The sequence below is a fragment of the Pseudomonas sp. GNP013 genome (assembly GCF_054343995.1).
In genome coordinates this window covers 2695694-2752458 of the sequence record NZ_JBTGUT010000001.1, presented here as the reverse complement: position 1 = coordinate 2752458, position 56765 = coordinate 2695694, and the positions used below count along the sequence as shown (strand labels likewise).

The following is a 56765-nucleotide window of genomic DNA, read 5'->3' as shown; positions in this document are numbered from 1 at the left end:
ACGACAACCCCTTGATCCGCCACACGCTGATCTACGACGGGCAATGCGCACAGCCCTCGATGATATCGGTGTCGGTGAGCCAGACCCTTCACCTCGCCCTGTCGCAATCGCCGGACTTCAACTCGCTGCGCTGTTGCATGGAGATTGTCGACCCGACGCACAGCCTGCCGCTTGTCGAGCGGCCAACCTTGCGCGCGGTTGACACACGGCCGAGCCCACCTGCTGCTTTGCCGCGCACACCGTTCAAGGGCGATGCTGCGGTGGTGGCGTGCGCGGTGGGGTTATCGCCCAAGGGCTGAGGGCAGCTATTTCAGGTAACCGCACTGTTGGGGGCCGCTATCCAGACCGTCACACGGTTGTGGCGAGCGGGCTTGCCCCGCGTTGGGGTGCGAAGCAGCCCCATTCAACGAGCATGCGGTACACCTGACACTGCACAGTGCCTGGTTTTTGGGGCTGCTTCGCACCCCAACGCGGGGCAAGCCCGCTCGCCACGACAAGCCCGCTTGCCACAACAAGCGGGCTTGCCACGACAGGTGTGGCGGCGCCTGGCGGGATTGATAGGCTTCGAAAGCGCTACTTGTCCTTGCGCGCGTCCATGGTCTTGCGATGCTCCGCCAGGAACGGCTGCTCGGCCGGGTCAAAGCGATCGATCCCGGCGGTGAAGCGGTGCCAGTACGGATACAACGGCTGGCGCCGCGTGACGGCCTCGATGCGCGATGACTGTTCCTCGGTGAGTTTCAGCTCGGTGGCGGCCAGGTTGTCGCGCAGGTGCTCCTCGGTGCGGGCGCCGATGATCAGCGAGGTGATCCCCGGACGGTCCTTGAGCCAGGCCAGGCAGGTGCGTGCCACCGATACGCCGTGCTCGTCACCGACGGCGGCGAGGGTCTCGATGATGTCCAGCGCGCGTTCCTGGTCATGCACGTAGGGTTCCGGCCAGTCGCTGCCCTGGCGGGTGTTGGCCGGCGGCTTATGCCCGCGTCGGGTGGAACCGGTCAGCAGGCCTTCGCCCATCGGGCCCCATACCAGGGTGCCGATGTTCTGGTCCAGCGCCAGCGGCAGCAGTTCGTACTCGGCCTCGCGGGATTCCGGGGTGTAGTAGATCTGCTGGGTGATGGGCTTGAGCATGCCATGCAACTCGGCCTTGCCCAGGGCTTTCATCATTTGCCAGGCGGTGAAGTTGCTGGTGCCGAAGTAGCGGATCTTGCCCGAACCCACCAGCAGGCGCAGGGCTTCGAGGGTTTCCTCGATCGGCGTCAGGCCGTCCCAGTTGTGCAGTTGATACAGGTCGATGTGGTCGGTGCCCAGGCGCTTGAGGCTGGCTTCGCAGGCGCGAATCAGGTGGTAGCGCGAGGAGCCGGAGTTGTTCTGGTTGTCGTCCACGGGGCTGCGGCCCTTGGTGGCCAGCAGGATGTCGTGGCGCTTGTCGCCCAGGGCCTTGCCGACCACTTCCTCGGCCAGGCCGTGGGAATACAGGTCGGCGGTGTCGACCATGTTCACGCCCGCTTCGAACGCGATATCAAACATGCGCCTGGCCTGGGGCACATCCACCGCGCCGCATTTTTCGAACTCGGCGCGCCCGCCGAAGGGCACGGTGCCCAGGACGATTTCGGATACCAGCAAGCCCGAATGGCCCAGTTGTCGATACTGCATGTCGCCTCCTGTTTCACATTGAACGTAGGGTTGTGAACGACACAGGGCGCGATAGTTTGAATTTTTTACCTGGAAAAAACGCCGAGCTGTTGCTGGCTAGAACACCGCCTTGACCTGCAGCCCCAGCAGCAGGGCATTGTCGATGTGTTCGCCGGTAAACGCGCCTGGCTCGATGATGTATTGCACATCCGGGCGCAGGCTCAGCCACGGCGTGGCCTGGTAGCCGTAGCTGAGTTCGATCAGTTGTTCGGCGCTGTCCAGACCATCAAAGCCGGCGCCGACCCGACTGCGCGGGTTCGGCACGGCGCGCCCGTAACCGAGGGCGAGGGTATCGCGCGGCCTGCCGGTGAACGGCTGGTACAGCACCACACCGGTGCCGTACCACTTGCTGAACGGCGAGGCCGCTTCGCTGGCCGCCGAGTACTGACCGAACACATGCAGGCTGCGGCCCTTGCTCACGTCGCTGGCCCACACCGCCTGATCCATCAACAGGTAGTGACCGCTGCGGCCGCTGACCTGCCGGTCGCTGCCGATGCGTTTCACCTCGGAGCTGTCGTGGTAGTAACCGAGCTTGTATTCGCCGGGCAGGGCGCCTGCGTGTTTGTACACCAGCTCGACCGGCACGACGGTGCCGGTGGTGCGTTTGGGCCCCAGGTGCCAGGCGCGGCTGGCGTTGCCGTTGCTGTCCGGGTCGACGTTGAACGCCGCCACCCGCAGTTGCCAGGCCGGGGAAAAGTCGTATTTGAGCCGCACGCCCAGACGCGCATTCGGGTAGTTGGTCCAGCCACTGCCGCCGGACATGTTCAGCGGGTGGCCGCAGAGTCCGGCGTTCATGAAGTTGCACAGGATGCCGCTGTCCAGGCCGCCGAGGTCGTTGCCCATGGCCATGTAGCCGAGCTTGACGTTCAGCGCCTGGGTGAACAGCGTGCGTTCGTAACTCAATTCGGTGAGCCGGGTGTAGAGGCCGCCGTAGTTTTCCTGGATCGGCAGGCGGTTGCCCACCAGGTCCTCGGAGGCGCTGTTGCCACGGCGGTCATTGACGGTCAGTTGAATACGGTCGTTGTTGCTCAGACCGTAGAGCTTGCCGAGATCGAACTGCACGCCGAGCTTGAGGTTTTGCGAGTAGCGCGCCGAACGGTGCGTGCCGCCCTTGGCGTTGTAGGCGGTCTCGCCGCTGTAGTCGCCGGTGAAGCGGATACCTTGCGCTTCCAGTTCACGGCGCAGGCCGCCCCAGTCGCCGGTGAGGGTGGTGTTGTCGGCGTATGCGGGCAGTGCGGTGGCAAATGTCAGGCCCAGCAGCAGGCCGCCGAGTCGGGGGTCGGAAAAAAATGCAGTCATGGGGGCTTCCAGACAGAAGGCGCGGTGCCGCGAGGGGCACCGCGCGCGCAGGGTTATGGCAGGGCGTAGGCGATCACGTAGTCGCCACGGTCGGTGGACTGGCGAGCGCCGCCAGCGGTGACCACGATGTACTGCTTGCCGGTTTTGGGCGAGACGTAGGTCATCGGGCCGCCCTGGCTGCCCACGGGCAGGCGGGCTTTCCACACTTCGTCACCGTTGCCGCTGTTGAAGGCGCGCAGGTAGAAGTCCTGGGTGCCGGCGATGAAGATCAGGCCGCCCTGGGTCGACAGGGTGCCGCCCAGGGTGGGCAGGCCGATCTTGATCGGCAGGTGCATGCGGATGCCCAGAGGGCCGGTGTCTTCCACCGTGCCGACCGGCACTTGCCAGGCGATTTTTTGCGTCTTCATGTCGATCGCGGTGAGGGTGCCGAACGGCGGCGCCTGGCACGGAATGCCGGCAACCGACAGGAAGCGGTTCTTGTTCACCGCATACGGCGTGCCCTTGAGCGGCACGGCGCCCATGCCGGTGTTCAGTGCTTCACCACCGGAGGCGGCCAGGGCCTTGTTCTGCGACGGCACCATCTGGATCCACAGGCCTAGGCGCATGTCGTTGACGAAGATAAAGCCGTGCACCGGGTCGGTGGAGAGACTGCCCCAGTTCATGCCGCCGAGCGAACCCGGGAAGCTCAGGGATTTGTCGGTGCCCGGTGCGGTGTAGAGGCCGTCGTAGCGCATGCCCTTGAAGTCGATGCGGCACAGCAACTGGTCGTACGGCGTGGCGCCCCACATGTCCGATTCGCTGAGGGTTTGCGCGCCGATCTGCGGCATGCCGACGGATTTAGGCTGGGTTTTCGCGTAGGGCTCGTTGGGAATGTTGGCGGCCTTGACCGGCACTTCCTGCACATCGGTGAGCGGCTTGCCGGTGGCGCGGTCAAGCACGTAGATCTGCCCGGCCTTGGTGCCGATCACGACTGCCGGCACGGCTTTGTCGCTGCCCGGTGGGGTGAAGTCGATCAGGCTCGGCTGCATTGGCAGGTCGAAGTCCCACAGATCGTTATGGACGGTCTGGTACACCCATTTTTCCGCGCCGGTGGAGGCGTCCAGCGCCAGCACCGAGGCGCCGTACTTGTGATTGAGCGCAGTGCGCTCCACGCCGTAGATGTCGGTGGACGAGCTGCCCATGGGCAGGAAGACCGTGTTCATCAGCGGGTCGTAGGACATCGGCGCCCAGCTGTTGGGCGTGCTGCGCACGTAGGTGCTGCCAGCAGCCGGCGCCTGCTTGTCTTCGGGGTTGCCCGGGTCGAAGGCCCAGCGCATCTGGCCGCTGATCACATCAAAACCACGGATCACGCCGCCCGGCATGTCGGTCTGCACGTTGTCCGCCACGCGGCCGCCCACCACCACGGTGGTGCCAGCGATCAACGGCGCCGAGGACAGTTGGTAGTAGCTGTCCGGCACATTGCCCAGGCCCGCCTTGAGGTCCACCTGGCCATGGGTGCCGAAGTCTTCGCAGAACTGGCCGGTGTCGGCGTCCACGGCAATCAGGCGTGCGTCGATGGTGTTGGTCAGCAGACGGCGCTGGCACTGCGCACCGGCGGGTACGCTGGCGGCGATGACCGGCGAGCTGCCCGGTTGGGTGGGCTGCTTGAGCGGCGCGGTGGCGTCGAAATACGCCATGCCACGGCAACGCTGCCACACCGCCGACTGGGCGTTGACCTCGTTCTTCCACAATTCCTTGCCGGTGTCGGCATCCAGTGCGATCAGGTTGTTGTGCGGCGTGCAGATGAACACCTTGTTGCCGATCTGCAGCGGCGTGAGCTGGTCTTCGGCGCCGTTACCGTCGCTGATGGCCACGTCACCGGTGCGGTAGGTCCAGGCCACTTTGAGCTTGTCGACGCTGTTACGGTTGATCTGGTCCAGCGCGGCGAAGCGGCTGCCGCCTTCGGTGTTGCCGTAGTGGGCCCAGTCTTTCTGCGCATCGGCTGCAGTCACCGGCGTGACGCCAGGACCGGCGCCGGTAGGGGCAACGCTCGGATGGGCGACAAACATATTGCCCGCCGCCACAGCCACGCCCACCGCCAGCACAGCCGCCACGCCATACGCGCCACGCGCAGGCCGGCCGACCAGCAGCGGGTACACCAGCGCCACCACCAGGCCAATGGCTGCAAACATGAACAGCCGCGAGAACAGTGGCCAGAACACCAGGCCCACGTCCGCCACCGCCCAGATCGCCGTGCCGACGAGGAACGCGCCGAACAGCCACGCGCCCGCCGCTTTGCGTTTGGCGATCAACAGCCCGGCAATCGCCATGGCCACGCCGCCGATCAGGAAGTACCAGGAGCCACCCAGGCTGACCAGTTTGGCGCCGCCGACGGCAAGCGCAAGGCCGAGCAGGGCGATGATCACGCCCAGGCCCAGCAGGAAGAATCTAGAGACGCCAGCGGCGCGCGGTGCTCGTTTCATGTCGAAAGGACTCGATTTAGAGAGGGCAAAGACCGGATTTTAGCAACATAAGTAACTGGTTAGTACATTACAGTCTCGCAATAGACTGTTACCGAGACTGCCACAGTCAATTGAGAGGGGGTGGTGAGGCCATCACTGTGGCAAGCCCTAATGCCAGTCAGTTAAGCGCAGCTCCCCTGTGGGAGCGGTGGTGCGACGATTTTCCTGGCCTTTGCCGGCAGCGCCTCGCGGCTGAGCCGCATCATTGTGCTGGGCACCGTGGTGTGTGCGGTGTCGCTGTGCGCGATGGCGGCCAACCCGCCGCTGGGGTTCACCCTGGCGGCACTCGCCGGGCTGGGGTTCGGCATCACGGTGAGCAATGTCAGCAGCAATATGACCCTGCAAGGCGCCGCGCCGGAAGCGCTGCGGGGCAGGGTCATTGCGTTTTATATCGCCATGCGTTTCGGCTTTGACGCGATTGGCGGTTTGCTGGCCGGCCTGCTGGCGGCAGCCCTGAACGTGCAATGGACCCTGTTGGTGGCGGGGGTGTTGCTCGGGGCCTACCAGATATGCAGTGGGTTGCTGCACAAAAGGGCCGAGAAAGGGCGGCGCTAAAACGCTTGCCGCCGCCCTGGCTGGCTAGAACTTGAAGCGCCCCACCAGCCCCTTGAGCTGCGCGGAAATATCCGTCAAGCGCCCCGAACCGGTCTGCGCCGAATGCGCGAAGCCTTCGACCAACTGCGCATCGGCATGGATCTGCGCGATATGGCGGTTGATCTCCTCGGCCACCTGGTGCTGTTCCTCGGCGGCGGTGGCGATCTGGGTGTTCTGGTCGCGGATCGAATCCACCGAGCCACGGATCTTGTCGAAGCTGTCGCGGGCCTGCTGGATGCGCTCCACGCTGGTGTGTGACACCTGCAGGCTGCCCTGCATCTGCTGGGTCACTTCCTGGGTGCGGCGGGCGAGGTTGCCGAGCAGGCTGTCGATTTCGCCGGTGGAGTCGGCCGTGCGGCGCGCGAGGGCGCGGACTTCGTCGGCGACCACCGCAAAGCCACGGCCCTGGTCACCGGCGCGCGCGGCTTCGATGGCGGCGTTGAGCGCCAGCAGGTTGGTCTGTTCGGCAATCGAGCGGATGGTGTCGAGGATGGTGTTGATGTTGTGGCTGTCCTGCTCCAGCAACTGCATGGTATGGGTCGACTTCTGCAGGTCTTCGCTGAGCTTGAGCACGCTGCCGGTGGCTTCGCCGATATGCTGCTCGCCGGTGTGCACGTCGCGGTAGCCCTGGTCGGCGCTCGCGGCGGCGGCGCTGCAGGAGCGTGCGACTTCGTTGGCGGTGGCCACCATTTCGTTGAACGCGGTGCTCACCAGTTCCACCGCTTCACGCTGGCGACCGGCGGCCTGGTTCAGGTTGTTGGCCACATCGCTGGTGTCGGCGGCGGCGGTTTGCAGGTCGGCGGACGCATTGCCGATGCGCTGCACCAACTGCGCGATCATGCCCAGGAACTGGTTGAACCAGCCGGCGAGAATGGCGGTTTCGTCCTTGCCCTGGACCTTGAGCTGGCGCGTGAGGTCGCCTTCACCTTCGGCAATTTCCTGCAGGCCATCGGCCACGCCGCGAATCGGGCGCACGATCACCCGGGCGAAACTGGCGCCGACGATGGCGAAGACAATCGCGAGGGCGGCAGCAATGGCGGCGATCAACCAGGTGAGACGGGTGGCGTCGGCCATCACCTCGTCACGTTTGATCAGGCCGATAAAGCGCCAGCCCAGGTCTTTGGAGCTGACCACGTTGGCCATGTAGGGCACGCCGTCGATCTCGACCTGAGTCACGCCGTCGCCGCGCTTGGACAGCTGCGCGTAGTTGGGGCCCAGTTCGGCCAGGGGCTTGAAGTTGTGCTTGGCATCGCTGGGGTCGACCAGCACGTTGCCATTGGCTTCCACCAGCATCAGGTAGCCGCTGTCGCCCAGCTTGATGTTGCGCACCAGTTCGGTGAGCTGCTTGAGCGACACATCCAGGCCAACCACGCCGACGATCTTGCCGGCGGCATCGGCGACGGTGTGCACGGTGCCGATCAGCGTCACATCGTCGGCCGCCCAGTAATAGGCGCCCGTGCGCACGGTGGTGCCTGGCGCGGCGACGGCGGCCTGGTACCAGGGGCGCAGGCGCGGGTCGTAGTTGCTGATCTTGGGGTCATCCGGCCAACTGGCGTAGCCGCCGTCGCTCAAGCCCAGAGACAGGTAGGCGGTGCTGGCATGGCTTTTGGCGAACTGGTCGAAAATCGCCAGCAGTTCCTGATTGGTCGGGGTCAGCGGGATTTTCGCCGCGTCGGCGCCCACGTAGCTCTTGAGATCCTTGGCCGCGACCATGCGTGGGTCCTTGGCCAGGTAGTCGACGTTCTGACTGATGCCGTCGAAAAACTGCTTCATGCCATTGTCGATCTGACGGATTTCGCGACCGCTGCTGTCGAGGAAATTGGCCTTGGCCCCCTCGCGCACATTGAGCACGACCAACACCGCGACGAGGATCACCGGCACGCACGCGATAGCCGCGAACGCCCAGGTCAGCTTCTGCTTGATATTCATGACTTCACCCGCGGATATTTATAGTTTTGGCAAGGGGAAACGCTAGCGCTGAATGTCGCATGGTTTGTTTTGAGGGGAGATTGCCATGCGTACCCCCGGTTTATCGACCGAGGGAGCATTCACTTGAGGAGAGTGGGGTATCAGCCGGGGGTGGAGTCGGCGAGGGTGTCACGGCGCATCGATTGCAGGTTTTTCTCGATGGTTTCGCAGATGGCTTCCATCTGGATCTGGTGTTCGCTGGAGCGGAACGGGCTTTGCAGGTCGGTGCCGATGCGCTCGATGGCCAGCAGCATGAAGCCCACCACGGTGGACGCCAGCGGTGTGAACCAACCCAGGGATTCCACCAGGCCCACCGGCACGATCAGGCAGAACAGCGAGATGAACAACCGTGGAAAGTACACATAGGGGTAGGGCAGTGGCGTATTGGCGATGCGCTCCATGCCGCCCTGGGCGTTGGACAGATCGACCATCGTCGATTCGATCCGCGCCAGGCGAATGCTGTCCAGGTGCCCGGCCTTGTATTCGCGCGACAGTATCGCTGCGGAGCCGGTGAGAATGTCATTGGCAAAGTTGTTGGTGGCGCCATTGCGCGCGAATTCTTCGGCGGGAATAAACGCACGGACCTCATCCGGGCATGGCTTGCCCCGCAGGTGAGCGGCCAGGCAGTTCACATAGGCCACATGCCGGCGCAGCAAGGTGGACTTGATCGGGTTCACGTCACTGCCGGGGTCGTCAAGCAGGGTCAGCACCTGGCGCGCGAAACTGCGCGAATTGTTGACCATCGCCCCCCACAGCGTGCGCGCTTCCCACCAGCGGTTGTAGGCGCTGCTGTTGCGAAAGCTGATCAGCACGATCAACGCCGAACCCAGCAGCGTGAGCGGCATCAGCGGCAGGTTGACCTTGGCGTTGAGGAACAGCATGAAGTCCACCGTCACGGCGATATCCCACAACAGCAGCCAGAACAGGGACCAGCCCACGTAGCCCATGGTCTTGATGATCAGGCGGTATTTTTTGAGGATGGCGGCTTTCAAATGAGGACCTCGCGGCGGGGCGGTGAGCGACTATGCTCTAGCTCGGACGCCAGCGTGCGGGGAAGGTTCGGCGCGGGACTGAATCGGTTAAGCCACTTAGGCAGTTTCGGAACAATTTTGGTAACGACGCGGTCCGCTTGTTTAATCACTATAGATTGCGCTCAAGGCAAAACGCCATTATCGGTACTGCAATTGAGATCAGTGCATCCAAGTTGTTTGATCAGGGCTTTTTCTCATGTGTGGCAGTTCGTTGAAGTTGGCGATGGAAGAATCGGTGCAAGCGTTTGAGCAGCATGTTGAGTTTGACGCTTGCATGCGTATTCATTACAAGATGTTACTGGAGACCTATGCAAAAAGAGCATTTTTTTATAAGACGGCTTTGAAGTTCAACCGTTTGATGGTGTCGTTTACGTTGCTCGGCACCTATTTTTCCAAACCGGTGCCGTTACTGTCCGAGGTCAAAGAGTTTTGTGTGGCGCGCGGTTTTTCTTCCCGGAACAGTCTTGAGTCGATATTCCTGCTGTTTCGCGCATTGGGGTTCATGAAGGTGGCGGGGCACCCGGATGACAGCCGCCTGCGGGTATTCGGCCCGTCGCCCCAGGCCTGTCAGGAGGTCAGGTTACTGCTCAGGTCGGTGGTGGAACCGACGCAGATGATGTGCGCCGGGCAGGACATTTTTGCGGGCGTGGAGCAGTTGGACGATCACGCCTATCTGTCCCGTTATTTCAAGGGTTATGCGACCCTGCTCGGCAATGACCTGTCGATTGATCTGTTGTTGCCTGACTGTTATTGGCTGGTCAAGCGCGATGCCGGGCATATGTTGATGCTGGCGATTTATAACGATGCCTGTGCACCGGATAATTCGGGGGCAAGTTTCCGCGTGTCCTCCTATTTGTCTATCGCCGAACAACTGTCCGTGTCCAAGACCCATGTTATTCGCCTCGTGCAGGAAGGCGCTGATCGGGGGTATTTCAAGGTGCATTCGAAAACCCAATTGGAAGTACTGCCGTCCTTTATAAACCTGGTCCGAAGATTCATGGCGTATTCATTTGCCACTTGCTTGCACAGTCTTAAACTGAGTCATGTCAGCCGCACATAGACCGCCAGCGCACGGAGAGTCAAGGGATGCCGAATAACGTGAAACTCAGGCCGCGCATGCAACGTCTGTTGTCTCCGGCGGTGACTCAAGCCGAACTGATCGGCATCATCGCCTGGCTGGGCGTGTTGCTGGCCGGGCCGCTGAAGACAGCCGGCATGGCGGAAGGGCTGGTCACGCTGGGGCTGCTGCTGGTGTGCGGCTACCACCGTGTGGCCACCAACTTTTTCGTCTGGCGTGTGCTGGGTGTGGTGTACATGGTGTTGCTGTGCGTGGGTTTCTTCCATGTGATCGGTTCCAACCTGGAGCTGCGCGTGTTTGCCTTGCCGCTGGCGGTGACCCTGGTGGTCAGCAGCGCGCTGCTGTTTATCTCGGTACAGGACTTTTTGCTCTGCGCGGCGCTGGTGTGGGCGGTGATGTGGCCGATCCTCTCCGAGTCGTTCTACGAGGGCGCGCAGGTCTATCTGTTCATCTTCTGCGCGGCGTCGGTGTCGATCGGGTTCATCCTGAGCTTTTCCTACCTGAAGAACCTGCGTTCCGTGCTGCTGGTGGAAAGCGAGTTTCGTGTGTTGGCGCAGACGGACTACCTCACCTCCATTCTCAACCGGCGCGCACTCATGGAGAGTTTTGCCAAGTTGATTGCTGCGGGGCAGAGCGGCTATTTCCTGATGCTGGACATTGACAGTTTCAAGCTCAAGAACGACCAGTTCGGCCACGATGTCGGCGACCGGATTTTGTGCGCCATGGCCGATTGCCTCAAGGCCACACCCGGCAGTCACAGTTTCGGCCGCATCGGCGGTGAGGAATTCGGCGTATTGCTGGTGGGGGACGACCCTTCAGTGGCCAGTGCGTTTGCGTTGCGCCTGCTGCACAACATTCGCTGCAGTGTTGCGCCGCCCCATCATTACACCTGCAGCGCGGGCATGACCGGCTTCGCGGCGGGAGCGGACATGTCGACGGTGCTCAAGAATGCCGACCGCAACCTGTATATGGCCAAGCGCAACGGCAAGGACTGTGTCTATCTGGACGGCGCGCAGGTGCGGGAGCAGTGCGGTGACGCGGACACTCGCGTCACCACCAGGGTCTGAATCAGCCCTGGGCCAGGATGCTCGCCAGCAGCCCGGGAAAGCGCGTCTCCAGTTCCTCGCGGCGCAGCGAGTTCATGTGAGTGGTGCCGACGCTGCGGGTGTGCACCAGCCCGGCGTCACGCAGCACGCGGAAATGGTGGGACATGCTCGACTTGGGGCGCCCACCGTCCAGTTCGCCGCAGGAGGCCTCCGGCACGCCGGCCAGGCAGCGCACGATATCCAGGCGCACGGGATCACTCAGGGCATACAGCAGGCGCTCGAGTGTGAGGTCTTGCAGGGCTGGGTGTTTGAAGGCTCGCATGGCGGCGGATGATAACAGGGGGGTAGCGCCGAATACCATAGTTCGATTACCATCGAACTATCGAATTACCCACTTCACTTCTGGAGTTTCCCGATGACTGCACTGTTCGAACCGTTCACGCTCAAGGATGTGACACTGCGCAATCGCATTGCGATCCCTCCAATGTGCCAATACAGCGCCGATGACGGCATGGTTAATGATTGGCACCTCGTGCACCTGGCCAGCATGGCCCGTGGCGGCGCCGGGTTGCTGGTGGTCGAGGCCACCGCAGTGTCACCGGAAGGGCGCATCACGCCAGGCTGCGCCGGTATCTGGAGCGATGCCCACGCCCAGGCTTTCGTGCCGATGGTCAAGGCGATCAAGGCCGCCGGTGCCGTGCCGGGCATCCAGATCGCCCACGCCGGCCGCAAGGCCAGTGCCAACCGCCCGTGGGAAGGCGATGACCACATGCCACCCTCCGACCCGCGTAGCTGGGAAACCATTGCGCCTTCGGCGATTGCCTTCGGTGCCAACCTGCCCAACGTTCCGCGCGCCATGACCCTGGACGACATTGCCCGCGTCAAGCAGGACTTCGTCGACGCCGCGCGCCGCGCCCGTGACGCCGGCTTTGAGTGGATCGAGCTGCACTTCGCCCATGGCTATCTGGGCCAGAGCTTTTTCTCCGAGCATTCCAACCAGCGTACCGACGCCTACGGCGGCAGCTTCGACAACCGCAGCCGTTTCCTCCTTGAAACCCTGGCCGCCGTGCGTGAAGTCTGGCCGGAAAACCTGCCGCTGACCGCGCGTTTCGGCGTGATCGAATACGACGGCCGCGACGAGCAGACCCTCACCGAATCCATCGAGCTGGCCCGCCGCTTCAAGGCCGGTGGCCTGGATTTGCTCAGCGTCAGCGTAGGTTTCACCATTCCTGACACCAACATCCCATGGGGCCCGGCTTTCCTTGGGCCGGTGGCCGAGCGCGTACGCCGCGAAGCCGGTATTCCGGTGACCTCGGCCTGGGGCTTCGGCACGCCGGACCTGGCTGAAGCTGCGTTGCAAAATGGCCAGCTGGACCTCGTCTCGGTAGGCCGCGCGCACCTGGCCGACCCGCACTGGGCGTATTTTGCCGCCAAGGAACTGGGTGTGGAAAAAGCCTCGTGGACCTTGCCCGCGCCTTACGCGCATTGGCTGGAGCGCTATCGCTAAGGCGAGCTGTACCGCTGCATGAGCCACTCGATCGAGTGGCTTTTTTTTACGTGGATTTTGTTTGGTAGAGCCTTTGATACAAAGTGGACACAAGAAAAATAACAAATGAGAATGCATGTCAAACGAGAATGCATTGATATACCATGCGCCTCGAAATTGGCAGGGATGCCGTCCCATCTGGCTCTTTACTAGGTTCGTTATCCATGCGTCGTACCCTGATTTCCATCTGTGTGCTTCAGGCGTTTTCTCCGTTCACCTGGGCAGAAGATGCTCCCGCCGACAAGGCCAGTATCGAGCTGCAAGCCACCAACGTGACCGGCGCGGCCGACTACGAAACCGCGCAGGGGCCGGTCAAGGGCTACCGCGCCACCCGCTCGGCCAGTGCGACGCGTACCGACACCTCGATTCATGAAACCCCGCAGTCCATCAGCGTGGTGCCCAAGGATGTGGTCGAAGACATCGGCGCCACGCGCCTGCAGGAAGCCCTTGACTATGCCGGCGGTGTGGGTCGGGCGAACAACTTTGGCGGTCAGGGCCTCACCAGCTTCACCGTGCGCGGCTTTACCACTGCCGAGTTCTACCGCAACGGTTTCCCGATCAACCGTGGCTACCCGGCCATGCCGGACGCCAACACCATCGAACGCCTGGAAGTACTGCGTGGGCCGGCGACCATGCTCTACGGCCGCGGCGATCCCGGCGGCACCTTCAACGTGGTCTCCAAGCAACCCTTGGCCGAGCGCACCGTCACCCTTGGCAGCCAGCTCGATGACCAGGGCATGAAGCGCGGCACCCTCGATGCGTCCGGCCCGCTGGATGAAGGAGGCCGCCTGGCCTATCGCCTGAACGTGGTGGGCGAGGGCGGCGACACTTTCCGCGACCACGTATCCACCGAACGCTACGGCGTGGCCCCGGTGCTGACCTGGCAGGCCAACGACGCGACCAAGGTGATCTTCGAAGGCGACTTCATCCGCAACAACCATCCGCTGGATCGGGGTCTGACGCGCTTCGCCAACCAGCGCAGCACGCCCTCGCGCGACACCTTCTGGGGCGAAAAGTACGCCGGTGACCTGCACAACGACAACAACATGGCCCAACTGCGTTTCGAGCACATGCTCAACGACAACTGGACCCTCGGCGGCGGTGTCCAGTGGCTGGACGGCACCATGAAGGGCGACGGCGTCGAGGCAAACAACGCCGCCAGCCTGGGCGCCGACGGCCGCACCCTGCAACGCAACTTCAACTACCGCAAGCTGGAATGGACCGACCAGGACTACCAGCTCAACCTGACCGGGCACTTCTCCGCCGGCGGTTTCGAGCACACGCTGCTGACCGGTGTCGAGTACGAAGACTACGACTACAAGTCGATCATCCAGCGTTCCAGCGCGGCGACGGGTGCGTTCCCCATCGACATCTTCAATCCGGTCTACGGCCAGCCGCGTCCAGCGCTGACCCGCACCCCCACCCACGACAAGGAAAACCTCAAGACCTACGCCGTCTTCGTCCAGGACCAGGTGGCGTTGACCGAACGCCTGCGTGTGTTGGCCGGTGCGCGCTTCGAGCGTTTCGAGCATCAGTACACGTCCTATGTGCCGGGCGTGAAACCCTGGGACGCGGCCGACAACGCCGTCACCCCACGGGTCGGCATCCTGTATGACCTGACCGACACCGTAGCCCTGTACGCCGATGCCGCGCGTTCGTTCAAACCCAACACCGGAGCCAGCCGCCTGGGTGGCGGGTTCGATCCGGAGCAGGGCAAGTCCTATGAGATGGGGCTCAAGTGGGAGGCGCTGGAGCAGTTGAGCGTTGACGCGGCGATCTACCAGATCGAGAAGAAAAACGTGCAGGGCACCGACCCGCTCGACTCAGCCTTCAACGTTGCGACGGGCCAGGTGCGCAGTCGCGGGTTTGACCTCAACGTGGCCGGCAACCTGACGCCGGAATGGCGGGTGATCGGCGGCTATGCCTACGTGGATGCCGCCGTCACCAAGGACACCACGGTGCGCACCGGCACGCGCCTGGCCAACATCCCGCGCAACAGCTTCAGCCTGCTCAACGTGTATGAGTTCCAGGACGGCACGCTCAAGGGGCTGGGGCTGGGCGCAGGCGGCAAATACGTCGCCGAGCGCGCCGGGCAGACCAGCAACTCGACGTTCACCATGGGCTCCTACACCGTGGTCGACCTGCTTGGTTACTACAAGGTCAACGAAAAGGTCAGGCTGAACCTGGACGTGAAGAACCTGTTCAACAAGGAGTATGAAGAAGGCTCGTTCCTGAACTTCTATGCGTATCCGGGTGAACCGCGCACCGTGCAGGTGGGGATCTCCTACACCCTCTGACCCTGAGCTATCCCTATGACGAACGGGCTTGCTGTGGCAAGTAGGCTTGCTGTGGCGAGCGGGCTTACTGTGGCGAGCGGGCTTGCCCCGCGTTGGGGTGCGAAGCGCCCCCAATCAGGGAAAACGCGGTGTACCTGATACTGCACAGTGTGGTCTTGGGGCTGCTTCGCACCCCAACGCAGGACAAGCCTGCTCGCCACAACCCTGTTCCCACAGGGCCGGGAGCCAGTCTAAAGCGGCGTCAACACGTTCATCACTGTATCCAGCGCCACACGGGTGTCATCCAGCTGCACCAGCGAGGCATGCCGTGCGCCCAGGGCGTCGCGGTTCTGGATTGCGGTGAGGATCGCCTTGTGCCGGGGCAGGCTCAGGCCCTGGATATCCGGACGGCGGTTGGTGATGTTGATCGATTCGCGCAACGGCAGCGACAGCATGTTGCACATGTAGGCGAGCAGGTCGTTGCGCGTGGCGTCGGCGATGGCACGGTGAAAGTCCAGGTCGGCCTGCAACAGCTGCTCGTGGGTTTTTGCGGTTTCCATGCCCTGGTAGGCCTGCTCGATGCCGGCGATGTCTTCGTCGGTGGCAGTGGTCGCGGCCATCGCGGCGATTTCCGGTTCGAGGATGCGCCGCACGCCAGCCAGTGTGTTGAAAAACTCACTGTGGGGCGTGGACTGCATCAACCAGGACAGCACGTCCGGGTCGAGCAGGTGCCACTTCAGCCGGGGTCGCACCACCGCGCCCACCCGGGGCTTGGAATACACCAGACCCTTGGCGCTCAGCACCCGCGTGGCCTCGCGCAGGACCGAACGGCTGACCTTGTATTCCTCGCACAGCGTGGCTTCCATGGGCAGCCGCTCTTCGGGCTTGAAGCGACCGGAAACGATGTGCATGCCCAAGTCCTGAACGATCTGGGCATGCATGCTTTTGCGCGGCTTGGGCGGCTGGTGATCCATAACGACAGGCAGGCTCTGGCTTAGATTCGGCGCATCATAGCATTCCGATTAATGGGAATGCCGTGGGACTTCCGCGCCGCGGCAACCCACCAGAAAGTCGAAGTCGCAGCCCTGGTCCGCCTGCAATACATGGTCGATGTACAGCTGGCGATAGCCGCCGACGATCAGGTTCTGCACAGGCTTGAGGTCAGCCATGCGCGCTGCCAGCTCGGCGTCGGAGATGTCCAGGTGCAGGCGGCCATTGGCGCAGTCCAGTTCGATCCAGTCACCTTCCTGCACCGTGGCCAGCGGCCCGCCCGCAGCGGCTTCAGGGGCCACGTGCAACACCACCGTGCCGTACGCGGTGCCGCTCATGCGTGCGTCGGAAATACGCACCATGTCCGTCACGCCCTGGGCCAGCAGCTTGGCCGGCAGGCCCATGTTGCCCACTTCCGCCATGCCCGGATAACCCTTGGGCCCGCAGTTCTTCATGACCAGAATCGAATTGGCATCCACGTCCAGGTCCGGGTCGTTGATGCGCGCCTTGTACATGTCGAAGTTCTCGAACACCACCGCGCGGCCGCGATGCTGCATCAACTCGGCACTCGCCGCCGAGGGCTTGAGCACCGCACCCAGCGGCGCCAGGTTACCCCGCAGCACGCAAATGCCGCCGTCGGCGCGGATCGGGTTGTCGAGGGTACGGATCACTTCGTCCTGGCCGTAGATCGGCGAGTCCTTGGTGTTTTCGCCCAGGGACTTGCCGTTGACGGTGAGCGCGTTCGGGTGCGGGATCAGATTGGCTTCACCCAGCCGGCGCAGCACCGCCGGCAGGCCGCCGGCGTAGTAGAACTCTTCCATCAGGAAGCGCCCCGACGGCTGCAGGTCGACGATGGTCGGCATGCCCCGGCCGATGCGGGTCCAATCGTCCAGATCAAGCTCCACACCGATGCGCCCGGCAATGGCCTTCAAGTGAATCACCGCGTTGGTCGAACCGCCGATGGCCGCGTTCACGCGAATTGCGTTTTCAAACGCTTCCTTGGTAAGGATCTTCGACAGCCGCAAGTCTTCGCGCACCATCTCCACCGCGCGCATGCCGGACATGTGCGCCAGCACATAACGTCGCGCATCCACCGCCGGAATCGCCGCGTTGTGCGGCAGTGAAGTGCCCAGCGCCTCGGCCATGCAGGCCATGGTCGAGGCGGTGCCCATGGTGTTGCAGGTGCCCGCCGAGCGCGACATGCCGGCTTCGGCCGCGAGGAAATCATCCAGGGTAATGGTGCCGGCCTTGACCTGTTCACTGAGCTGCCACACCACGGTGCCCGAGCCGATGTCCTGACCCTTGTGCTTGCCGTTGAGCATCGGCCCGCCGGTGACCACGATGGCCGGCACGTCACAACTGGCGGCGCCCATCAACAGCGCCGGGGTGGTCTTGTCGCAACCGGTCAGCAGCACCACGCCGTCAATCGGGTTGCCGCGAATCGCTTCTTCCACGTCCATGCTCGCCAGGTTGCGCGTGAGCATGGCGGTGGGGCGCAGGTTGGATTCACCATTGGAGAACACCGGAAACTCCACCGGGAAACCACCGGCCTCGATCACGCCGCGTTTGACATGCTCGGCAATCTGGCGGAAATGCGCGTTGCACGGGGTCAGCTCTGACCAGGTATTGCAGATACCGATGATCGGCTTGCCATGGAACTGATGGTCGGCAATGCCCTGATTCTTCATCCAGCTGCGGTACATGAAGCCGTTTTTGTCGGCAGTACCAAACCACTGGGCGGAGCGTAGGCCGGGCTTTTTATCAGACATGATCGATTCTCTTATTGTATGACTATATGTTCTATCTTCGGCTAAACATAAGCGCAAATTCGCAGCTTTGGAAGTGTTGTTTTGTAAATAGTCCTACTATATAGTCAGCTTGAATTGAGGTATGACCCTGGCGTTTTTTCGTCAGAGGCGTCCCCGAGCTTCTATAAGAACAACAATCGGAGATCGACCCCCATGAGCCAGGAACTGCGGCTTGTTCGGCGCATTACGCTGAAACTGATTCCCTTCCTGATCCTGCTGTACCTGATTGCCTACGTGGACCGTTCCGCCGTGGGCTTTGCCAAGCTGCACATGGGCGCCGACGTAGGCATTGGCGATGCAGCCTATGGCCTGGGCGCCGGGCTGTTCTTCATTGGCTACTTCCTGTTCGAGATTCCCAGCAACCTGATGCTCGACCGCTTCGGCGCGCGGCGCTGGTTCGCGCGGATCATGATCACCTGGGGCGTCATCACCATCGGCATGGCCTTCGTGCAAGGCCCGCACAGCTTCTATGTGATGCGCTTTCTGCTCGGCGCGGCGGAGGCGGGCTTCTTTCCCGGGGTGCTTTACTACATCACCCAGTGGTTCCCGGTGCGCCATCGCGGCAAGATCCTCGGGCTGTTCATCCTGTCCCAGCCCATTGCGATGATGATCACCGGCCCCGTGTCCGGCGGCCTGCTCGGCATGGACGGCATCCTCGGCCTGCACGGCTGGCAATGGCTGTTCATCGTGATCGGCACCCCGGCGATCCTGCTCACCTGGCCGGTGCTGCGCTACCTGCCGGATGGCCCGCACCAGGTCAAGTGGATGAGCGAGGACGAAAAAGCCTGGCTCAGCGGCGAACTGCACAAAGACCTGCAAGCCTACGGCCAGACCCGTCACGGCAACCCGCTGCACGCCCTCAAGGACACGCGCGTGTTGCTGCTGGCGCTGTTCTATCTGCCGGTGACCTTGAGCATCTACGGCCTGGGCCTGTGGCTGCCGACCCTGATCAAGCAGTTCGGCGGCAGCGACCTCACCACCGGTTTCATCTCCGCCGTGCCCTATCTGTTCGGCATCATCGGCCTGCTGCTGATTCCGCGCAGTTCCGACCGTTTGAATGATCGCTACGGCCACCTCGCTGTGCTTTATGTGCTGGGCGCCATCGGCCTGTTCTTCAGCGCGTGGCTAAATGCGCCGGTGCTGCAGATGGCCGCGCTGTGCCTGGCGGCATTCGCGATGTTTTCCTGCACGGCAGTCTTCTGGACCTTGCCGGGGCGGTTCTTTGCCGGCGCCAGTGCGGCGGCGGGCATTGCGCTGATCAACTCGGTGGGCAACCTCGGTGGCTACATCGGCCCGTTCGTGATCGGGGCGCTGAAGGAATACACCGGTAATCTGGCGTCGGGCCTGTATTTTTTGTCTGCGGTGATGCTGTTCGGGCTGGTGCTGACCCTGGTGGTCTATCGTCTGCTCGAGCGCCGGCATGTACTGCCTGCCGACCAGTTCGCCGCCAGCGCCCGTGGCGCCACACGTACTTAACTCAGGAGAACAGATATGCGTTTAGTCCAGTTCGAATTGCGCAACGGTGAGCGTCGCGTCGGTGTTGTCGATGGCGACACGTTGCGTGAAGTGCAGGGCGCCCACAGCGTGCGCGAATTGGCCCTGGCGGCCATCGACGCAGGCGTGGGCCTGGCGCAGCACGTCGAGCGCCTGGGCCTGGGCGACCGCCATGATTACCCGGCGCTGCTCGCCGACCTGAAGATCCTGCCGCCGCTGGACCACCCGGACCCGGCGCATATGCTGATCAGCGGCACCGGCCTGACCCACCTGGGCAGCGCCTCGGCGCGCGACAAGATGCACCAGCAGGCCGGCGACGAAGGCGCGATGACCGACACCATGCGCATCTTCAAATGGGGCGTGGAGGGCGGCAAACCTGCAGCCGGTCAGGCGGGCGTGCAGCCAGAGTGGTTCTACAAGGGCGACGGCAGCACCGTGGTGCGCCCGGGCGAGGCCTTCCCGGTGCCGCCGTTCGCCGAAGACGCCGGTGAAGAACCGGAGATCGGCGGCCTGTACGTCATCGGCCCTGACAGCAAGCCGTATCGCCTGGGGTTTGCGGTGGGCAATGAGTTCTCCGACCACATCATGGAGCGCAAGAACTACCTCTACCTGGCCCATTCCAAACTGCGCAGTTGCAGCTACGGCCCGGAGTTGCGCGTGGGCGAGCTGCCCCAGCACCTGGCCGGCACCAGCCGCATCCTGCGCAACGGCGAAGAAATCTGGCGGAACGAATTCCTCAGCGGTGAGGCCAATATGTGCCACAGCCTGGAAAACCTCGAATACCACCACTTCAAGTACCGCCAGTTCCTCAAGCCCGGCGACGTGCACATTCATTTCTTCGGCACCGCCACGCTGTCATTCGCCGACGGTATACGTACCCAGGCCGGCGATGTGTTCGAGATCAGCCAGGCCGAATTCGGCGCGCCGCTGGTCAACCGTGTCGGCAGCAGTGCCGCGGCATTCGAACCCGGCAACGTCATCACCCTTTAAAGGAGACCTCACCATGACCCAGTTCCTCGGCCACAATTACATCGGCGGCCAGCGCAGCGCCAACGGCAGCGTCAAGCTGCACAGCGTCGACGCGACCACCGGCGAGGCCTTGCCCCAGGATTTCTACCAGGCCACCCCCGAAGAGGTCGACGCCGCCGCCCTGGCCGCCGCCCAGGCTTACCCGGCTTACCGTGCCTTGAGCGCCGCGCGCCGTGCGCAGTTTCTCGATGCCATCGCCGATGAGCTGGACGGGTTGAGCGACAACTTCATTGAACTGGTATGCCGCGAAACCGCACTGCCGGCCGCGCGTATCAAGGGCGAGCGCGGGCGTACCAGCGGCCAGATGCGCCTGTTCGCCACCGTGCTGCGCCGAGGTGATTTCTACGGTGCGCGTATCGACAAGGCACTGCCGGACCGCCAGCCCATGCCGCGTCCGGACCTGCGCCAATACCGCATCGGCCTCGGCCCGGTCGCGGTGTTCGGGGCAAGCAACTTCCCACTGGCATTCTCCACCGCCGGCGGCGACACTGCCGCAGCGCTGGCGGCCGGTTGCCCGGTGGTGTTCAAGGCCCACAGCGGCCACATGGCCACGGCCGAGCAGGTGGCCAACGCGATCATCCGTGCGGCCGAGGCCACCGAGATGCCGGCCGGTGTGTTCAATATGATCTTCGGCGGTGGCGTCGGCGAAGCCCTGGTCAAGCACCCGGCGATCCAGGCCGTGGGCTTTACCGGTTCGCTCAAGGGTGGCCGCGCACTGTGCGACATGGCGGCGGCGCGTGCGCAACCGATCCCGGTGTTTGCCGAGATGTCGAGCATCAACCCGGTAATCGTGCTGCCCCAGGCCCTCGCAGCCCGCGCCGAAACCGTCGCCCGCGACCTGACCGCCTCGGTGGTGCAGGGGTGCGGCCAGTTCTGCACCAACCCGGGCCTGGTGATCGGCATTGCGTCGCCGGCCTTTACCGCATTCACTCGGCAGGTGGCGCAGTTGATCGGTGAGCAACCGGCGCAAACCATGCTCAATGCCGGCACCCTGGGCAGCTACGGCAAGGGCCTGGAAAAACTTTTCGCACACCCGGGCATCCAGCATCTGGCAGGCACTGCGCAGGCCGGCAATCAAGCTCAACCGCAGTTGTTCAAGGCCGATGCGCAGTTGCTGATCGACGGCGATGAAGTCCTGCAGGAAGAAGTGTTCGGTCCCACCACGGTGTTCGTCGAAGTGGCCGACCAGGCACAACTCAGCGCCGCCCTGCACGGCCTGCACGGTCAACTGACGGCGACGGTGATCGGCGAGCCGGCCGACCTGCAACAGTTCGCCGAGCTCACCCCCCTGCTGGAACAGAAAGTCGGGCGCATCCTGCTCAACGGCTATCCGACCGGCGTGGAGGTGTGCGATTCGATGGTGCACGGCGGCCCGTACCCGGCGACGTCCGATGCCCGTGGCACCTCGGTCGGCACCCTAGCCATCGACCGCTTCCTGCGCCCGGTGTGTTTCCAGAACTACCCTGACAGCCTGCTGCCCGAGGCGCTGAAGAATGCCAACCCGCTGCGTATCCAGCGGCTGGTGGACGGCACGCCGTCGCGCGAGGCGCTGTAAACAACCCGGATCAGGAGGCGTCATGTCGTTTATCGCCGTTACCCCGCACCGTGCGCAGTTGGGCGAGGGGCCATTCTGGGACGCGCCCACCCAGGCGCTGTACTGGGTGAATATCGCCGGCAAACAGGCCCTGCGCCTGATGGGCGGGCAACTGCAGGTGTGGCAATTGCCCGAGCACGTCTCGGCGTTTATCCCGTGCGAAAGCGGCGACGCGCTGGTGACCTTGAGCAGTGGCGTGTATCGCCTGGACCTGGTCACCGAGGCGCTGACCCTGCTGTGCGTGGCCGACCCGCAGGCGGGCAACCGTGGCAATGAAGCGCGCTGCGATGCCCAGGGCCGGCTGTGGCTGGGCACCATGCAGAACAACATCGGCGAGCAGGGTGAGGACCTGCCCATCACCCGGCGTTCCGGCGGGCTGTTTCGCATCGATGCCGATGCGACGGTCACGCCGCTGCTGAGCGGGCTGGGCATTCCCAACACCTTGCTGTGGAGCGACGACGGCCGTCAGGTGCATTTTGGCGACAGCCTGGACGCCACGCTGTATCGGCATGGCATCCAGGCGGACGGTCAGCTTGAGCCGGCGCAGCTGTGGTTCGGCCCGCACGCGCGCGGCGGGCCCGACGGCTCGGCCATGGACGCCGACGGCTATATCTGGAACGCGCGTTGGGACGGCAGTTGTCTGCTGCGCCTGACGCCTGCCGGGGAGGTCGACCGTATCGTCGAACTGCCCGTCAGTCGTCCCACCAGTTGCGTGTTCGGCGGGCCGGATCTCACCACGTTGTACATCACCAGTGCCGCCAGCCCCTTGGGCCATCCGCTGGATGGGGCGGTGCTGGCCATGGAGGTCGACGTGCCAGGCAAGCCCTGTCACCGCTTTGCCGGATAAACCTTGAAAAAACGAACATTCAAAAACAACAACAAGGAGTCACCCTATGAATCGTCGTCGTGGTTTGCGTTCCCTGTGCTGCGCCGCTGTCGCGGTGTCGGCCATGAGCCTGAGCGGCCTGCTGCTGGCTGCTGAAGAAGTAAAAATCGGCTTCCTGGTCAAACAGGCCGAAGAGCCCTGGTTCCAGACCGAATGGGCCTTCGCCGAAAAAGCCGGCAAGGAACACGGTTTCACCGTGATCAAGATCGCCGTGCCCGATGGCGAGAAAACCCTCTCGGCCATCGACAGCCTGGCCGCCAACGGCGCCAAGGGCTTTGTGATCTGCCCGCCTGATGTGTCCCTCGGCCCGGCCATCGTCGCCAAGGCCAAGGCCAACGGCCTCAAGGTGATTGCCGTGGACGACCGTTTCGTCGACGCCAAGGGCGCGTTCATGGAAGACGTGCCGTACCTGGGCATGGCCGCGTTCGAAGTGGGCCAGAAGCAGGGCGCCGCGATGGCCGCCGAAGCGAAAAAACGTGGCTGGGACTGGAAGGACACCTACGCGGTGATCAACACCTTCAACGAGCTCGACACCGGTAAAAAACGCACCGACGGTTCGATCAAATCCCTCGAAGAAGCCGGCATTCCCAAGGACCATATCCTCACTGCCGCGCTGAAAACCCTCGACGTTCCGGGCAGCATGGACGCCACCAACTCGGCGCTGGTCAAGCTGCCCAGCGGCGCGAAAAACCTGATCATCGGCGGCATGAACGACAACACCGTGCTCGGCGGCGTGCGCGCCACGGAAAGCGCCGGGTTTGCGGCGGCCAACGTGATCGGCATCGGCATCAACGGCACCGACGCCATCGGCGAATTGAAGAAGGCCAACAGCGGTTTCTTCGGCTCGATGCTGCCCAGCCCGCACATCGAGGGCTACAACACGGCGCTGATGATGTACGAGTGGGTCACCAAGGGCACCGAACCGCCGAAATACACGGCGATGGACGAAGTGACGCTGATCACCCGGGAAAACTTCAAGGAAGAACTGACCAAAATCGGGCTGTGGAAATGAGTGCGGCCGCCCTGCGTTTTGAGGGTATCGGCAAAACCTTTCCCGGGGTCAAGGCGCTGGACGGCATCTGCTTTACCGCCCAGCCGGGCCAGGTGCATGCGCTGATGGGCGAGAACGGCGCGGGCAAGTCGACGCTGCTGAAAATCCTCGGCGGCGCCTACATTCCCAGCAGTGGCTCGGTGCAGATCGGCGCGCAGACCATGGCCTTCAAATGCGCCGCTGACAGCATTGCCAGCGGCGTGGCGGTGATTCACCAGGAACTGCACCTGGTGCCGGAAATGAGCGTGGCGGAGAACCTGTTCCTCGGGCACCTGCCGTCGCGCTTTGGCGTGGTCAACGGCGGCCTGCTGCGCAAGCAGGCGCTGGCCTGCCTCAAGGGCCTGGCCGATGAAATCGACCCGGATGAAAAGCTCGGCCGCCTGTCCCTGGGCCAGCGCCAACTGGTGGAAATCGCCAAGGCGCTGTCCCGTGGCGCCCATGTGATCGCCTTCGATGAACCCACCAGCAGCCTCTCGGCGCGGGAAATCGACCGGCTGATGGCGATCATCGCGCGCCTGCGCGATGAGGGCAAAGTGGTGCTCTACGTGTCGCACCGCATGGAAGAGGTGTTCCGCATCTGCGACGCGGTCACGGTGTTCAAGGACGGGCGCTACGTGCGCACGTTCGAGGACATGAGCGCGCTGACCCACGACCAGTTGGTGACCTGCATGGTCGGGCGCGATATCCAGGACATCTACGACTACCGTCCGCGCGAGCACGGTGAGGTGGCGCTCAAGGTCGACGGTCTGCTCGGCCCGGGTTTGCGTGAGCCGGTCAGCTTTGCGGTGCGCAAGGGCGAGATTCTCGGGCTGTTCGGGCTGGTGGGGGCAGGGCGCACCGAGCTGTTTCGGCTGCTCTCCGGGCTGCAGCGCAGCACGGCAGGGCAGCTGGAGCTGTGCGGCGAAACCCTGCACCTGCGCTCACCGCGCGATGCCATCGACGCCGGCGTGCTGCTGTGCCCGGAAGACCGCAAGAAGGAAGGCATCATTCCGCTGTCCAGCGTGGCGGAAAACATCAACATCAGCGCCCGTGGCGCCCATGCCGCGTTTGGCTGGCTGCTGCGCGAGAAGTGGGAGAAGGGCAACGCCGGCCAGCAGATCCAGGCGATGAAGGTGAAGACGCCCAACGCCGAGCAGAAAATCATGTACCTGTCCGGCGGCAATCAGCAGAAGGCCATTCTGGGCCGCTGGCTGTCGATGCCGATGAAGGTGCTGCTGCTCGATGAGCCGACCCGGGGCATCGACATCGGCGCCAAGTCGGAGATCTACCAGATCATCCATAACCTGGCCGCCAGCGGCATTGCGGTGATCGTGGTGTCCAGTGACCTGATGGAAGTGATGGGGATTTCCGACCGCATCCTGGTGCTGTGCGAAGGCGCCCTGCGCGGCGAACAACGGCGTGAACACGCCACTGAATCCAACTTGCTGCAGCTGGCCTTGCCGCGCGGCCCGGCCCACTGAGAGACGACTATGACGACCCAAGACAACGCGCTGCCCAAAGCGCGCAAACCCCTGGACCTGCGCGCGCTGCTGGATAACTGGGCGATGCTGCTGGCGGCGGTGAGCATCTTCGTGCTGTGCGCCTTGCTGATCGACAACTTCCTCTCGCCGCTGAACATGCGCGGCCTCGGCCTGGCGATTTCCACGGTGGGCATCGCCGCCTGCACCATGCTGTTCTGCCTGGCGTCGGGGCACTTCGATTTATCGGTGGGCTCGGTGATCGCCTGCGCCGGCGTGGTCGCGGCCATTGTGATGCGCGACACCGACAGCGTGATGCTGGGCATCGGCGCTGCCCTGGGGATGGGCCTGCTGGTGGGGCTGATCAACGGCATCGTGATCGCCAAGCTGCGGGTCAATGCGTTGATCACCACGCTGGCGACCATGCAGATTGTGCGCGGCCTGGCCTATATCTTTGCCGACGGCAAGGCGGTGGGCGTGTCCCAGGATCAGTTCTTCATCTTCGGCAACGGCCAGTTGCTGGGCGTGCCGGTGCCGATCCTGATCACCATCGTGTGCTTTGTGTTCTTCGGCTGGCTGCTCAACTACACCACCTACGGGCGCAACACCATGGCCATCGGCGGCAACCCGGAAGCGGCGCTGCTGGCGGGGGTCAATGTTGATCGCACCAAGATCATCATCTTCGCCGTGCACGGCCTGATCGGCGCCCTGGCCGGGGTGATCCTCGCCTCGCGCATGACCTCGGGCCAGCCGATGATCGGCCAGGGTTTCGAGCTGACGGTAATTTCCGCCTGCGTGCTGGGCGGGGTGTCGCTGAGCGGCGGCATCGGCATGATCCGCCACGTGATTGCCGGGGTGCTGATTCTGGCGATCATCGAAAACGCGATGAACCTGAAGAACATCGACACGTTTTATCAATACGTGATCCGCGGTTCGATCCTGTTGCTGGCGGTGGTCATCGACCGCATGAAGCAACGCTGACCTCAAGCCTTACGAGGAACCAATGTGGGAGGGGGCTTGCTCCCGATAGCGGTGAATCAGTCAACACATCAGTCGCTGACCCACCGCCATCGGGAGCAAGCCCCCTCCCACAATTTCAATCGGCGGAGAATTTGAAGATTGTGTTCTGGGTGTAGGTCTGCCCCGGGTTCAAGCGGGTCGAGGCAAAGTTGGGCTGGTTGGGCGCATCCGGAAAATGCTGGGTCTCCAGGGTAAACCCGCTCCAGTGCAGGTACGTCTTGCCGGCCTTGCCCTTCACCGAACCATCAAGGAAGTTGCTGGTGTAGAACTGTACTCCCGGCTCGCTGGTGTAGAGCTGCAGACGGCGGCCCGACTCGGGGTCATGCACCTCGGCAGCCAGTTGCCTGACGTCGCCCTTGGTATCCAGCGCCCAGTTGAAGTCGAACCCGCCTTGCTTGGGCTCGGCGAACTTGAGCTGTGGGTGATCGTCCTTGATGTGCTGGCCGATAGGCGTGGGTTTGAGGAAGTCCATCGGCGTGCCCGCCACCGGCGCCAGTTCGCCGGTCGGAATCAGCGTGGCATTCACCGGCGTGTAGTGGCTGGCGTGCAGGGTGGCAACCTGCTTGAGGATGTCGCCATTGCCCGCGCCGGCCAGGTTGAAGTAGCTGTGGTTGGTGAGGTTGAGCACCGTGGGTTTGTCGGTGGTTGCCTTGTAGTCGATGTGCAGTTCGTTTTTGTCATTGAGGCGGTAGGTGACTTCGGTCTTCAGGTTGCCGGGGAAGCCCATTTCGCCATCCTTGGACAGGTAGGTGAGGGTGACGCCCACCGAGTCCTTGTCCTTGACCTGCGCCGCTTTCCACACATGCTTGTCGAAGCCCTGGGCGCCGCCATGCAGCGAGTTGGGGCCATCGTTGAGCGGCACCTGGAAGCGCTTGCCGTCGAGTTCAAAGGCGCCGCCGGCCAGGCGGTTGCCGAAACGCCCGATGGTCGCGCCAAAGAACGCGGTGCCGGCCTGGTAGCCTTGCACGTCATCAAACCCAAGCACCACGTCCTCGACCTTGCCGTGCTTGTCCGGCACCTTCAACGACTGCAACACGCCGCCGTAGGTGATCACCGTGGCTTGCATGCCGTGGCTGTTGCGCAGAATGTACTGTTCGACGGGCGTGCCGTCATGGGTCTTGCCGAACGGCTTGTGCTCGCTGCTCAGGCCGGCTGCCTGGGCGCCGCCACTGGCAACCAGCATGGACAGGGCGAGGCCGGAGAGCAGGTATCGAGGGTGCTTCATGGTCGAACTTCCTTTTGTTGTTTTGAGTGGAATAGTTCTACTAATAGCGATATTTTGTCGGTGTGACAGCGAATTTATAGCCTTTAACGCCGATTTCGTAAAATAAAATAAGACTAATTGATCGAGGCAACCGTTATATGAGTATTCCGCAGGCTGTGTATCCCGACCTCAAGGGCAAAACCGTGCTGGTGTCCGGCGGTGCTTCGGGCATTGGTGAGTTCATGGTGCGAGCCTTTGCCGCGCAGGGCGCCAAGGTGGCGTTTGTGGACCGCGCGCAAAGCCAGGGCGAACGCCTGGCGGCGCTGTTGAGTTCGCAGGGGCACACCGTCGAGTTCGTGTGCTGCGACATCACCGACGAGATTGGCTATCGCGCGGCTATCGGCCGGTTCGAGCATTCGCTGGGGCCGATCACGGTGCTGGTGAACAATGCCGCCAATGATGTGCGCCACACTCTGGAGGAAGTCGACTCGGAGACGTTCGACCGGCTGATCGCGGTCAACCTCAAGCATGCATTCTTTGCCGCCAAGGCGGTGGTACCGGGCATGAAAGAGGCGGGCGGCGGTTCGATCATCAACCTGGGCTCCGTCGGCTGGATGATGGCCTCGGCCGGCTACCCCGTTTATGCCGCCAGCAAGGCGGCGGCCCACGGCATGACCCGTGCCCTGGCGCGTGAGCTGGGGCCCAGCCATATCCGCGTGAACACGCTGGTGCCGGGCTGGGTGATGACCGAGAAGCAACTGGCGATGTGGGTGGACGATGCCGCCAGGGACTTGATCGCGCGCAGCCAGTGCCTGCCGGGCAGCGTGTTGCCGGAGCATATTGCCAATATGGCGTTGTTCCTCGCGTCGGACGCGGCGGCGATGTGTTCGGCGCAGAACTTCATTGTCGACGGCGGCTGGGTGTAGGCACACCGATTGGCGCTGGATGGAACGTCGCCCGGCTGGCAGTATCGAAATGTTTCCAACCTACTGTTGCAACCCACGGGAGAACCGAGCATGACTGACTACCAGCCGCCGAAAGTCTGGACCTGGGACGCTGAAAGTGGCGGCACCTTCGCCAGCATCAACCGGCCCATCGCCGGTGCCACCCATGACAAGGCGCTGCCGGTGGGCAAGCATCCGTTGCAGCTGTACTCCCTGGCCACGCCCAATGGGCAGAAGGTCACGATCCTGCTGGAAGAACTCCTGGCGCTGGGGCATACCGGTGCCGAATACGACGCGTGGCTGATCAAGATCGGCGACGGCGATCAGTTCGGCAGCGGGTTTGTGGCGGTGAACCCGAACTCCAAGATTCCCGCGCTGATGGACCACAGCGGCGCCACGCCGATTCGCGTGTTTGAATCCGGCGCGATCCTGCAGTACCTGGCCGAGAAGTTCGCTGCGTTATTACCGACGGAGCCGGCAGCGCGGGCGGAGTGCCTGTCGTGGCTGTTCTGGCAGATGGGCAGTGCGCCGTACCTGGGCGGTGGTTTCGGGCATTTCTATGCCTATGCGCCGAGCAAGATGGAGTACCCGATCAATCGCTTTGCCATGGAAGCCAAGCGTCAGTTGGATGTGCTGGACAAGCGCCTGGCCGAGAGTGAATACATTGCCGGGGATAACTACAGCATTGCCGATATTGCGATCTGGCCCTGGTACGGTGGGTTGGTGTTGGGCCGCCTGTATGACGCCGCAGAGTTTCTTTCGGTGCATGAGTACACCCACGTGATGCGCTGGGCCAAGGCGATCGACGCACGGCCGGCGGTCAAGCGCGGGCGTCGGGTCAACCGGGTGTTCGGCGAGGTGTCCGAGCAACTGGCGGAGCGGCATGAGGCTGCGGACCTGGATTGATTTCAGCGGTTTTGGCTGCCGGGCTCGTTGTGGCGAATGATGGCGAATGGATTTGTAGTGGGGAATGGATTTGTTGTGGGGAGTGGATTTGTTGTGGCGAGCGGGCTTGCCCCGCGTTGGGGCGCGAAGTGGCCCCAAAACCTGCCAATCGGATCTGTCTTACCCTGCGGGGGTGCTTTACTGGGGCTGCTTCGCAGCCTAACGCGGGGCAAGCCCTAATGCCGTTCAGTTAAGCCAACGTGATGCTCGAAGCAACGAGCGGTGCGACTTTTCGGTGTACCTATCGGTTTGTGCGGTAACGGCGGCTTAGGGTTCCGCCCTGACGGCGGCTCACTTTTGAAAAGCGCAAAAGTAAGCAAAACGCTCTTGCCCCAACACTCGGCACCTCGCCCAGGCTCGGTGTGCCCGAACGCAGGCTTTGGAGCGTGGGCCGCCGCGATGGGCCATCCTTGGCCCAGCGCGGCTAACCCGGCGTCCTGCCGGGTTACCCACGCTCCAAAACCTGCGTTCGGCCAGCGTGTTTGACGGGGCGCTTCCAGATCAAAAGCAAAAGCAAAAGCAAAAGCAAAAGCGTGGCGGCCTGAGAGCCGACCGGAATGGTCTGCCGAACGCTGTACAAAATGTGGGAGGGGGCTTGCTCCCGATGGCGTCGGCCCAGAAAACATTGATGTTGAAGACCCACCGCTTTCGCGGGCAAGTCGAATCGTCGCACCACCACTCCCACAGGGAATCTGCGCTTAACTGAACGGCATTAGGGCAAGCACGCTCGCCATAGAGGCGCTCGCCACTGCGGGCACCGTTGCCACAGCGCTTTTACAGATCTTGTAATAGTTTTGCGTTGTGGGAAATTTATATTTCAGCTGTAGGATTCAAGTCCTTTTCCCATCGCAGGACTTGCATGAACACCCTCTTGGAGCCTCCCAGTCGTCTTTCCCCAAGACACGCACCGTCGCTGTTCCCGCTCAAGCACCCCGTATTCCGACTGCCAACCCTTTACCGGTCCACTGATCGCGCACTGCCGTGCCCGGTCTCCTGAAAACTGAACACAGAGACTTATACAAATGGAATGGTTAGCGGACCCAACGGCCTGGCTTGGCCTGGCGACCCTGATTGTGCTGGAACTGGTGCTGGGCATCGACAACCTGGTGTTTATCGCGATCCTGGCGGACAAACTGCCCCCTGAGCAGCGCGACCGTGCGCGGTTGATCGGCCTGTCCCTGGCGCTGCTGATGCGCCTGGGCCTGCTGGCGAGTATTTCCTGGCTGGTCACTCTCACTCAGCCGTTGTTCGAGGTGTTCGACAAGAGCTTCTCCGGCCGTGACCTGATCATGCTGTTTGGCGGTGTATTCCTGCTGTTCAAGGCCACCATGGAGTTGCACGAGCGCCTTGAAGGCCATGTGGCCCAGCGCAGCGGCAATGTGGCGTATGCGATGTTCTGGCCGATCGTGGCGCAGATCGTGGTGCTCGACGCGGTGTTCTCCCTCGACGCGGTGATTACCGCCGTGGGCATGGTCGATGAACTGGCGGTGATGATGATCGCGGTGATTGTTTCCATCGGCCTGATGATCGTGGCCAGCAAACCGCTGACCCGCTTCGTCAACGCACACCCGACGGTGATCATGCTGTGCCTGGGCTTTTTGATGATGATCGGCTTCGCGCTGACCGCCGAAGGCCTGGGCTTCCATATTCCCAAGGGCTACCTGTACGCCGCGATTGGTTTCTCGATCCTGATCGAGATCTTCAACCAGATCGCGCGGGCGCGCCGCAAGAAGTCGGCGCAGGGCGTGTTGCCGGTGCGTGAGCGCACCGCCCATGCGGTGATGCGCCTGCTGGGCGGGCGCCGCCTGGCGGTGGAAGAGGTGGATGACGACGTCGCCGACCTGCTGGGCGAGGCGGATGCCGCCCAGGGCCCACTGTTCGACCGACGTGAACGGGTAATGATCAGCGGCGTGCTGCAACTGGCCGAACGGCCGATCCGCACCCTGATGACGCCACGGGCCAAGGTCGACTGCATCGATCTGGCGGACGATGCCGAGACGATTCGTCGAACACTCATGCACTCGTCCTACTCGCGTCTGCCGCTGATCCGCAACGGCGCGGTGGATGAACCGCTGGGCTTTGTGCACAAAAAGGAACTGCTCAAGGAGTACCTGGCCGGCAACGCGCCTAACCTGGAACACCTCGCGCGCCGGGCGATCAACCTGCTGGATAGTTTCTCGATCCTCAATGCCCTGGAACAGATGCGCCAGGAATCCACCCACATCGCCTTCGTGATCAACGAATTCGGCGACTTCATGGGGGTGTTGAGCATGACCGACATCCTCGAGTCCATCGCCGGCGAATTACCGGACGCCAGCGAGATCGAAGGGCCGGATATCGTCGAGGAGGGCGCGGGCTTTCGCGCCAATGGTGCGTTGAACCTGAACCAGGTGCGTCAGCGCACCGGTTTCAAGGCGGCGGCGACCGAGGACTATCAGACGCTGGCCGGGCTGGTGATGAGCCTGCTGGACCGCCTGCCGGTACTGGGCGATAGCCTGGAGCATGAGGGCTGGCGCCTGACGGTGGCGGCGGTGGAGGAGCGGCGGGTCACACAGGTGTTGCTGGTGCCGTCGGCACGTAATCTTTAAACACGTCCTCCAGAAATGCTTCCTGGTCCTGCGGGTCACCGATGCCCTTGAGGTTTTCCACCTCCTGGGCATTTTTATACACCACCAGGGTCGGGGTGCCGTCCACGCCTTCGATCTTCGGTGTCTGCGTGGTGTCCAACAGCAGACTCTTGATGCTGTGGGCGTATTTTGCCGCGATGCGTTCAAAGCGCGGGCCGACTCCCAGGCACGCCTGGCAGTAGGGTGAGGTAAACAGAACGATTACCCGCTCGTGTTCCTTGAGGATGCTCTCGTATTCCTTGAGGTCATTGATGACCCTATTTGCAGCGCCCATGACGATCCTCCTTGCGCACCCGGCCTGAACAGCCGCCACCGGTACGCTAAAGCGGCCGATCCTCAGCGTCTACTGTCAACCTTCACAGGTATCAAGCATCGCGGTCACGCTCTATGCGTTCGCGCGCCTTGCGCGCCTGGCCGGCGCATTTGCGGTATTCCTCATTGTCGCGGGACGCCTTCGCCTCGCGGTAGCCATGGTGGTTCTGGCTGGTGTAGTCGACGTTGAACGCCTCCTTGAGTTTCTGCAGTTCTTCCTTGCATTCGCGGCGGTCGTTGCTGGCCCAGGCGCTGTTGGCTGCCAGCAGGGTGAGCAGCAGCAGGGTGAGACGAAGCTTCATCGGGCGCATTCCTTGTCGTCAGAGGTGTGCCAAAGGCTAGTCCAGCGCCGGGATTTTTCCAGAGGGCGCTGCGCCCGGTAACAGGGCGTGACGCACTGGCATGGCGCTGTCACGCCTGTCTGAGGCCCTGGGTAGCACTGCAATAGGAAATGCCGACGCACTGCTGCATTTCGCCGCGCTATTCATCCGCTTGATTATCAACAGTTTTATTCCTGCCATGGTGTTCTGTCAGCGGCAGTGGCACACTTTCTGCTGTCTATTCCGTTGTTACATACCAAGTTCCGGTATAGCGGAATATACAGCCCCTGGAGTGCTTGCCATGCATCACCGACCTTTCGTGTTCAACGCGTGTGTTTTTCTTTTCGCCGCCTCGGCGTCCCTTGCCGGCCTGGTGCAGGCGGCGGACAGCAAGCTCGATGCCGTGCTCAAGCGCGGGCATCTGATCGTGGGCACCGGCAGCACCAATGCGCCGTGGCACTTCCAGGGCGCGGATGGCAAGTTGCAGGGGTTCGATATCGATATCGGCCGCATCGTCGCCAAGGGGCTGTTCAATGATCCGAGCAAGGTCGAGTTCGTGGTGCAGTCGTCCGACGCGCGCATTCCCAACCTGCTCACCGACAAGGTCGACATGACGTGCCAGTTCATCACCGTCACCGCCAGCCGTGCGCAACAGGTGGCGTTCACCCTGCCGTACTACCGCGAAGGCGTGGGCCTGCTGCTGCCCAACAACAGCAAATATAAAGAGATCGAAGACCTGCAGGCCGCAGGCGACAGCGTCACCGTGGCCGTGCTGCAGAACGTGTACGCCGAAGAACTGGTGCACCAGGCGCTGCCCAAGGCCAGGGTCGATCAGTACGACAGCGTCGACCTGATGTACCAAGCCGTGAACTCCGGGCGCGCCGATGCCGCCGCCACCGACCAGTCTTCGGTCAAGTACCTGATGGTGCAGAACCCCGGCCGCTACCGCAGCCCGACCTACGCCTGGAGCCCGCAGACCTATGCGTGCGCGGTCAAGCGTGGCGATCAGGACTGGCTGAACTTCGTCAATACCGCCCTGCATGAAGCCATGACCGGCGTGGAGTTCCCCACCTACAAGGCCTCGTTCAAGCAGTGGTTTGGCGTGGACCTGCCGGAACCCGCGATCGGCTTCCCGGTTGAGTTCAAGTAAATCGTAAACCCTGGGGCGTCGCCGACGACGCCCCGAGCAGGTGCTGCCAACCATGAACTATCAGTTGAACTTTGCCGCCGTGTGGCGCGACTTCGACACCTTGCTGGCGGGGCTCGGCCTGGGCCTGACGCTGGCGTTGATCTCGATCGCCATCGGTTGCGTGATTGGCCTGTTGATGGCCTTCGCCATGCTGTCCCGGCACCGTGCCTTGCGCATCCTCGCCTCGGTGTACGTCACAGTGGTGCGCAATACGCCGATCCTGGTGCTGATCCTGTTGATCTACTTCGCCTTGCCGAGCCTGGGGATCCGCCTGGACAAGATCCCCTCGTTCATCATCACCCTGTCGCTGTACGCCGGTGCCTACCTCACCGAAGTGTTCCGCGCCGGCCTGTTGAATATCCCCAAGGGCCTGCGCGAAGCCGGCCTGGCCATCGGCCTGGGCGAGTGGCGTATTCGCGCGTACATCAGCGTGCCGGTCATGCTGCGCAACGTGCTGCCGGCGCTGTCGAACAACTTTATCTCGCTGTTCAAGGACACGTCACTGGCCGCCGCCATCGCGGTGCCCGAGCTGACTTATTACGCCCGTAAGATCAATGTCGAAAGCTACCGGGTGATCGAAACCTGGCTGGTCACGACGGCGCTCTACGTGGCTGCCTGTTACCTCATCGCCATGCTGCTCCGCTACCTGGAACAGCGCTTGGCGATCCGTCGTTAGGAGCGGCCTCCATGTATCAATCCCCCAGTTGGCTGCAGGAACTGTGGATCGCCCGTGACACGCTTTGGGCCGGCTTCCAGGCCAGCGTCTACGTGTCGGCCCTGGCGATACTTTTCGGCACCCTGATCGGCATTGTCGCCGGCTTGATCCTCACCTACGGCAGGTTCTGGATGCGCGCGCCGTTTCGCCTGTATGTCGACCTGATCCGTGGCACGCCGGTGTTCGTGCTGGTGCTGGCATGTTTCTACATGCTGCCGGCGCTCGGCTGGCAGATCAGCGCGTTCCAGGCCGGTGCGGTCGGGCTCACGCTGTTCTGCGGTTCCCATGTGGCGGAAATCGTGCGCGGCGCCCTGCAGGCCATCCCCCGTGGGCAACTCGAAGCGGGCCGGGCGATTGGGCTGACGTTCTACCAGTCGCTGGGCTACGTGCTGTTGCCCCAGGCGCTGCGCCAGATCCTGCCGACCTGGGTCAATTCGTCCACGGAAATCGTCAAAGCCTCGACGTTGCTCTCGGTGATCGGCGTGGCCGAGCTGCTGCTCAGCACCCAGCAGGTGATCGCACGCACCTTCATGACCCTGGAGTTCTACCTGTTCGCGGGCTTTTTGTTCTTTGTCATCAACTACGCCATTGAATTATTCGGGCGCTACATTGAAAAACGGGTGGCCTTGCCATGAACCAGCCTCAAACAACCCAGCCGCTGCTGGACATTCGCGGCCTGCACAAACACTACGGCGAGCTCGAAGTGCTCAAGGGCGTCGACCTGAGCCTGCAGCGCGGCAACGTGGTAACGCTGATCGGCTCGAGCGGCTCGGGCAAGACCACGCTGTTGCGCTGCGTCAACCTGCTCGAAGAGTTCCAGGGCGGGCAGATCACCCTGGAGGGTGAGTCCATCGGCTACAGCGAAAGCAGCGGCAAGCGCGTGCGCCACCCGGAGCGTATGATCGCCCGGCACCGCGCGATGACCGGCATGGCGTTCCAGCAGTTCAACCTGTTCCCCCATCTGACGGCGTTGCAGAACGTCACGTTGGGCCTGTTGAAAGTCAAGAAGATGCCCAGGGACGAGGCGGTGGCACTGGCCGAAAAATGGCTGGACCGCGTGGGGCTGCTGGAACGGCGCAATCACTTTCCCGGCCAGTTGTCCGGCGGTCAGCAGCAACGTGTGGCGATTGCCCGGGCCATTGCGATGAACCCCAGCCTGATGCTGTTCGACGAAGTCACCTCGGCCCTCGACCCGGAGCTGGTGGGCGAAGTGCTCAGTGTGATCAAGGGCCTGGCCGAGGAGGGCATGACCATGTTGCTGGTCACCCACGAGATGCGCTTTGCCTATGAAGTCTCGGACAAAATCGTGTTTATGAACCAGGGCCGCATTGAAGAGCAGGGCAGCGCGAAAGAGGTGTTCGAGCGCCCGCAATCGCCGCGCCTGGCGGAATTTTTGAAGAACATTCGTTTTTAATCAGGAGCCTGTTTTTATGAGCATTACTCGTTACGGAGCCGGCAGCACCGCCGGAGGTGGTCAGCCTCGTCCTTTTGCCCGCGCGGTGGAAGCCGACGGTTGGCTCTATGTGTCGGGCCAGGTGCCTGCGGTGGACGGCGAAATCATCACCGGCGGGATCATCGAGCAAACCCGGCAGACCCTGCGCAATGTGGTGGCGATCCTCGAAGAGGCCGGCTACGAATTGAAAGACGTGGTACGCGTCGGCGTCTGGCTGGAAGACCCGCGCGACTTCTGGAGTTTCAACAAGGTCTTCGGCGAATACTTCACCCCGGAACACGCCCCGGCGCGGGCCTGTGTGCAGGCCAGCATGATGGTGGATTGCAAGGTGGAGATCGATTGTGTGGCCTACAGGAAAAAGGGCTGAACTGCCATGACCGAAGACCCCATCAAACGCCGCGCCAAGGGCCTGGACCGGGCATTCGATATCCTCGATTTTCTCAAGGAGGTCGGCCAGCCCCTGCGTCCGAATGATATTGCCAGCGGCATCGGCAGCCCCAAATCCACGGTCTACGAACTGGTCGCCTCGCTGCTGGAGCGGCGCATTCTGGAGACCGTGGGCAAGGACGGCCACGTCTATCTGGGCCGCCAGCTGTATTTTCTCGGCCAGGCGCACCTGCGCCATTTCGACCTGACCCGCGAGGCCGACCACGCCTTGCAGGAAATCGTCAGCCAGACCCACGAAACCGCGCAGATGTGCCTGCTCAACGGGCGCAAATACACGGTGGCGCTGATGCGTGAGGGCGAGCGGCATTTCCGTATTTCCTCGGACATCGGCGAAAACGCGCCGATCCCGTGGACTGCCTCCGGGCGCCTGTTGCTCGGGCACCTGAGCGACCAGCAGATCATCGACCTGATCGACCCCGACGACTTCATCCTGCCAGACGGCCAGCGCCTGGCGCTGGACACCTTCCTGGCGCAGATCCGCCAGGCCACCCTCGACGGCTTCTTTTCCTTCGACAGCGTGGCCGACACCTTCACCCACTGCTTCGCCGCCCCGGTACGGGACGCCCAGGGGGTAAGCATTGCCACCCTGTGCATCGTCGCGCCACGGGCCGACGCAATTACCCATTACAACGATTACCGCCGGGTGTTGATCGACAGCGCCAACCAGTTGGCCCGGCGCATCAACGAATAGGAGTTTTGCATGTCCGCCCTCAACGCCGTTGAAAAAGGCGCCGCCGCCGTCGGTGCCCATCTGGTCCGCGACGTCAGCCTGCCGGCCCTGGTCCTGCACCGCGACGCCCTGGAACACAACATTCGCTGGATGCAGAATTTTGTCCGCAGCAGCGGCGCCGAACTCGCGCCCCACGGCAAGACCAGCATGATGCCGGCGCTGTTTCAGCGTCAGCTTGCCGCTGGCGCCTGGGGCATCACCCTCGCCAACGCGGTGCAGACCCGCGCCGCCTACGCCGGTGGCGTGCGCCGGGTGTTGATGGCCAACCAACTGGTGGGCGCGCCGAACATGGCGCTGATCGCCGAGTTGCTGGAGGACCCGCAGTTCGACTTCCATTGCATGGTCGACCACCCGGACAACGTCGCCGACCTGGGCCTGTTCTTCGCCGCGCGCGGCCTGCGCCTGAACGTGATGATCGAATACGGCGTGGTCGGCGGCCGCTGCGGTTGCCGCAGCGAGCAGCAGGTGCGCGACCTGGCGGCGGCGATCAAGGCCCAGTCGGCCCTGGCCCTCACCGGTATCGAAGGCTACGAAGGGGTGATCCACGGCGAGCACGCCATCAGCGGCATCCGCGACTTCGCCGCGAGCCTGGTGCGCCTGGCGGTGGACCTGCAGGACAACGGCGCATTCGACCTCGCCAAGCCCATCGTCACCGCCTCGGGCTCGGCGTGGTACGACCTGATCGCCGCGTCCTTCGAACAGCAGAACGCCGCCGGCCGTTTCCTCAGCGTATTGCGCCCGGGCAGCTACGTGGCCCACGACCACGGTATCTACAAGGACGCGCAATGCTGCGTGCTCGACCGGCGCAGTGACCTCGACGAAGGGCTGCGCCCGGCCATGGAAGTCTGGGCCCACGTGCAGTCGCTGCCCGAACCCGGCTTTGCGGTGATTGCCCTGGGCAAGCGCGACGTGGCCTTTGACGCCGGTCTGCCGGTGCCGCTCAAACGCTACAGAGCTGGCATCGTGCCGGCCGAGGGCGATGACGTGAGTGCGTGCCAGGTCACTGCGGTGATGGACCAGCATGCGTTCATGACGGTGGCGCCGCAGGTTGAACTGCGTATTGGCGACATCATTTCGTTCGGCACGTCACACCCTTGCCTGACCTTTGACAAGTGGCAGGTGGGCTGCCTGGTGGATGACGAGTTGCGCGTGATCGAGTCCCTGCGTACCTGTTTTTAGACCGCGTTGCCTTCATCGCTGGCTTGCCTGCGATGAGGCCATCCGCCACACCGGAGAGCATCGCCATGACCACCCAACCGCGCATCGCCCTGATCGGCGAATGCATGATCGAACTGCAACACCGCGCCGACAGCAGCCTGCACCAGAGCTTCGGCGGCGATACCCTGAACACGGCGGTGTACCTGCGCCGCGAGCTGGGCGCAGTCGGCACCGTCGACTACGTCACCGCCCTGGGCGATGACAGTTTCAGCGATGCCATGTGCCGGCAGTGGACCGACGAGGGCCTGGGGCTGAGCATGGTCCAACGCCTGCCGGGGCGTCTGCCGGGTTTGTATTGCATCCAGACGGACGCCAATGGCGAGCGTAAATTTCTCTACTGGCGCAACGAAGCAGCGGTGCGCGACTGTTTCACCACGCCTGCGGCCGAGCCGATCCTGGCGGCGTTGCCGGGCTATGACCTGGTGTATTTCAGCGGCATCACCCTGGCGGTATTGGGTGAAATCGGCCGCGGGCGTTTGTTGCTGGCGCTGGCCGAAACCCGCAGGCGCGGCGGCAAGGTGGTGTTCGACAACAATTACCGGCCACGCCTGTGGGCCGATATCGAGGCAGCGCGGGTGGCGTATCGCAAGGTCATGGCCGAGGTGGACATTGCCTTGCTCACCGAAGACGACGAACAAGCGTTGTTCGGTTATGCCGACAGCGAGCAGGTGTTCGCGGCGTACCCGGCGATCACCGAGGTGGTGCTCAAGCGCGGCGCGGATGAGTGCCGGATTCGCTGCGACGGCGCACGCGTTGCCGTGCCGGCATTGAAGGTCGAAAAGGTGGTGGATACCACGGCGGCGGGAGATTCGTTCAGCGCGGCATACCTGGCCGCCCGGCTCAAGGGCGGTTCGCCGCAGGAGGCTGCACTGGCGGGGCATCGGTTGGCGAGTCGAGTGATTCAGGTGCCGGGGGCGCTGATACCTCGGGGGTGAATGGCCGCCCGGGGCGGATCGGGAGCAAGCCCCCTCCCACATTTAATCGCGTTCACATCCCCCTTCCGGTCGGCTCTCAGGCCGCCGCGCTTTTGCTTTTGATCTGGAGCGCCCCGTCAAACACGCTGGCCGAACGCAGGTTTTGGAGCGTGGGTAACCCGGCAGGACGCCGGGTTAGCCGCGCTGGGCCAAGGATGGCCCATCGCGGCGGCCCACGCTCCAAAGCCTGCGTTCGGGCACACCGAGCCTGGGCGAGGTGCCGAGTGTTGGGGCAAGAGCCCTTTTGGTTACTTTTGGCTGGGCCGGCATTCCGGGCTCTTTTCCAAAAGTGACCCGCCGTCAGGGCGGAACCCTAAGTCGCCGTTACCGAACAAACCGATATGTACACCGAAAAGTCGCACCGCTCGTAGCTTCGAGCACCACGTTGGCTTAACTGAACGGCATTAGGGCTTGCCCCCGATAGCGGTACAAGGCCAACCCCTCAATCCCGGTAAAACACCTGCACCAGGTGATACCCGAACTTGCTCTTGATCGGCCCGTGAACCACCTTCACGGGCTTCTTGAAGATCACCGCATCAATCGCCCCCACCATCTGCCCCGGTCGCACTTCACCCAAATCACCGCCGCGCTTGCCCGATGGGCAGGTGGAATACTTCCTGGCCAGCACATCGAAGGCTTCGCCCTTGGCGATGCGCTGCTTGAGTTGTTCGGCTTCTTCGCTGGTTTTCACCAGGATATGACGGGCTTGGGCTTTCATCGTGTTCTACCAGGTGGGCGACGGCGCGCGATTATGCCTGAACTCATTCGGCCACGCCGATCATGCTGCGGATTTTGGTGGCCAGCAGATCAATCGAAAACGGCTTGGCCACCATGTCCATGCCGTCCTCCAGGAAGCCCTGGCGCTCGGCGGCTTTCTCGGCGTAACCGGTCATGAACAACACGCGCAGACCGGGACGATGCTGGCGTGCGATTTCTGCCAGTTGCCGCCCGTTCATGCCCGGCAGGCCGACGTCGGTCACCAGCAGGTCGACGCGCAAATCCGACTCCAGCAACGGCAGCGCCGCGCGGGCATCCGCCGCCTGGTGTGCGGTGTAGCCGAGTTCGTCGAGCACATTGACCACCAGCATGCGCACCGCTGCGTCGTCCTCGACCACCACCACCGCTTCACCGGCCAGGGCCACCGGCGCTTCGCTCGAGTGCGTCGGCAAACTGCTTTCCAGCGCGGTGCCGTGCAGGCGCGGCAGGTACAGGCGCACGCAAGTGCCCTGGCCCGGTTCGCTCTGGATGGTGACATGGCCGCCGGACTGCTGGGCAAACCCGTAGATCATCGACAAGCCCAGGCCGGTGCCCTGACCGATGGGCTTGGTGGTGAAGAACGGATCGAACGCTTTGGCGAGAATTTTCGGCGCCATGCCGCTGCCGTTGTCGCTCACGCCCAGCATCACGTAGTCGCCGGCCTTGACCGGTTCGAGGGTGGTGATATCGGTGCCGTCCAGGTAACTGTTGGCGGTTTCGATCAGCAGTTCGCCGCCATCGGGCATCGCATCGCGGGCGTTGATCACCAGGTTGAGCAGGGCGTTTTCCAGCTGGCTGGCGTCGGTGTTGACCGGCCAGATGTCCTGGCCCAGTTGCACCTTGAGCGAGATGTGCGCGCCTTTGGTGCGCTGGAACAGATCCTCCAGCGACGCCACCAGTTGATTGGGGTCGGTGGGCTGGCGGTCGAGCGACTGGCGCCGCGAGAACGCCAGCAGCCGGTGGGTGAGGGCGGCCGCACGGTGGGCGGAGGACACGGCGGCGTCGGCAAAGCGGCCGATCTCTTCGCTGCGCCCGCCGGCGATGTAGCGCTGCATCAGGTCGAGGCTGCCGATGATGCCGGTGAGCATGTTGTTGAAGTCATGGGCAATGCCGCCGGTGAGCTGGCCCACCGCTTCCATTTTTTGCGCGTGGCGCAGCGCGTCTTCGGCGCGCTCGCGTTCGTACATCTCGTTCTGCAGGCGCTGGTTGGCCTCGGCCAGCGCCTGGGTGCGCTGGGCCACGCGTTCTTCGAGGTTCTCGTTGAGGTGGCGCAGGGCTTCTTCGGTGAGCTTGCGTTCGGTCTCGTCGATCACAAAGATATAAAAACCGTTTACCGAACCGTCGTTGCTGAACCGCGGCAGGTACTTCATCAGCGCATGGCGCGGGCGCCCGTCGCGATGCGGCGTGAGGGTCATGAAGCTGCAGGCCTTGCCGCGCAGGGCAGCGGCGATCTTGTCCTGGCGGCCGGCATACACCTCGTCGCCGAGCACTTCGCGGATGGTCTTGCCGTACAGCTCCTGGGGCGTCATGCCGTACCACTCGAGGTAAGCGCTGTTGTTCAGGCGAAACCGCTGTTCATGGTCGACATAGCCGATCAGCACCGGCATCGCGTTGATGATCAGTTGCAGCTCGGTCTGGCTTTGGCGCAGGGCCTGTTCGGTGTGCTTGCGTTCGGTGAGGTCCAGCGCGGCACCGAGGAAGCGCGCCGGCCGCCCCTGGGGATCCTTGTAGCAACGACCGCGGGCGAATACCCAGCGCACTTCGCCGTCGGCCTGCATCAGGCGGTATTCCTCGGCGTATTCGGTGCCGAAGGTGATGCAATGCTTGATGCTGCGCGTGACCATGCCACGGTCTTCGGGGTGCACGCCCAACAGGTAGTCGCTGATCGGCAACAGGCTGGCCTGATCGGGGTCAACGCCGTGGAGGAAGGCGAAATGCGCGTCGGCGATAAAGCGGTCTTCGCCGATATCCCAGTCCCAGGTGCCCACCGCGTCGGTCGCCGCCAGTGCCAGTTGCAGGCGTTGCTCGGTGTTGTGCTGGGCCTTGAGGCTGTCTTCGGAGCGCTGTTGCAGCTCGATGGCCTTGCGGCGGCGCTCGTTGGTCTCGATGGCGGTGACCAGGATACCAGCGACCTGGCGGCTTTCATCGCGCACCGGGCTGTAGGTGAGGTCGAGCCAGATCTCGGCGTCGCGCCCCTCGCGTTGCAGCACAAAGCGCTGCTCGCTGAAGGTGCGCACCTGGCCGCCGAGTACGGCGTCGTAGATGGGGGCGGTGAAGTCCTGCAGTTCCGGCCAGGTGTGATGCGCCGGCTGCCCCAGTGCGTCCGGGTGCTTGTTGCCGGCCAGTTGGGCAAAACCATCGTTATACAACTGGATAAGGTCGCGGCCCCACAGCAGCAGCATCGGCATCGGCGAATGCACGACGATATCCACTGCGGTACGCAGGCTTTGCGGCCAGTCATTGGCCTCACCGAGGGGGCTTCGTGCCCAGTCCAGCCGCGCAATCAATGCGCCGGCTTCGCTACCGGTGGATGTTCCATTCATGAAAAAAGCCCTGAGCCTGACGCTTTGAAAAAATGACAACACCCATTATCCCGTGGGAAACGGCCGGGTGACTACCCTCGAAAAATAGCATGCCCTTGGGGTTTTTCTCTAAAACCCTCCGATGAGCTGAAACCTTTCATCTTCAGGGGTAAAGCCTTGCACTATTGCGCCAGCCAGCCGCCGTCGATGTTCCAGGCGGCGCCGCGTACCTGACTGCCGGCGTCGCTGCAGAGGAACAACACCAGCTCACCCAGTTGCGGCGGTGTGACGAACTCAAGCGACGGCTGTTTTTCGGCGAGCAAATCATGCTGCGCCTGCTGCGGGTCGACGCCCTTGGCGATGCGATCATCGATCTGCTTCTGCACCAGCGGAGTCAACACCCAGCCGGGGCAGATCGCATTGCAGGTGACGTTGCTGGCAGCCGTCTCCAGGCCCACCACCTTGGTCAGGCCGATCACGCCGTGCTTGGCCGCCACATACGCCGCCTTGCCCACCGAACCGACCTGGCCGTGCACCGAGGCAATGTTGATGATGCGCCCCCAGCCCTTGGCCTTCATGCCCGGCAGGCCCAGGCGCGTGGTGTGGAACACCGAGGACAGGTTGATCGCAATGATCGAATCCCAGCGCTCCACCGGGAAGTCTTCCACCGCCGCCACGTGCTGGATGCCGGCATTGTTGACGAGGATATCCACCCCGCCGAATTCGCGCTCGGCGTAGGCGAACAGGTCGGCGAGCTGCGCCGGGTCGCTGACGTCGGCCGGGTGATGGCCGACCTTGCCGCCGAACGCCTGCACCTGGGCGATCACTGCGTCGGCGTCGCCGAAGCCGTTGAGGATCAGGTCGGCACCGGCCTCGGCCAGGCTCAGCGCGATCCCCAGGCCGATGCCGCTGGTGGAACCGGTGACCAGGGCGGTCCTGCCATGCAAATTCGTCATAAAAACCTCACACAATTGCGTTGTGGCGAGCGGTTAAGCCCCAATGCCGTTCAGTTGAGCGCAGATTCCCTGTGGCGAGCAGGCTTGTCCTGCGTTGGGCTGCGCAGCAGCCCCAAAACCAGGCGCTGAGTCGTATCAGGTACACCGCGTTTTGCTGGATTGGGGGCGCTTCGCACCCCAACGCGGGACAAGCCCGCTCGCCACAAGTGATGGGTTTCCTGTATTCCTTACCGTGCAATGTGCGCGGCGGCCAGGAGTTCCCGGGTGTAGGGGTGCTGCGGCGCGTCGAACACCTGATGGCTCGGCCCGCGTTCCACCACCTTGCCGTCCTTGACCACGATCATGTCGTGGGCCATGGCGCGTACCACCGCCAGATCATGGCTGATAAACAGATACGTCAGGCCATATTTTTCTTGAAGTTCGCGCAGCAGCGTCACCACCTGTTTTTGCACCGTGCGGTCCAGCGCCGAGGTGGGTTCGTCCAGCAGCATCAGCGCCGGCTTGAGCACCAGCGCGCGGGCGATGGCGATGCGCTGGCGCTGGCCGCCGGAGAATTCGTGGGGGTAGCGATGCCGGCTGGCCGGGTCCAGGCCCACGTCCCTGAGCACCTGGATCACCTGCGCATCGCGTTCGGCCAGGCTGCACGGTGCATGCACTTCCAGCCCTTCGCCGATGATCTGCTGCACCGACATGCGCGGGCTGAGGCTGCCGTAAGGATCCTGAAACACCACCTGCATCTGTTTGCGCCACGGGCGCATCTGCTGATGGCTGAGGAGGTCGAGGGCTGCGTCCTGGAAGCGAATGCTGCCGGTGGAGTCGAGCAGGCGCAGGATCGCCTGGCCCAGGGTGGATTTGCCCGAGCCCGATTCGCCGACAATCCCCAGGGTCTTGCCGCGTTGCACGCTGAGGCTGATGCCGTCCACCGCCTGCAGATACGTCTTGCGGCGAAACAGCCCGCCGCCCAGCGCAAATTTCACGCTCAGGTCGTCCACCTGCAACACCGTTTCGCGGGTGTCGCTGCACAACGCTTCGCCCGAGGGCTCGGCGTCGAGCAGCAACCGGCTGTAAGGGTGCTGCGGCGCGGTGAACAGGGTTTCGCACGCGGCCTGTTCGACAATCTCGCCGGCCCGCATCACGCACACGCGTTGGGCAATGCTGCGCACCAGGTTGAGGTCGTGGCTGATCAGCAGCAGCGACATGCCCAGACGTTGCTGCAGCGACTTGAGCAGCAGCAGGATCTTGCGCTGCACGGTCACGTCCAGCGCGGTGGTGGGTTCGTCGGCGATCAGCAGTTGCGGCTCGCAGGCCAGCGCCATGGCGATCATCACCCGCTGGCGCTGGCCGCCGGACAGTTGGTGCGGATAGGCCTTGAGGCGCTCCCGGGGGTTTTGAATGCCCACCAGTTCGAGCAGTTCGAGGATGCGCGCCTGCGCCGCCTTGCCGCCCAGGCCCTTGTGCAGCAGCAGGGTTTCGCCGATCTGCTTTTCGATGCTGTGCAGCGGGTTGAGCGAGGTCATCGGCTCCTGAAAGATCATCGCAATGCGATTGCCGCGCAGTTTCTGCAAGGTGGCGGGCGCTGCGCCGACCAATTGCTGGTCACGGTATTTCACCGAGCCTGTGGTGTGGGTGCCGGCTTCGGGCAGCAGTTGCAGGATCGAGTGGGCGGTCACCGACTTGCCCGAGCCCGACTCGCCCACCAGCGCCAGGCATTCGCCCTCGCGCACGTCCAGGCTGAGGTTGCGCACCACGGTCTGGCCGCTGAACGCGACGCACAGGTCGCGGATTTCGATGAGGTTCATAGGCAGTCACTCATGAGCGGGGGTCGAAGGCATCCCGCAGGGCCTCGCCGATAAACACCAGCAGCGACAGGATCAGCGCCAGGGTAAAAAACGCTGTCAGGCCCAGCCACGGCGCTTGCAGGTTCTGCTTGCCCTGGGCGATCAACTCGCCCAGCGAGGCACTGCCGGCGGGCATGCCGAAGCCGAGAAAGTCCAGGGCGCTCAAGGTGGAAATTGCACCGGTGAGGATAAACGGCAGGTAGCTCAGGGTGGCGGTCATTGCATTGGGCAGGATATGCCGGCCAATGATCTTGCCGTCGCCCAGGCCCAGGGCGCGCGCGGCCTTGACGTACTCCAGGTTGCGCCCGCGCAGGAACTCGGCGCGCACCACGTCCACCAGGGCCAGCCAGGAAAACAGCGCCATGATCCCCAGCAGCCACCAGAAATTGGGCTCCACGAACCCCGACAGGATAATCAGCAGGTACAACACCGGCAGCCCCGACCACACTTCAAGGATGCGCTGCCCGAGCAGGTCCACCCAGCCGCCGTAGTAACCCTGCAAGGCCCCGGCGGCAATGCCGATGGCGCCGCTGATGGCCGTGAGGGCCAACGCAAACAGGATCGATACGCGTGCACCGAAGATCACCCGCGCCAGCACATCGCGGGACTGGTCATCGGTGCCCAGCCAGTTCACCGCCGAGGGCGGGCTGGGGGCAGGGCGGGTCAGTTCGTAGTTGGGCGTGTCGTCGCTGAACGGAATCGGCGGAAACAGCATCCAGCCGCCGTCCTGCTTGATCAGGGTTTGCACGTAGTCACTGCGGTAGTCGGCCTGGAACGGCAACTGCCCGCCGAACTGTTGCTCGGTGTAGCGCTTGAACACCGGAAAATACAGCTCGTTCTTGAAGCTCAGCACCAGCGGTTTGTCGTTGGCGATCAGCTCGCCGCCGAGGGTGAGCATGAACAGGCCGATAAACAGCCACAGCGACCACCAGCCCCGGCGGTTTTTCTTGAAACGCTCGAAACGGCGGCGTGCCACGGGAGACAGATTGAGCATCAGGCGTTCCTTGCGGCGAAGTCGATACGCGGGTCCACCAGGGTGTAGCAGAGGTCACCGATGAGTTTTATCAGCAGGCCGAACAGCGTGAAGATGAACAACGAGCCGAACACCACCGGGTAGTCCCGCGACACTGCCGCTTCGTAGCTCATGCGGCCCAGGCCGTCGAGGGAAAAAATAACCTCGATCAGCAGCGAGCCGGCGAAGAACACGCTGATGAACGCCTGGGGAATGCCCGAAATCACCAGCAGCATCGCGTTGCGAAACACGTGGCCGTAAAGCACGCGGCGTTCGCTCAGGCCCTTGGCGCGGGCCGTCACTACGTATTGGCAGGTGATTTCATTGAGAAACGAGTTTTTGGTGAGGATGGTCAGCGTGGCGAACCCGCCGATCACCAGCGCGGTGACCGGCAGCACCAGGTGCCAGAAGTAGTCGGCAACCTTGCCCACGGTACTCAGTTCGTCGAAGTTGTCCGAGACCAGGCCGCGCACCGGGAACCAGTTCAGCGAGGTGCCGCCGGCGAACACCACGATCAGGAACATCGCGAACAGAAACGCCGGCATCGCGTAGCCGATCACGATGGCGGTGCTGCTCCACACATCGAAGCTGCTGCCATGGCGCACGGCCTTGCGGATGCCCAGGGGGATCGACACCAGGTAGGTGATCAAGGTGGCCCACAGGCCGAGGGAGATCGTCACCGGCATTTTTTCCAGGATCAGCTCGATCACGGTTTTGCCGCGAAAGAAGCTGTTGCCGAAATCCAGTTGGGCGTAGTTGCTGAGCATCAGCCACAGACGCTCCGGGGCCGGTTTGTCGAAGCCGTACTGCTTTTCGATGTCCTTGATCAGCTTGGGGTCCAGGCCTCGGCTGGCGCGCGAGGCGCTGATGCTTTCGCCCGCGCCGGCCCCCACGCCGCCGCCGCCGATCCCCTGCAGGTGGGCGATAGCCTGTTCCACCGGCCCGCCGGGCGCGGCCTGCACGATGACGAAATTCACCAGCAGGATGATCACCAGGGTCGGGATGATCAGCAGCAGGCGCCGCACGATATAGGCAAACATCAGCGGGCACCTGCGCGTTTTTTCAGTGCGGCGTTCATTTGTTCATGGGTCAGCGGTGTGGGGCTGATTTCCCACCAGGTTTCCAGGGCTTCGTCATTTTTGGCCTCGATGGCCGGGCGACCGAAGCGGTTCCACCACGCGGCGGAGGTGCCCGGCGGGTAGTAATTGGGAATCCACAGGTAGTTCCATTGCAGCACCCGGTCCAGAGCGTGGGCGTAGGTGAGCATCTGCGCCTGGGTGTTTGCCTTGACCAGGCCTTTGATCAGGCTGTCGACGGCCGGGTCCTTGAGCACCATGTAGTTGTTGGCGCCGGGGTCATGGGCGGCCGCCGAGCCAAAGAAGTTGTACAGCTCCATCCCGGGCGAGGGGGTGACTGGAAAGCCTGTGACGATCATGTCGTAGTCCCGCGCCATCACGCGGTTGACGTACTGCGAGGAGTCGATACGGCGAATGTTCAGGGTGATGCCGATCTGCGCCAGGTTGCGTTTGTAGGGCAGCAGCAGACGTTCCATGCCGGTCTGCGTGTTGAGGAAAGTGAATTCCAGCGGTTCGCCCTGGGCGTTCACCAGCGTGTCGCCCTCGGGTTTCCAGCCGGCTTCCTCCAGCAGGGCCAGGGCCTGCAGCTGTTTATCGCGGATCACGCCGCTGCCGTCGGTGACCGGCGCCTTGAACACCTGGGTGAACACCTCGTCGGGCACCTGGCCGCGCAGCGGTTCGAGAATCGCCAGCTCTTCCTGGGTGGGCAACTGGGTGGCGGCCAACGGGCTGTTGGAGAAGAAGCTCTGCTGGCGAATGTAGAGGTTGTGCATCATCTGCCGGTTGGCCCACTCGAAGTCCCACAGCATCGCCAAAGCTTTGCGCACGCGGCGGTCCTTGAACAGCGGATTCTGCACGTTGAACACGTAGCCCTGGGCCGGTTGCGGCATCTCCCTGGCCAGGTGCGCGCGTTGCAGACGGCCGTCGTCCAGCGCCGGGCCGTTGTAGCCGACGGAATAACCGGTGGCGGAGAACTCACGGTTGAAATCGTAGGCGCCGCCGCGCAGCACCTGGCGCGCCACCTCGGTGTCGCCAAAGTATTCCAGGCTCAGGTGATCGAAGTTGTACAGACCACGGCTGACCGGCAGGTCCTTGCCCCACCAATCGGGGTCGCGGGTAAAGGTGATGGTGCTGCCCGAATCGATCTTGCTGACCTTGTACGGGCCGCTGCCCAGGGGCGCTTCATAGCCGCCGCCGTTGGCGAAGTCGCGGGTTTTCCACCAGTGCTCGGGCAATACCGGCAGGGTGGCCAGGTCCAGGGGCAGGGTGCGGTTCTCGTTGCTGGAAAAGTCGAAGCGCACCTGGCGCTCGCCTTCGACCACCACCTGTTTGACATCGGCGAACAGCGTGCGAAAACGCAGGCTGCCCTGGGCCATCAGCAGGTCGTAGCTGTAGCGCACGTCTTCGGCGGTAATCGGTGTGCCGTCGGCAAACCGTGCCTTGGGGTTGAGGTAAAAACGCAATGACAGGCCATCGTCGGCGCGTTCCATCTTTTCCGCCACCAGGCCGTAGACCGTGTAGGGCTCATCCAGCGAGCGTTGGGCCAGCGGGGAGTAGAGCCAGCCGTCGACCTGGGACACGCCGATGCCTTTGTCGATATAGGGCAGCACATGGTCGAAACGGCCGATCTCCAGCGCCGAACGGCGCAGCGTGCCGCCCTTGGGCGCATCGGGATTGGCGTAGTCGAAGTGGCTGAAACCGGCGGCGTATTTGGCTGGCTCGCCGTAGACCGTCAGGTAGGTCTGCGGAGCTGCGGTCACGGCCGTGCTGGCCAGCAGCAGCGCCAGGATGGAGCTAAGGAGTGGGGGAAACGCCAATCGCATGGTCAGCCTTGAGCGCCGGGTGAAGAATGAGGGCTGTACGTTAGCGGCTTACGGGTCGCCCGTCACCCCATGCACAACGGCCCGCCAGAAGGCGGGCCGTTGTTGGGGCATCAGCGCGGCAGGATCAGTCCTGGCGGCTGGTGACTTCCAGCAGGTGATAGCCGAACTGGGTTTTCACCGGGCCTTGCACGGTGTTGACCGGGGCGCTGAACACCACGCTGTCGAATTCCTTGACCATCTGGCCCGGACCGAACGAACCCAGGTCGCCGCCCTGACGGCTGGATGGGCAGCTGGAGTTGGCTTTGGCGATTTCTGCGAAATCGGCGCCGCCTTCGATTTGGGATTTCAGTTCGTTGCACTTTTCTTCAGTGGAAACGAGGATGTGGCGGGCGGTGGCTTTGGCCATTTGAGATAACTCCTTGATGTAAAAAGGGTGAGCGTACTGGATTCAGGTGGTTATTTGTTGGCAAAGTTCCACGGGGTTTTCGATCGGGCAGACGAGCGCGCCACGGTCCTGTGGCGCGCCCGCTCGCCACAGGAATAGTCAACGCGCTGTTTGATGGGTTTTACAGGCTGGCCGACTCATAGGTAGTGCGGGTCTGTTCGATCTCTTCGACCAGCCCATCGATGCCCGCCAGGCGGGCGCGGTTGTCATGGTCCCAGGGGTGAAAACCGGGTTTGAAGTAATGCAGCCACGGCACCAGCATCCGCGGGAAGACGCCTTTGGGGCCGTACAAAAATTTGCACATGCGCCAGAACCCCTTCAAATGACCGCCGGCCTTGCGGTCGGCAAACAGCAGGCGTACATGGAAATCCAGCACCACCAGCCAGAAGAACAGGGTCGTGAACAGCATGGTGCCGGTGCGCAGCAGGTAACGCTTGGGGCCAGGCTTGATGACGCGGTTCCAGACATCGAACGCCACGGCCTTGTGCTCGGTTTCTTCAAGGGCGTGCCAGTACCACATCTGCTGGTAGCCCTTGAGTGAATCGCCGAAGCGCGAGGGGTCGCTGAGGAGGATTTCCGCAAGCATCGCGGTGTAGTGCTCAAGGGCGATGGTCACCGCCAGGTTGAAGGACGGCGGCAGGTGTTTTTTCTGCAGATCGAGAATCACCTTGAGGCGGCTGTCCAGTTTATGCGCCGGCAATCCCGCGTCCTCCAGCAGGTTGTTGTAGGCCACGTGTTCACGGCTGTGCATGGCTTCCTGGCCGATAAACCCCTGGATTTCCTTTTTCAGCGCAGGATCGTCGATGCGCGAGCGGTAGTGGCGCACGCTGTCCATGAAGAACAGCTCGCCCTGGGGAAACAGCAGCGACAGCGCATTGAAGAAATGCGTGACGAACGGGCCTTGTTCATGCCAGTTCTTGATGCGCTCGGCAGGCAAGGCAAAACGGATATCGCGACGGATAGGCAACATGGTGCGTGCTCCTTTTTCAGAGACGGGGTTCGTCGTTGGGTTCGAACACAGGCCTGCGCGGCTTGGGCGCCATGCGTTTGCTGGCGAACACCACCAGCGCCTGGTAGGCGGCCGGCAGGCAACGGGCGAGCAGGTCGAGGAAATACGCGTCGCGGCCGATCAGCACGCGACGCTTGTTTTTGCGCACGCCTTGCAGGATCACCCTGGCGGCCTGGTCGGCGTCGGTGATGAAGAGTTTTTCGAAGTCGGCGCGGGCCTGTTGCTCGCTGTGGATCAGAAAGCCGGTCATGTTCGCGTCGATGCGGCTGCTGCGGCAGATGTCGGTGCGAATGCCGCCGGGGTGCACGCAGGTGGCGGACACGCCGCAGCGTTGCAGATCCAGCTCCTGGCGCAGCGCCTCGGTAAAGCCGCGCACGGCAAATTTACTGGCGTTGTAGCCGCTCATGCCGGGCTGGGCAAACAGGCCGAACACGCTGGAGGTGTTGATGACATGGCCGTTGCCGCTGGCCTTGAGGTGCGGCAGGAACGCCTTGGTGCCGTGCACCACACCCCAGAAGTTGATCCCGATGATCCATTCCAGGTCGCTGTAGCTCACGCCTTCGACGGTGCTCGACAACGCCACGCCGGCATTGTTGAACACCAGGTTGACCGCGCCATGCTCCGCCACGCAGCGCGCGGCCCAGTCGTCCACGGCCTGGCGGTCGGCCACATCCAGCACCTGGGTGGTGACCCGCACTGGCGACAGGGTCGAAGACCGAATCAACGCTTCGGTGTGCTCCAGGCCCTGGCGGTTCACGTCCGCCAGCGCCAGGTGACAACCTTCGCGCGCCAGCGCCAGGGCCAATGCGCGGCCCATGCCGGATGCCGCGCCGGTGATGGCCGCCACGCGGCCGTCGAATGACTTCATGACAGGCTGCCTTCTGCAGTGGAATGGGGCGCAGGCGTTGCGCGCGTGGGCGCCGGGACGGGGGCCAGGTCGACCCCATAGTCCTTGAGCGCAAAGTGCCGGGTGAGCTGCCTGAAACGCCAGGTGGAGCCCGGCCATAACGTGGTGTTCTTGCCGGTGCGCGGGTCGAGGTACCAGCTCTGGCAGCCGCCGGTGTTCCAGATGGTGCGCTGGAGTTTGTCCTGCAATTGGCTGTTCCAGGCCTGTTCGACGGCAGGCTTGACGTCCACCGTGGCGATGCGTTTGCGCTGCATCTGTCGCAACGCATCGAGGATGTAGGCGACTTGGGCCTCGATCATCAGAATCATCGAGTTGTGCCCCAGCCCGGTGTTGGGCCCGACAATCAGGAACAGGTTTGGATAGCCCGGCACCGTGGTGCCTTTATAGGCATGTGCGCCGTCGTGCCAGGTGTCCATCAGGTCAACGCCGTGGCGCCCGATGATGCAATCGCGGGGCAGGGGATCGCTGGCCTGGAAACCGGTGCCGAAGATCAGGCAGTCGACCGGGTGCTTGATGCCGTCGGCGGTGACGACGCCGTCGGCTTCGATGCGCAGCACCGGGTCGGTCACCACCTCGACATTGCTGCGCGACAGCGCCGGGTAGTAGTCGTTGGAGATCAACACGCGCTTGCAGCCGAGGGTGTAATCCGGCGTGAGGGTCTTGCGCAGCGATGGGCGGGCGACCTGCCTGCGCAAATGACGCAGGGCGATTTTCTGCACCATTGTCATCAGCCGGGGATGCAGGGCAAAGCCCACCACGCGTCCTTCCAGCGCCCAGTAAAAGGCGCTGCGGACCAGCCGCTGGGTGAAGGGCAGGTGTTTGAACAGCCAGCGTTCGCCGGCGGAAATCGGTCGGTCGGGCTTGGGCATGATCCACGGCGGGGTGCGCTGGAACAGGTCCAGGTGCGCCACCTGCGGTGCAATCTGCGGCACGAACTGGATGGCACTGGCCCCGGTGCCGATCACTGCGACACGCTTGCCCTTCAAGGAATAGTCGTGGTCCCACTGCTGGGAGTGGAAGCGCTTGCCCTTGAAACTCTCCAGACCCGGAATGTCCGGCAGCGCCGGGCGCGACAAGCCGCCCATGCCCGACACCAGCACCCGCGCGCTCACCTGGCGGCCATCGCTGAAGCTCAGTTGCCAGCGCTGCTGGTGTTCATCGAACACCGCGCGTTGCAGGCCCATGCCAAACCGCAGGTAGGGCGCCAGCTCAAAGCGCTGCGCGCATTGCTCGAGGTAGGCGCGGATCTCGGCCTGCGGCGCAAATTGCCGCGACCAGTGCGGGTTGGGCGCAAACGAAAACGAGTACACGTGGGACTGCACATCGCAGGCGCAGCCGGGGTAGTGGTTGTCGCGCCAGGTGCCGCCGAGGGTCTGCGCCTGCTCGGCAACAAAAAAGTCGTTGAAGCCAGCCTGCTTGAGCTGGATGGCCATGCACAGGCCGGCGAAGCCTGAGCCGATGATGGCAATGTCAATTGATTCACGCTGGGTATTCATGGGCAGTCCCTCATGGGCATCGGGTGCGCTCCTGTTTTTTGGATGAAACACCATTGCAAAGGAAATTTGAATTACATATTTTAAAAAAGATTTTAAATAATCTACCTGAAAAATTCGCCCACGCCAGGACCTTGTTTGGTATGTGCGCCTTGTCCGACGGACGCGCACGCTATGAGTGAGGCCCGCAAGCAGGGCAGGGACGATGGCTGAGGCCTCGATCAATACCGGTCGGGTCGCCAGCTCCAGGGAAGCGGAGGACGAAGCGATGGCTGTCGAATGGGGTGTGGCTGCAGCGGTGTTTGTCGGTGCAAGCGCGGTGTTGTGGGGCTTGAGTGCGTGGATGACGCGGCGCATAGAAGCGGCCGTGCCGCGCAACGGGCGGGTGGTGCAGGTCAAGGGCGAGCGTTTTCATTATGTCGAGGAGGGCAGCGGTCCCCCGCTGGTGATGATTCACGGCCTGATGGGCAGCAGTCGCAACCTCACCTATGCCTTGTCTGGCCGCTTGAGTGCGCACTTTCGCGTGATCAGCCTCGACCGCCCGGGCTCCGGCTATTCCACCCGTGGCAAAGGCACGGCGGCGGACCTGCCGGCCCAGGCGCGGCAGATCAGCGACCTTATAAAAACCCTGGGCCTGCATAAACCGCTGGTGCTGGGCCACTCCCTGGGCGGCGCGATTGCCCTGGCACTGGCGCTTGATCATCCCGAGACGGTGTCCGGCTTGATTCTGGTGGCGCCGCTGACTCATCCCCAGCGCCTGTTGCCGCCGGTATTCCTGTCCCTGGCCGTGCGCCCGGCGTGGCTGCGCCGCTGGGTCGCGCACACGCTGACCTTGCCCATCGGCCTGTTGACCCAACGTTCGGTGGTCAAGGGCGTGTTCGCGCCGGATGCCGCCCCGGCCGATTTTGCCACCCGAGGTGGCGGTTTGCTGGGCATGCGTCCTGACAATTTCTACGCAGCCTCCACCGAGATCAACCAGGTCAACGATGACCTGCCTCACATGGTGGCGCGCTATCCGCAACTGACCTTGCCGATCGGGCTGATCTATGGCTCGCGGGACAAGGTGCTCGACTTGCGCAAACACGGCCAGGCCCTGGCCAGCAAGGTGCCCGGGCTCAAGCTGCAGGTGGTGGAGGGCTGTGGGCACATGCTGCCGATTACGGCTACCGAACGGGTGTCGGCGTTGGTGGAGCAGGTCGCCAGACGTGCCCGAACGGGAGAAAACGCCGCGATTGCGCCTGCGCCACTTGCCCTGGTGCATCCGTAGCGTGGCGATTCGACGCGCGATTTCACGGCGTCAACGCCCGCGCTGCAGACCTGACCGAACAGCTGAAAAACAGACTGCCCGGTCACGCAAAAAAGGGCTGAAGAAATAGTTGACGAGCTAACGATTCCGCGCTATTTATTTAAAAAAATTATTTCAATGTGTAATTTGAAACAGTTTTTGAAATGCCTAAGAGCGAATAAAATAATGAAAAAAACGCCTTTTATCGCATGGCTGACTGCAGCAGGCAGTCAGCGCTCCATCAACCCGCCTGCCGCCCAGCGTGCGCGGAGGCTGCCATGAATCAGACCCTGGCAGCACCAGGCGTGTGGACCGACGGCAAGCGCCACCTGTGGTGGCTGGGCATCATGCCGCTGGCCACGCCCTTGCTCTCTGGCGCCCTGGCCATCGCCACCGGCGTTCAATCGTTGTGGTGGGTGGGCGTGCTGGTGATCTTCGGCCTGATTCCCCTGATCGACGGTCTGCTCGGCGAGGACGTCAGCAACCCGCCCGAGTCCGCCGTCAGCCACCTCGAAAGCCAAAGCTATTACCGCTGGATCGTCTATATCGGCGTGCTGTTCGTGATCGCTTCGGTGGTGGTCACTGGTTGGCTGGCGGCCGGCGGCATCGACTGGATCATCAACGGCGGTCTGCTGCGCGCCACCGCTACGCTGGATCCCGCCAGTGGGTTGGCAAAAGCCGCCGCCTTTATGACCGCGCGCACCGAGTTGCACGGCGCGGTTGGCTGGTTCACCTACCTGGGCATGGCGATGTCCACTGGCGCGGCCACCGGCATTGCCATCAATACCGCCCATGAGCTGGGCCACAAGCCTCGTCCGCTGGAGGTGTTCCTGGCCAAGGTGACCCTGGCGCCGACCTTCTACGGGCACTTTTACACCGAACACAACCGTGGTCATCACGTGCGGGTTGCCACCCCGGAAGACCCTGCCAGTTCCCGGCTGGGCGAAAGTTTCTGGGCATTCCTGCCGCGCTCGGTGTGGTTCAGCGCCCGTTCGGCGTGGAATCTGGAGCGTGAACGCCTGCGCAAACTCGGCCTGCCGGCCTTGCACTGGAAAAACGCCGTGTTGAGCGCGTGGATGTACAGCGTGGTGTTATGGGGCGCGATGATTGCCTGGCTGGGCGCCGCAGTGATTCCGTTTCTGATCATTCAGGGCGTGTACGGCTTCTCGTTGCTGGAAGTGGTCAACTACGTCGAGCACTACGGCCTCAAACGCCAGAAGTTGCCCAATGGCCGTTATGAACGTTGCTCGCCGCGCCATTCGTGGAACAGCAACCGCATCGTCACCAATATCTTTCTGTTCCAGTTGCAACGGCATTCGGACCATCACGCCAACCCCACCCGCAGCTACCAGTCGTTGCGTCACTTCGATGAGTCGCCGCAACTTCCCTACGGCTACGCCAGCATGATCGTCTGGGCGTATGTGCCGTACCTCTGGCGCCGCCGTATGGACCAACGCGTGCTCAATCATTACGCCGGCGATCTCTCACTGACCAATCTTCAACCGTCACAGCGCGCGAAGTATCTGCACCAGTACGGTCGCGGCGCTGCGCCCCATTGAAGCTGCAATAACGTTGTATGACCCGAACAACAATAATTTCAAGGGAAGGACGTCCACCATGCAAACACCTGCCAGGTTCATCTCTTCTATCGTTCTGGCCGCGTTGGGCCTGATCGTCTACCACCAGGCCCAGGCCGCGCGCATCGAGCCCGCCGGCAGTGCCTTTACGGCGCAGGGCCCGATCAGTTTTTCCAAGGGCAAGCTGATCAGCGCCGACTGCACCATCAAGGTCGCCGGCAAGGTCGCGGCCGATGGCTCCTCGGTGAATGTCGACAAGGTCGAGTTCGACGGCGGCCTCAAGTGCAGCCGCGTCGAGGCCATCAACCTGCCCTGGGTGCTGATCGCCCGGGACACGCAAAGCGGCTCCATGTCCAGGATCAGCGTCGACGTGCATGCCTTCGGCCTGGGCGGCAAGTGCGGCCCGTCGACCGCCGATGGCACCTGGGATAACGCCACCGGCAAGCTGGAGGCCCGCGATGTGCCGATTGGCGAGGACTGCAGGATCAAGTCGGTGTCGATCAAGATGCCGCCCACTTTCAAAGTGGTCGACTGAGTACGCGGATTTGTTACAGCGGTAAATGCATTGAAATTTGGCTGGAAAGGGAAGTTCTGCAGTTTCACCGTGACCTCTCGTTCATGGCCATTACCC

The 56765-nt window shown here is 63.1% G+C and carries 49 protein-coding genes and 1 pseudogene (1 of these 50 cut by a window edge); 27 read left to right on the top strand and 23 right to left on the bottom strand.

What is annotated here, in order from left to right:
* Window positions 1–299, top strand: partial view of an ANTAR domain-containing protein gene (locus ACXX81_RS11980; RefSeq protein ID WP_458571736.1) — the 3' portion only. 223 nt of this gene lie to the left of the window's left edge; 299 of the gene's 522 nt are visible here — the last part of the coding sequence; its start codon lies off the left edge, out of view; the stop codon is at window positions 297–299.
* A gap of 274 nt (window positions 300–573) precedes the next feature.
* On the opposite strand, the gene ACXX81_RS11975 is transcribed toward ACXX81_RS11980, so the two are convergent.
* From ACXX81_RS11975 to ACXX81_RS11965, 3 genes are all read right to left on the bottom strand, one after another.
* Window positions 574–1650, bottom strand: coding sequence for an aldo/keto reductase (locus ACXX81_RS11975; RefSeq protein WP_458571735.1), 1077 nt, complete (start codon window positions 1648–1650; stop codon window positions 574–576).
* 96 nt (window positions 1651–1746) lie between these two features.
* Window positions 1747–2988 carry a carbohydrate porin gene (locus ACXX81_RS11970; RefSeq protein WP_231421842.1) on the bottom strand — a complete coding sequence of 414 codons (1242 nt, stop codon included), beginning with the start codon at window positions 2986–2988 and terminating at the stop codon, window positions 1747–1749.
* Between the two features lie 53 nt (window positions 2989–3041).
* Window positions 3042–5450: a glucose/quinate/shikimate family membrane-bound PQQ-dependent dehydrogenase gene (locus tag ACXX81_RS11965; protein WP_322213387.1), complete on the bottom strand. Its 2409-nt coding sequence runs from the start codon at window positions 5448–5450 to the stop codon at window positions 3042–3044.
* Window positions 5451–5648: 198 nt separating this feature from the next.
* Here ACXX81_RS11965 and ACXX81_RS11960 point away from each other — a divergent pair, with 198 nt between their 5' ends.
* Entirely contained in the window at window positions 5649–6044 is a 396-nt protein-coding gene (locus ACXX81_RS11960) for an MFS transporter (protein WP_458572584.1), read from the top strand.
* A gap of 24 nt (window positions 6045–6068) precedes the next feature.
* Here ACXX81_RS11960 and ACXX81_RS11955 read toward each other — a convergent pair whose 3' ends face one another.
* The 3 genes and pseudogenes from ACXX81_RS11955 to ACXX81_RS11945 form a co-directional block, all read right to left on the bottom strand.
* A complete protein-coding gene (locus tag ACXX81_RS11955) occupies window positions 6069–6923 on the bottom strand; it encodes a methyl-accepting chemotaxis protein (protein WP_373460615.1) in 855 nt (284 codons plus the stop codon).
* A 6-nt stretch (window positions 6924–6929) separates the two neighbouring features.
* A pseudogene (locus ACXX81_RS11950) lies at window positions 6930–8012 on the bottom strand (HAMP domain-containing protein); the annotation flags it as partial.
* Window positions 8013–8152: 140 nt separating this feature from the next.
* Window positions 8153–9043, bottom strand: coding sequence for a bestrophin family protein (locus tag ACXX81_RS11945; protein WP_209981346.1), 891 nt, complete (start codon window positions 9041–9043; stop codon window positions 8153–8155).
* A 262-nt stretch (window positions 9044–9305) separates the two neighbouring features.
* Here ACXX81_RS11945 and ACXX81_RS11940 point away from each other — a divergent pair, with 262 nt between their 5' ends.
* Window positions 9306–10142, top strand: coding sequence for a hypothetical protein (locus tag ACXX81_RS11940; protein ID WP_209981349.1), 837 nt, complete (start codon window positions 9306–9308; stop codon window positions 10140–10142).
* A gap of 26 nt (window positions 10143–10168) precedes the next feature.
* The gene (locus ACXX81_RS11935) at window positions 10169–11227 is read left to right on the top strand and encodes a GGDEF domain-containing protein (RefSeq protein WP_458571734.1); all 1059 of its coding nucleotides are present in this window, start codon (window positions 10169–10171) and stop codon (window positions 11225–11227) included.
* Window position 11228: 1 nt separating this feature from the next.
* On the opposite strand, the gene ACXX81_RS11930 is transcribed toward ACXX81_RS11935, so the two are convergent.
* The gene (locus ACXX81_RS11930) at window positions 11229–11528 is read right to left on the bottom strand and encodes an ArsR/SmtB family transcription factor (protein ID WP_209981353.1); all 300 of its coding nucleotides are present in this window, start codon (window positions 11526–11528) and stop codon (window positions 11229–11231) included.
* A gap of 93 nt (window positions 11529–11621) precedes the next feature.
* Between ACXX81_RS11930 and ACXX81_RS11925 the strand changes: the two genes are divergently transcribed.
* Window positions 11622–12713, top strand: a complete 1092-nt coding sequence (locus tag ACXX81_RS11925; protein ID WP_209981355.1) for an NADH:flavin oxidoreductase/NADH oxidase — start codon at window positions 11622–11624, stop codon at window positions 12711–12713.
* A 203-nt stretch (window positions 12714–12916) separates the two neighbouring features.
* Window positions 12917–15049, top strand: coding sequence for a TonB-dependent siderophore receptor (locus ACXX81_RS11920; protein WP_458571733.1), 2133 nt, complete (start codon window positions 12917–12919; stop codon window positions 15047–15049).
* Between the two features lie 230 nt (window positions 15050–15279).
* Here the strand turns inward: ACXX81_RS11920 and ACXX81_RS11915 are convergent, their stop codons facing one another.
* Together ACXX81_RS11915 and ACXX81_RS11910 are read right to left on the bottom strand one after the other, a co-directional pair.
* Window positions 15280–16002, bottom strand: a complete 723-nt coding sequence (locus ACXX81_RS11915; protein WP_209981361.1) for a FadR/GntR family transcriptional regulator — start codon at window positions 16000–16002, stop codon at window positions 15280–15282.
* A gap of 48 nt (window positions 16003–16050) precedes the next feature.
* The gene (locus ACXX81_RS11910; protein ID WP_322213394.1) at window positions 16051–17787 is read right to left on the bottom strand and encodes an IlvD/Edd family dehydratase; all 1737 of its coding nucleotides are present in this window, start codon (window positions 17785–17787) and stop codon (window positions 16051–16053) included.
* Window positions 17788–17979: 192 nt separating this feature from the next.
* Between ACXX81_RS11910 and ACXX81_RS11905 the strand changes: the two genes are divergently transcribed.
* From ACXX81_RS11905 to araH, 7 genes are read left to right on the top strand one after another with little or no spacing between them, the layout of a single operon-like run.
* Window positions 17980–19302 carry an MFS transporter gene (locus tag ACXX81_RS11905; RefSeq protein ID WP_057007370.1) on the top strand — a complete coding sequence of 441 codons (1323 nt, stop codon included), beginning with the start codon at window positions 17980–17982 and terminating at the stop codon, window positions 19300–19302.
* Window positions 19303–19317: 15 nt separating this feature from the next.
* Window positions 19318–20310 (top strand): AraD1 family protein, encoded by a 993-nt coding sequence (gene araD1, locus ACXX81_RS11900; protein WP_458571732.1) that lies wholly within the window; start codon window positions 19318–19320, stop codon window positions 20308–20310.
* A 13-nt stretch (window positions 20311–20323) separates the two neighbouring features.
* Window positions 20324–21904, top strand: a complete 1581-nt coding sequence (locus tag ACXX81_RS11895) for an aldehyde dehydrogenase (NADP(+)) (RefSeq protein WP_209981368.1) — start codon at window positions 20324–20326, stop codon at window positions 21902–21904.
* A 22-nt stretch (window positions 21905–21926) separates the two neighbouring features.
* On the top strand, window positions 21927–22790 hold the full coding sequence (locus ACXX81_RS11890; protein ID WP_209981370.1) for an SMP-30/gluconolactonase/LRE family protein: 864 nt from the start codon (window positions 21927–21929) through the stop codon (window positions 22788–22790).
* Between the two features lie 46 nt (window positions 22791–22836).
* Window positions 22837–23841 carry a substrate-binding domain-containing protein gene (locus tag ACXX81_RS11885; protein ID WP_015372308.1) on the top strand — a complete coding sequence of 335 codons (1005 nt, stop codon included), beginning with the start codon at window positions 22837–22839 and terminating at the stop codon, window positions 23839–23841.
* Window positions 23838–25340 carry an L-arabinose ABC transporter ATP-binding protein AraG gene (araG, locus tag ACXX81_RS11880; protein ID WP_209983910.1) on the top strand — a complete coding sequence of 501 codons (1503 nt, stop codon included), beginning with the start codon at window positions 23838–23840 and terminating at the stop codon, window positions 25338–25340. Before ACXX81_RS11885 ends, araG begins: the two co-directional genes overlap by 4 nt.
* 9 nt (window positions 25341–25349) lie before the next feature.
* Window positions 25350–26318 (top strand): L-arabinose ABC transporter permease AraH, encoded by a 969-nt coding sequence (gene araH / locus ACXX81_RS11875; protein ID WP_069665466.1) that lies wholly within the window; start codon window positions 25350–25352, stop codon window positions 26316–26318.
* A 115-nt stretch (window positions 26319–26433) separates the two neighbouring features.
* Here araH and ACXX81_RS11870 read toward each other — a convergent pair whose 3' ends face one another.
* Window positions 26434–27582 (bottom strand): aldose epimerase family protein, encoded by a 1149-nt coding sequence (locus ACXX81_RS11870; protein WP_209981374.1) that lies wholly within the window; start codon window positions 27580–27582, stop codon window positions 26434–26436.
* Window positions 27583–27719: 137 nt separating this feature from the next.
* Between ACXX81_RS11870 and ACXX81_RS11865 the strand changes: the two genes are divergently transcribed.
* The 3 genes from ACXX81_RS11865 (at window position 27720) to ACXX81_RS11855 (ending at window position 32038) form a co-directional block, all read left to right on the top strand.
* Window positions 27720–28487 (top strand): SDR family NAD(P)-dependent oxidoreductase, encoded by a 768-nt coding sequence (locus ACXX81_RS11865; protein WP_057010163.1) that lies wholly within the window; start codon window positions 27720–27722, stop codon window positions 28485–28487.
* A 90-nt stretch (window positions 28488–28577) separates the two neighbouring features.
* A complete protein-coding gene (yghU, locus tag ACXX81_RS11860; RefSeq protein ID WP_458571731.1) occupies window positions 28578–29411 on the top strand; it encodes a glutathione-dependent disulfide-bond oxidoreductase in 834 nt (277 codons plus the stop codon).
* A gap of 1061 nt (window positions 29412–30472) precedes the next feature.
* The gene (locus ACXX81_RS11855; protein ID WP_458571730.1) at window positions 30473–32038 is read left to right on the top strand and encodes a TerC family protein; all 1566 of its coding nucleotides are present in this window, start codon (window positions 30473–30475) and stop codon (window positions 32036–32038) included.
* Here ACXX81_RS11855 and ACXX81_RS11850 read toward each other — a convergent pair.
* Window positions 31998–32351, bottom strand: a complete 354-nt coding sequence (locus ACXX81_RS11850) for a thioredoxin family protein (protein ID WP_322213401.1) — start codon at window positions 32349–32351, stop codon at window positions 31998–32000. The genes ACXX81_RS11855 and ACXX81_RS11850 overlap by 41 nt on opposite strands.
* 91 nt (window positions 32352–32442) lie before the next feature.
* Complete coding sequence (locus tag ACXX81_RS11845; RefSeq protein WP_209981383.1) at window positions 32443–32691, bottom strand: hypothetical protein; 249 nt, start codon at window positions 32689–32691, stop codon at window positions 32443–32445.
* Between the two features lie 319 nt (window positions 32692–33010).
* Between ACXX81_RS11845 and ACXX81_RS11840 the strand changes: the two genes are divergently transcribed.
* The 8 genes from ACXX81_RS11840 (at window position 33011) to ACXX81_RS11805 (ending at window position 39396) form a co-directional block, all read left to right on the top strand.
* Window positions 33011–33859, top strand: coding sequence for a transporter substrate-binding protein (locus tag ACXX81_RS11840; protein WP_209981386.1), 849 nt, complete (start codon window positions 33011–33013; stop codon window positions 33857–33859).
* A 52-nt stretch (window positions 33860–33911) separates the two neighbouring features.
* Window positions 33912–34574 carry an amino acid ABC transporter permease gene (locus ACXX81_RS11835; RefSeq protein ID WP_015372301.1) on the top strand — a complete coding sequence of 221 codons (663 nt, stop codon included), beginning with the start codon at window positions 33912–33914 and terminating at the stop codon, window positions 34572–34574.
* Window positions 34575–34585: 11 nt separating this feature from the next.
* Window positions 34586–35248, top strand: coding sequence for an amino acid ABC transporter permease (locus ACXX81_RS11830; protein ID WP_003238123.1), 663 nt, complete (start codon window positions 34586–34588; stop codon window positions 35246–35248).
* Window positions 35245–36027 (top strand): amino acid ABC transporter ATP-binding protein, encoded by a 783-nt coding sequence (locus ACXX81_RS11825; protein WP_209981388.1) that lies wholly within the window; start codon window positions 35245–35247, stop codon window positions 36025–36027. Before ACXX81_RS11830 ends, ACXX81_RS11825 begins: the two co-directional genes overlap by 4 nt.
* Before the next feature lie 16 nt (window positions 36028–36043).
* On the top strand, window positions 36044–36433 hold the full coding sequence (locus ACXX81_RS11820; protein ID WP_209981390.1) for a RidA family protein: 390 nt from the start codon (window positions 36044–36046) through the stop codon (window positions 36431–36433).
* Between the two features lie 6 nt (window positions 36434–36439).
* Window positions 36440–37204 (top strand): IclR family transcriptional regulator, encoded by a 765-nt coding sequence (locus ACXX81_RS11815; protein ID WP_209981394.1) that lies wholly within the window; start codon window positions 36440–36442, stop codon window positions 37202–37204.
* Between the two features lie 9 nt (window positions 37205–37213).
* Complete coding sequence (locus ACXX81_RS11810) at window positions 37214–38422, top strand: amino acid deaminase (RefSeq protein ID WP_209981396.1); 1209 nt, start codon at window positions 37214–37216, stop codon at window positions 38420–38422.
* A 65-nt stretch (window positions 38423–38487) separates the two neighbouring features.
* Complete coding sequence (locus tag ACXX81_RS11805) at window positions 38488–39396, top strand: sugar kinase (RefSeq protein ID WP_458571729.1); 909 nt, start codon at window positions 38488–38490, stop codon at window positions 39394–39396.
* A 481-nt stretch (window positions 39397–39877) separates the two neighbouring features.
* Here the strand turns inward: ACXX81_RS11805 and ACXX81_RS11800 are convergent, their stop codons facing one another.
* The 11 genes from ACXX81_RS11800 to ACXX81_RS11750 form a co-directional block, all read right to left on the bottom strand.
* The gene (locus tag ACXX81_RS11800) at window positions 39878–40153 is read right to left on the bottom strand and encodes a peptidylprolyl isomerase (protein WP_057010175.1); all 276 of its coding nucleotides are present in this window, start codon (window positions 40151–40153) and stop codon (window positions 39878–39880) included.
* A gap of 43 nt (window positions 40154–40196) precedes the next feature.
* A complete protein-coding gene (locus ACXX81_RS11795) occupies window positions 40197–42734 on the bottom strand; it encodes a PAS domain-containing hybrid sensor histidine kinase/response regulator (RefSeq protein ID WP_458571728.1) in 2538 nt (845 codons plus the stop codon).
* A 161-nt stretch (window positions 42735–42895) separates the two neighbouring features.
* Complete coding sequence (locus ACXX81_RS11790) at window positions 42896–43669, bottom strand: 3-hydroxybutyrate dehydrogenase (protein WP_209981403.1); 774 nt, start codon at window positions 43667–43669, stop codon at window positions 42896–42898.
* Between the two features lie 227 nt (window positions 43670–43896).
* Window positions 43897–45468, bottom strand: coding sequence for an ABC transporter ATP-binding protein (locus ACXX81_RS11785; RefSeq protein WP_231423680.1), 1572 nt, complete (start codon window positions 45466–45468; stop codon window positions 43897–43899).
* Between the two features lie 10 nt (window positions 45469–45478).
* Window positions 45479–46501 carry an ABC transporter permease gene (locus ACXX81_RS11780; protein WP_209981407.1) on the bottom strand — a complete coding sequence of 341 codons (1023 nt, stop codon included), beginning with the start codon at window positions 46499–46501 and terminating at the stop codon, window positions 45479–45481.
* Window positions 46501–47559 carry a microcin C ABC transporter permease YejB gene (locus tag ACXX81_RS11775; protein WP_458571727.1) on the bottom strand — a complete coding sequence of 353 codons (1059 nt, stop codon included), beginning with the start codon at window positions 47557–47559 and terminating at the stop codon, window positions 46501–46503. Before ACXX81_RS11775 ends, ACXX81_RS11780 begins: the two co-directional genes overlap by 1 nt.
* Complete coding sequence (locus ACXX81_RS11770; RefSeq protein ID WP_458571726.1) at window positions 47559–49418, bottom strand: extracellular solute-binding protein; 1860 nt, start codon at window positions 49416–49418, stop codon at window positions 47559–47561. The genes ACXX81_RS11775 and ACXX81_RS11770 overlap by 1 nt, the downstream gene beginning before the upstream one ends.
* A gap of 124 nt (window positions 49419–49542) precedes the next feature.
* Window positions 49543–49824, bottom strand: a complete 282-nt coding sequence (locus ACXX81_RS11765; protein WP_057010182.1) for a peptidylprolyl isomerase — start codon at window positions 49822–49824, stop codon at window positions 49543–49545.
* Window positions 49825–49984: 160 nt separating this feature from the next.
* Entirely contained in the window at window positions 49985–50833 is an 849-nt protein-coding gene (locus ACXX81_RS11760; protein WP_209981413.1) for a metal-dependent hydrolase, read from the bottom strand.
* Between the two features lie 16 nt (window positions 50834–50849).
* On the bottom strand, window positions 50850–51740 hold the full coding sequence (locus tag ACXX81_RS11755; RefSeq protein ID WP_209981416.1) for an SDR family NAD(P)-dependent oxidoreductase: 891 nt from the start codon (window positions 51738–51740) through the stop codon (window positions 50850–50852).
* A complete protein-coding gene (locus ACXX81_RS11750) occupies window positions 51737–53275 on the bottom strand; it encodes a flavin-containing monooxygenase (protein WP_458571725.1) in 1539 nt (512 codons plus the stop codon). The genes ACXX81_RS11755 and ACXX81_RS11750 overlap by 4 nt, the downstream gene beginning before the upstream one ends.
* A 202-nt stretch (window positions 53276–53477) precedes the next feature.
* Here ACXX81_RS11750 and ACXX81_RS11745 point away from each other — a divergent pair, with 202 nt between their 5' ends.
* The 3 genes from ACXX81_RS11745 to praA all read left to right on the top strand — a co-directional run bounded on the left by ACXX81_RS11745 (window position 53478) and on the right by praA (window position 56669).
* Complete coding sequence (locus tag ACXX81_RS11745) at window positions 53478–54539, top strand: alpha/beta fold hydrolase (RefSeq protein ID WP_458571724.1); 1062 nt, start codon at window positions 53478–53480, stop codon at window positions 54537–54539.
* Between the two features lie 296 nt (window positions 54540–54835).
* Window positions 54836–56116 carry an alkane 1-monooxygenase gene (locus tag ACXX81_RS11740; protein WP_458571723.1) on the top strand — a complete coding sequence of 427 codons (1281 nt, stop codon included), beginning with the start codon at window positions 54836–54838 and terminating at the stop codon, window positions 56114–56116.
* Between the two features lie 58 nt (window positions 56117–56174).
* A complete protein-coding gene (praA, locus tag ACXX81_RS11735; protein ID WP_322213412.1) occupies window positions 56175–56669 on the top strand; it encodes an alkane oxidation protein activator PraA in 495 nt (164 codons plus the stop codon).
* Window positions 56670–56765 lie beyond the last annotated feature (96 nt).

What these genes read in the sequence shown, in the direction of transcription:
- ACXX81_RS11965 (WP_322213387.1), bottom strand. Translation starts at nt 5,450, where the DNA reads ATGAAACGAGCACCGCGCGCCGCTGGCGTCTCTAGATTCTTCCTGCTG.
- araD1 (WP_458571732.1), top strand. Translation starts at nt 19,318, where the DNA reads ATGCGTTTAGTCCAGTTCGAATTGCGCAACGGTGAGCGTCGCGTCGGT.
- ACXX81_RS11835 (WP_015372301.1), top strand. Translation starts at nt 33,912, where the DNA reads ATGAACTATCAGTTGAACTTTGCCGCCGTGTGGCGCGACTTCGACACC.
- ACXX81_RS11940 (WP_209981349.1), top strand. Translation starts at nt 9,306, where the DNA reads ATGGAAGAATCGGTGCAAGCGTTTGAGCAGCATGTTGAGTTTGACGCT.
- ACXX81_RS11780 (WP_209981407.1), bottom strand. Translation starts at nt 46,501, where the DNA reads ATGCTCAATCTGTCTCCCGTGGCACGCCGCCGTTTCGAGCGTTTCAAG.
- ACXX81_RS11970 (WP_231421842.1), bottom strand. Translation starts at nt 2,988, where the DNA reads ATGACTGCATTTTTTTCCGACCCCCGACTCGGCGGCCTGCTGCTGGGC.
- ACXX81_RS11825 (WP_209981388.1), top strand. Translation starts at nt 35,245, where the DNA reads ATGAACCAGCCTCAAACAACCCAGCCGCTGCTGGACATTCGCGGCCTG.
- ACXX81_RS11905 (WP_057007370.1), top strand. Translation starts at nt 17,980, where the DNA reads ATGAGCCAGGAACTGCGGCTTGTTCGGCGCATTACGCTGAAACTGATT.
- ACXX81_RS11865 (WP_057010163.1), top strand. Translation starts at nt 27,720, where the DNA reads ATGAGTATTCCGCAGGCTGTGTATCCCGACCTCAAGGGCAAAACCGTG.
- ACXX81_RS11770 (WP_458571726.1), bottom strand. Translation starts at nt 49,418, where the DNA reads ATGCGATTGGCGTTTCCCCCACTCCTTAGCTCCATCCTGGCGCTGCTG.
- araH (WP_069665466.1), top strand. Translation starts at nt 25,350, where the DNA reads ATGACGACCCAAGACAACGCGCTGCCCAAAGCGCGCAAACCCCTGGAC.
- ACXX81_RS11795 (WP_458571728.1), bottom strand. Translation starts at nt 42,734, where the DNA reads ATGAATGGAACATCCACCGGTAGCGAAGCCGGCGCATTGATTGCGCGG.
- ACXX81_RS11910 (WP_322213394.1), bottom strand. Translation starts at nt 17,787, where the DNA reads ATGTCTGATAAAAAGCCCGGCCTACGCTCCGCCCAGTGGTTTGGTACT.
- ACXX81_RS11785 (WP_231423680.1), bottom strand. Translation starts at nt 45,468, where the DNA reads ATGAACCTCATCGAAATCCGCGACCTGTGCGTCGCGTTCAGCGGCCAG.
- ACXX81_RS11925 (WP_209981355.1), top strand. Translation starts at nt 11,622, where the DNA reads ATGACTGCACTGTTCGAACCGTTCACGCTCAAGGATGTGACACTGCGC.
- ACXX81_RS11800 (WP_057010175.1), bottom strand. Translation starts at nt 40,153, where the DNA reads ATGAAAGCCCAAGCCCGTCATATCCTGGTGAAAACCAGCGAAGAAGCC.
- ACXX81_RS11955 (WP_373460615.1), bottom strand. Translation starts at nt 6,923, where the DNA reads ATGATCGCGCAGTTGGTGCAGCGCATCGGCAATGCGTCCGCCGACCTG.
- ACXX81_RS11930 (WP_209981353.1), bottom strand. Translation starts at nt 11,528, where the DNA reads ATGCGAGCCTTCAAACACCCAGCCCTGCAAGACCTCACACTCGAGCGC.
- ACXX81_RS11790 (WP_209981403.1), bottom strand. Translation starts at nt 43,669, where the DNA reads ATGACGAATTTGCATGGCAGGACCGCCCTGGTCACCGGTTCCACCAGC.
- ACXX81_RS11740 (WP_458571723.1), top strand. Translation starts at nt 54,836, where the DNA reads ATGAATCAGACCCTGGCAGCACCAGGCGTGTGGACCGACGGCAAGCGC.
- ACXX81_RS11765 (WP_057010182.1), bottom strand. Translation starts at nt 49,824, where the DNA reads ATGGCCAAAGCCACCGCCCGCCACATCCTCGTTTCCACTGAAGAAAAG.
- ACXX81_RS11755 (WP_209981416.1), bottom strand. Translation starts at nt 51,740, where the DNA reads ATGAAGTCATTCGACGGCCGCGTGGCGGCCATCACCGGCGCGGCATCC.
- ACXX81_RS11895 (WP_209981368.1), top strand. Translation starts at nt 20,324, where the DNA reads ATGACCCAGTTCCTCGGCCACAATTACATCGGCGGCCAGCGCAGCGCC.
- ACXX81_RS11820 (WP_209981390.1), top strand. Translation starts at nt 36,044, where the DNA reads ATGAGCATTACTCGTTACGGAGCCGGCAGCACCGCCGGAGGTGGTCAG.
- ACXX81_RS11915 (WP_209981361.1), bottom strand. Translation starts at nt 16,002, where the DNA reads ATGGATCACCAGCCGCCCAAGCCGCGCAAAAGCATGCATGCCCAGATC.
- ACXX81_RS11885 (WP_015372308.1), top strand. Translation starts at nt 22,837, where the DNA reads ATGAATCGTCGTCGTGGTTTGCGTTCCCTGTGCTGCGCCGCTGTCGCG.
- ACXX81_RS11750 (WP_458571725.1), bottom strand. Translation starts at nt 53,275, where the DNA reads ATGAATACCCAGCGTGAATCAATTGACATTGCCATCATCGGCTCAGGC.
- ACXX81_RS11815 (WP_209981394.1), top strand. Translation starts at nt 36,440, where the DNA reads ATGACCGAAGACCCCATCAAACGCCGCGCCAAGGGCCTGGACCGGGCA.
- araG (WP_209983910.1), top strand. Translation starts at nt 23,838, where the DNA reads ATGAGTGCGGCCGCCCTGCGTTTTGAGGGTATCGGCAAAACCTTTCCC.
- ACXX81_RS11850 (WP_322213401.1), bottom strand. Translation starts at nt 32,351, where the DNA reads ATGGGCGCTGCAAATAGGGTCATCAATGACCTCAAGGAATACGAGAGC.
- ACXX81_RS11810 (WP_209981396.1), top strand. Translation starts at nt 37,214, where the DNA reads ATGTCCGCCCTCAACGCCGTTGAAAAAGGCGCCGCCGCCGTCGGTGCC.
- ACXX81_RS11975 (WP_458571735.1), bottom strand. Translation starts at nt 1,650, where the DNA reads ATGCAGTATCGACAACTGGGCCATTCGGGCTTGCTGGTATCCGAAATC.
- ACXX81_RS11760 (WP_209981413.1), bottom strand. Translation starts at nt 50,833, where the DNA reads ATGTTGCCTATCCGTCGCGATATCCGTTTTGCCTTGCCTGCCGAGCGC.
- ACXX81_RS11745 (WP_458571724.1), top strand. Translation starts at nt 53,478, where the DNA reads ATGGCTGAGGCCTCGATCAATACCGGTCGGGTCGCCAGCTCCAGGGAA.
- ACXX81_RS11840 (WP_209981386.1), top strand. Translation starts at nt 33,011, where the DNA reads ATGCATCACCGACCTTTCGTGTTCAACGCGTGTGTTTTTCTTTTCGCC.
- ACXX81_RS11870 (WP_209981374.1), bottom strand. Translation starts at nt 27,582, where the DNA reads ATGAAGCACCCTCGATACCTGCTCTCCGGCCTCGCCCTGTCCATGCTG.
- ACXX81_RS11830 (WP_003238123.1), top strand. Translation starts at nt 34,586, where the DNA reads ATGTATCAATCCCCCAGTTGGCTGCAGGAACTGTGGATCGCCCGTGAC.
- ACXX81_RS11845 (WP_209981383.1), bottom strand. Translation starts at nt 32,691, where the DNA reads ATGAAGCTTCGTCTCACCCTGCTGCTGCTCACCCTGCTGGCAGCCAAC.
- ACXX81_RS11920 (WP_458571733.1), top strand. Translation starts at nt 12,917, where the DNA reads ATGCGTCGTACCCTGATTTCCATCTGTGTGCTTCAGGCGTTTTCTCCG.
- ACXX81_RS11855 (WP_458571730.1), top strand. Translation starts at nt 30,473, where the DNA reads ATGGAATGGTTAGCGGACCCAACGGCCTGGCTTGGCCTGGCGACCCTG.
- ACXX81_RS11935 (WP_458571734.1), top strand. Translation starts at nt 10,169, where the DNA reads ATGCCGAATAACGTGAAACTCAGGCCGCGCATGCAACGTCTGTTGTCT.
- ACXX81_RS11775 (WP_458571727.1), bottom strand. Translation starts at nt 47,559, where the DNA reads ATGTTTGCCTATATCGTGCGGCGCCTGCTGCTGATCATCCCGACCCTG.
- yghU (WP_458571731.1), top strand. Translation starts at nt 28,578, where the DNA reads ATGACTGACTACCAGCCGCCGAAAGTCTGGACCTGGGACGCTGAAAGT.
- praA (WP_322213412.1), top strand. Translation starts at nt 56,175, where the DNA reads ATGCAAACACCTGCCAGGTTCATCTCTTCTATCGTTCTGGCCGCGTTG.
- ACXX81_RS11805 (WP_458571729.1), top strand. Translation starts at nt 38,488, where the DNA reads ATGACCACCCAACCGCGCATCGCCCTGATCGGCGAATGCATGATCGAA.
- ACXX81_RS11890 (WP_209981370.1), top strand. Translation starts at nt 21,927, where the DNA reads ATGTCGTTTATCGCCGTTACCCCGCACCGTGCGCAGTTGGGCGAGGGG.